The following is a 43,449-nucleotide window of genomic DNA, read 5'->3' on the forward strand; positions in this document are numbered from 1 at the left end:
GCGGCCGCCGGGGGGGCCGCGCCCCCGCCCCCCCGCGCCGGGCCCCACCGCCCCCGCCCCCCCCCGCGGCGCCCCGCCCCCCCCCCGCCCCGGCGCCCGACCAGTGCCCGCTCGCGGAGGTGTTCCGCGACGGTCAGGGCGGGATCGAGGTCCGTCACGCCGGGCATGTGGGCCACCCCGGACACCCGGCGGACCCGCGCCGTCCGCCGGGGCAGCTCCAGCCCGGCCACCCGGGCCGTTCCCTCGGCCGTGCGCATCCGCCCGGTGAGGGCCAGCAGCAGCGCCGTACGGCCCGACCCCGTGGGGCCGGTGACGGCCACCAGCGTGCCCGGCCCGGCCTCGAAGGTCACGCCCCTGAACGCCCATCCCCGGGGCCCCCTGACCCCGAGTCCCCGGGCGGCGACGCCCGTGCCGGGCGGCTGCCCGTCCCCCTGCCGGCTCACTCGCATGCACCTCGGCTTTTTTGCACTGACTGGTCAGTGCAAAAACTAACCCGAACCCGCCCGCTGGGCAAAACCGCAGGTCAAGGCGATTGTCAGTGGCAGACCCCAAGATGGGACCAGACAGGACAGATGCTGTCGTACGACGACAGGAGGTTCGCCATGACCCACCCGGTGGCCCGCCGGGCGTCCGCACCGCCCGCCGGCCTCGACCTGCTCGACCGCGCCCGCAGGGGCCTGGACGGCGCTCTGCTCCTGACCACGCCCAACGAGCGGTACGCCGCCGCCCACCTGGCCGCCCTGCGCGGGGCCGCCGCCGTGCTCGCGGTGCGCGTCACCCCGCTGCCCCAACCCCGGCGCGGCCGCCGCACACCGATACGCAGCGCCTGGGAGGTGCTGGCGGAGGCCGCGCCGGAGTTGGAGGAGTGGGCCTCTTTCTTCGCGGCGGGAGCCGAGCGCCGCGCCCGGGCGGAGGCCGACCTGCCGCACGCCGTCTCCGCCAGGGAGGCCGACGACCTGATACGCGACGTCGCCACGTTCCTGCGCCTGGTGGAGCGGGCGACAGGGCTGACCGGCCCGGACGCCCATTAGGGTGGGGGGCATTCGCCTGCCCCCCACGCTCCTGTGGGCGGGCGGCCACCGATCGCCCGCCGAGGAGTCAATCGCCGTGTCGGACCCGATGCGCCCCCGCGCTTCTCTCCGTACCGCCGTGGTCTGGGAGGTCCTGAGGGACGCCCTGGACCGCCGAGTCAAGTCCGGCGGCGACCCGTCGCTCGACGTCCTCGACACCGGCGGGGGCAGCGGCAACTTCGCCGTGCCCGTCGCCGCGCTCGGTCACCGGGTCACCGTCGTCGACCCCAGCCCCGACGCCCTGTTCGCCCTGGAGCGCCGTGCCGCCGAGGCGGGAGTGGCCGACCGGGTGAGAGGGGTTCAGGGGGACGTCCACGGCCTGTTCGACGTCACGGACCGTTCCTCCTACGACGCGGTGCTCTGCCACGGCGTGCTGGAGTACGTCGACGACCCCGCCGAGGGGCTGCGCAACGTGGCCGCGGCCCTGCGCCCCGGCGGGCTGCTGAGCCTGCTCGCGGCGGGCCTGGGCGGCGCGGTGCTCTCGCGCACCCTGGCCGGCCACTTCAACGAGGCCCGGCAGGCGCTGGAGGACCCGGACGGCCGCTGGGGCGAGCAGGACCCCGTCCCGCACCGCTTCACCGTCGACCGGCTGACCTCGCTGGTCGGGGCGAGCGGTCTGCGGGTGGGCGCGGTGCACGGCGTACGGGTGTTCTCCGACCTGGTCCCCGGCGTCCTGGTCGACACCGAGCCGGGCGCCCGGGAGGCCCTGCTGCGTCTGGAGGCCGCGGTGGCCTCGATGGAGGCCTTCCACTCGGTGGCCACCCAGCTCCACGTCCTGGCCGAGGCGTCCCCGGCGTCCTAGCCGTCGCCCGCGGCGTCGTGGCCGTCACAGGAGCGTGTGGCTGTCACTGCGGCGACGGCGCTCACCGCGGAGCCTCGCAAGGCACAGCGGCATCGTGGCCGTCCCGGCGGCGTACGGCGCTCACCACGGAGCCTCGCGGGCACATGGGCCGTCGTGGCCGACACCGCGGTTTCCCGGCTGTCCCCGCAGTGTCGCGGCCGTCCCCGCGGCGTCCCCGCAGCATCCTCGCCGTCCCCGCAGCGCCCTCGTCGGCACCGCGGCGCCCTCGCCGGCACCGCACGGGCCGTCGTCACCGTCGCCGTCTGGCCGGTTCGCACGGTCCGGCAGGGCTCTCCGCGGCCCGTACGGAGGCCCTCGCCGGCTCCGGCGGGACCGTCGTGGACCGCCGGGACCCGGTCCGGCGCCGGGTCCCGGCCACCCCGCGTCCGGTGTCCCGCACGGCTTCCCGGCCGGTGTCCCCGCCGTGATCAGCGGCGCGGCGCCGGACGGACTCCGCCGTGACCCCTGCCGACCGGCCGCGAGACCCGTATGATCGGGGGCAGACCGCCCGGCATGACTGGCGGGCCCGCGGGGAATGAAGGTTCCACGGGCCGGCCCCGCCATGACCGGAACCGGTTGCCAAATGGCGTAGAGGGGCGGGTTTCACGGGGGCGATTCCCTGCCTATCCTGGAGGGGACCCCCGGTCGCCCCGGCGACTGCACGATGAGGAGGACTCCCGTGCCGCTCTCGGAGCACGAGCAGCGCATGCTCGAGCAGATGGAGCGAGCGCTGTACGCCGAAGATCCCAAGTTCGCGACAGCGCTTGAGGGAAGCGGGCTGCGCACGTACACCCGGCGACGGGTCTACCAGGCGGTCGCGGGCTTCCTCGTAGGTATCGCGCTCCTCATGACCGGAATGGTCGCCCAGCAGATCTGGATCGGCGTGGTGGGCTTCCTCGTCATGCTGGGGTGCGCCGTTCTCGCCGTCACCGGCTGGCGCAAGGGCCCCAAGCCCGGCGAGCAGCCGGCCGACGCCCCGGGCACGCCCGGAGCCGCGGCGACGGCGCGTAAAAGGTCCGTGATGGATCGCATCGAGCAGCGCTGGCAGCGCCGCCGGGACGACCAGCAGGACCGTTGACCGACAGCTTCCAGGGGCGTCCGCCGAGGCGGGCGCCCCTTCGGCATGCCGGTACCCACCGAAACGCGCAGGTCCGGGCGGCCTAGACTCCCCGGCATGGGACGGGTAGCAGTGATCGGCGCCGGCATGGGCGCCATGGCGGCCGCCGCGCGTCTGGCCGTGGCCGGCCACCGTGTGACGGTGTACGAGCGGACGGACACCTACGGGGGCGCCCTGCGCCGCCGGGAGCGCGACGGTTTCGCCTTCGACACCGGTCCGGGCCTCCTCCCGCTGCCGGCCGTGTACCGCGACCTGTTCGTCAAGACCGGCAGGCAGCCGCTGGAGGACTGCGTCGAGTTGGTCCAGACGGACCCCTCGGCCCGCCACCTCTTCCCCGACGGCACCCGGGTGGACCTGCCCAACGCCTCCCGGGCCGGCGTGGTGGCCGCTCTGGAGCGGAGCGTCGGCCGGGGCGCCGGGGAGCGCTGGGGGGAGTTCCTGGTCCGCGGGCGGGAGGCCTGGGACCGCACCCGCCGCCCGCTCCTGGAGGAGCCGCTGTGGCCCAACTGGGACGTGCTGGCCGACCGTGAGCCCTACCCGTCGGTGCCGCGGCGGCGTCTGCTGCGGACCCGGCGGGCCGCCACCCTCGCCCAGGTGGGCGAGTGGGAGCTGGGTGATCCCCGGCTGGCGCGGCTGCTGGAGAGCCACGCCCTCGCCTACGGCCTGGACCCGCGGACCGCTCCGGCGAGCGCGGCGGTGCTGCCGTACATGGAGCACGCCTTCGGCGTCTGGTACGTCCGCGGGGGGCTGCGCGAGCTGGCCCGCGCCGTGTACGAGCGCTGCCTGGCCCGGCGGGTCGAGTTCCGCTTCGGCGCGGAGGCCGTCCGGGTGGCGGAGAAGGACGGCCGGGCGGCCGGCGTGGAGCTCGCCGACGGCACGCTCGAGGAGGCGGACCACGTGGTGGTGGGCGTGCGCCCGGACCTCGTGGCGGGACCCCACACGGCGGCGGCCGAGGGCGACGTCGCGCCGCGTCCGGCCGGTGGACCGGTACCGGGGCGGCTCACGGTGCTGCTGGCCCTGCGCGGCGCGCGCGAGGCGGACGCGGTGCACCGCACCGTGGTCCACTCCCCCGACCGGGACGCCGAGCTGGAGACCCTCACCGGCGCTCCCCCGGCCGGTGACCGGGCCTCCGTGGTCCCGACGGTCACCGTGCTGCGCCCCGACGACCCGGCGCTGCGGCCCGACGACGCCCACGAGTCCGTGGTGCTGACCGCGACGGTGCCGGCGGGCACGGACGCGCGGGAGGCGGAGCGGCGGGCGGAGCTGATGCTGACGGCCGCGGAGAGCGTCCTGCCGGGGCTGCGCGAGCGGCTGCTGTGGCACGAGGTCCGCACCCCGGCGGACGTCCGGCGGGAGACGGGAACGGAAGGCGTTCCCGCCCCCGCCCTGGCCGGCGGCGGGGCCGCGCTGCTGCGTCCCGGCAACGCCACCGGACTGCCGAATCTGTACCGGGCGGGCGGCTGGGCCCACCCCGGCGGCGGGCTGCCGCACGCCGGCATGTCCGGGGCGCTGGTCTCCGGCCTGGTCGTCGAGGGCCCCGCCTTCCGCGGCTCCGTCTGACCCGCGCACACCCACCGCGCCACCGAGCTCGCCCCCTCGGTGGGTGGTCGTCCCGCGGCCCGGCGCCACGACGCGACGCCCGTGCCCCACGACGACGGAGGGCCGGCCCCCACGGGGACCGGCCCTCCGTCGTGCGCGGCCTGCTCAGTACCGGTACTGCTCGTCGTACCCGTACGGGTACGGCTGCTGCTGCGACTGCTGCGACTGCTCGGTCCCGTACGGGTCCTCGGCGCCCCGCTGCTGCGGGACCCAGACTCCGCCGGGCGGCGTGGTGTCGGTGTAGCCGCTGTAAGACGCCGCGTCGTACCCGCCCTGCTGCTCGTAGCCCTGCTGCTGGCCGCCGTACGTGGTGTCGTATCCGTACTGGCCGCCCTGCGTGGCGTAGGGGTCCGCGTAGGCCTGGTACTGCTGCTGGTCGTATCCGGTACCGGCGTAGGTGTCGTAGGCGCCGTACCCCTGCCCGTCGGCTCCGGCGGACGCGGCGGCGGGGTACGCGCCGGTGTCGTAACCGGAGTTGTCGTAGACGCCGTAGGAGCCGGTGTCCTCCTGCGCCGTCTGCGACGGGTACGCGGTGGCGCCGGCGGCGGCCTGGTAGTCGTCCACGGAGGGCGCGGCCGGCTGCTCGTCGTCCTGACGGCCGCGGAGTCCGCCACGGTCACCGTGTGCGTCACGGTCACCGTGCTCGTCGCGGTCGTCGCCCTCGAACTCCTCCCACTCCTCGTCGTCCCGGCCGGCCCGACGGCGGGCGGCGGGCAGCGCCCAGCCCTGCGAGAAGCCGCTGCGGAACGACAGCGTGACGAAGGTCTGCCCCACCGCGAAGGCGAGCGCGCCCAGGCCGATCATCGTGACCGAAGCGGCCAGCACACCGATCACGACGCCGAGGAAGCCGGCGAACGCCAGCACGCGCCACCGCAGTTTGGCCTTGTACTGCAGCAACACCTCGCCCAGCAGCCACAGTGCGACGATGCCGAACGCGATGTAGAGGACCGTCCAGCCCATGTAACGCCCCTCTCCCTAGGAACGGGGCAGTCTGACGGACTCAGACGCTCCCGGTCCAGCCCCGCACCGGGTGGTGCAGGCCCAGGTTCTCGTAGATCTCCAGTGTGGCCGTGGAGTTGTTGAGCGTGATGAAGTGCAGTCCGGGCACACCCTCGGACAGCAGCCGCGCGCAGAACTCCGTGGCGAACTCGATTCCCAGGGAGCGTACAGCGGCCGGATCGTCTTTGGCTGTGAGGATCCGCTCTTTCAGCCGGGCGGGAATCACGGCGTTGCTCAGAGTCGGCAACCTCTCCAGCATACGGATACTGGTGACCGGAAGCACCTCGGGGATGATGGGCGTCTCGCAGCCGGCCGCGGCCGCCTTGTCGCGGAACCGCAGGTACGACTCGGGTTGGAAGAACATCTGGGTGATGGCGTAGTCCGCCCCCGCACGGCACTTGTCGGTGAAGTGCCGCACCTCCGCCTCCCAGTCCGGGGAGCGCGGATGCAGCTCGGGGAAGGCCGCGACACCTACACAGAAATCTCCCGACTCCTTGATGAGTTCGACGAGTTCGGCGGCGTAGTGCAGGCCCTTGGGGTGCGCGACCCACTCGCCCATCGGGTCGCCGGGCGGGTCGCCGCGCAGCGCCAGCATGTTGCGGATCCCCGCGTCGGCGAACTGGCCGATGATGTTGCGCAGTTCGGAGACCGAGTGGTCGACCGCGGTCAGGTGCGCGACCGGGGTGAGCGTGGTGTCGGAGACGATCTGCTCGGTCTCCTTGACCGTGCCCGCGCGGGTGGACCCGCCGGCGCCGTAGGTCACCGACACGAAGTCGGGCGCGACGGCCTCGACCCGGCGGAGCGCGCTCCACAGGTTCCGCTCGCCCTTCTCCGTCCGGGGCGCGGAGAACTCGAACGAGACGGTCTGCTGCCCGGAGGCGAGCATGTCACGCACGGTGCGCGCGCGGTCCGTCCGGGTTGACGCGGTTCCTAGGGCCATACTTCGCAGGTTAGCCAGGCCGCGGCCCCTGTCCCAAAGACTGTCCGCTCCCCGGACAGCCGTGCCGCCCCGGTGGCGCAGGTCAGCGGTCGCGCAGGCGGGCGGCGAGCTCCGCGGTGGCGGCGGCGGGGTCGGGCGCCGCGGTGATCGCCCGGACCACGACCGCGCGCCGGGCGCCGGCGTCCAGCACCTCGTCGAGGGTGGTGAGGTCGATGCCGCCGATCGCGAACCAGGGGCGCTCCACGCCCAGCGCGGCGACCTTGCGGACCGCGTCGAGCCCGGCGGCCGGGCGCCCCGGCTTGGTGGGGGTGGGCCAGCAGGGGCCGACGCAGAAGTAGTCGACGCCCTCCTGGGTGGCGGCTGCCTCCGCCTCGGCCACCGAGTGCGTGGAGCGGCCGATCAGGACGTCCGGGCCGAGGATCGCGCGGGCGGCCGGCACCGGGAGGTCGCCCTGGCCCAGGTGGAGCACGTCGGCCCCGGCGGCGTGGGCGACGTCGGCGCGGTCGTTGACGGCGAGCAGCTTGCCGTGACGGGCGCATGCCTCGGCCACGGTGCGCAGGTGCTCGAGCTCCTCGGCGGCCTCCAGGCCCTTGTCGCGCAGCTGGACGATGTCCACCCCCGCGGGCAGCACGGCGTCGAGGAACTCGGCGAGGTCGCCGCGGTCGCGGCGGGCGTCGGTGCACAGGTAGAGGCGGGCGGCGGCCAGCCGGGCCCGGGCGTCGGTGGCGGCGGCACTGGCGGTGGCGCGGTCCGCCGAGGTGGCGGTGGCGCGGTCCTCCGAGGCGGTGGCGCTGGGGTCGGTGGCGGTCTCGGGCACGGTGCTGTCCCCCCGGATCGTGGTGGTGGTGGCGCCCGGTTCCGTGGAGCGGCGGACGGGGCGCGGAGCGGCCGCCCCGGACGGGGGCGGCACTGGAACGGCCGCCCCCGGGTGGGGGCGGCCGTCGGTGGTGCGTAGGTGTCAGACGGCGAGCGCCTGGGCGCGGCGCTTCACCTCCGTGCCACGGTTCTCGCTGAGGGCCTGGGCGGGAGTGCCCGGCAGGGACTCGTCAGGGGTGAAGAGCCACTCCAGCATCTCCTCGTCGGTGAAGCCGTCGTCCCGCAGCAGCGTCAGCAGGCCGGTGAGGCCCTTGACCACCTTGTCCCCGTCGATGAAGGCGGCGGGGACGTACAGCGCGCGGTTCTCACCACGGCGTACGGCGATCAGCTGGCCTTCCTTCACCAGCTGCCGCACCCGCGTCACCTCGACGTCCAGCTTCTCGGCGATGTCGGGGAGGGTGAGCCACTCGGGAACGAGAGCTTCGATCTTCGCGTCAATCTCGGTCACAGGACCAAGCGTGCCATCCGGGACCGGGAGGGGGAAGTCGGGCCCCCTCCCGCGTGGTCCGTCCGGGGCACCCGCGCGTCCCCTCACCTGCGGGCGGCGGCCTTCAGCGGCCGGGCCGGGTCGCGGACCAGGTCCGGGTCGACCGTGGCGCCGGACTCGATCAGTTTGCGGCCCTGGGTGAGGTCACGGGGCCGGCCGACGGCCAGCAGCGCGACCAGCCGCCCCTCGCGCAGCCAGCACACGCTCCAGGCCGGGTCCTCGGGCGCGCCGCGCCACAGCGTCGTGTCCGCCGCCGCGTGATGACCGGCGTACTGCACGAACCGCCCGAACTGCTCGGACCAGAAGTACGGCACCGGGTCGTAGGGAGCGGCGGGCGTCTCGTCGAGGATGCCCTCGGCGACCGTGCGGGCGCCCTGCAGGGCGTTGTCCCAGTGGTGGATCAGCAGCCGCTCGCCGTAGCGGGCGGAGGGGAAGGAGGCGCAGTCGCCGACCGCGTAGACGTCCGGCGCGGAGGCCCGCAGCCGCGCGTCGGCGAGCACCTCGCCCTGCGGCCCCAGCTCCACCGCGCCCGAGAGCCAGGCGGTGGCGGGCCGTGCTCCGATGCCGACGACCACCGCGTCCGCCGCGAGACGCCGGCCGTCGGCGAGGAGCACCGCGCCGGGCTCCACCCGCTCGACCCGGGCGCCGGTGTGCAGGGTGGCGCCGCTCTCGGTGTACCACTCGCCCATCGGCCGGGCGACCTCCGCGGGCAGCGCGCCGGAGAGCGGGCGTCCGGTGGCCTCGACCACGGTCACCTCGCAGCCGGCCGCCCGGGCGGCGGTGGTGAACTCGGCGCCGATCCATCCGGCGCCGACCACGACCACGGAGTCGTGGCGGTCCAGCACCGGGCGCAGCCGCAGGGCGTCGTCGAGGTTGTGCAGGACGTGCACGCCCTCGGCGCCGGCGGTGCCGGGCAGCCGGACCGGGTGGGCGCCGGTGGCGGCGACCAGCACGTCGTAGCCCACGGGCCCCTGGTCGGTGTCGACCTCCTTGTCGGCGACGCGTACCCCGGTGACCTCGCAACCCAGCCGCAGGTCGATGTCGAGGCCGGCGAAGTCGACGTCGAAGGCGGCCGCGCCGTCGCCCTCGGCCCCGCCGAGCAGCACGCCCTTGGAGAGCGGGGGGCGGTCGTACGGCGGGTGCGGTTCCGCGCCGATCAGCGTCACGGGGCCGGTGAAGCCCTGTTCGCGCAGCGCCTCCGCCGTCCGGACCCCGGCCATTCCGGCGCCGGCGACGACCACCCGTCGTCCGGCCCGTTTCCGCCTCTGATCGTTCACGCCCTCGTTCACTCCCTCACCATAGACATCGGCCGCCCGGACTCCGGACGGATCTCCTCCACGACACTGGTGCCGCTGCCCGGCCGGGACTCCCACTGCCAGGTCTCCTCCAGCCGGACGCGCCCGTCGGGCAGCTCGACGATCCGCGAGAGGCAGTGCCCGGAAGCGGTGGCGCCGTCCACGGTCAGCTGGACGTACCGGAAGTCGACGCGGTCCTCCTCGCGGGTTCCGACCAGGTACCCGCGGGCGATGTCGCCACCCTGATAGGTGGCCCACACCTGGCCCTCGCTCTCGTGGTAGCGGAAACGGGTGGCGGAACCGACCTGGCCGGGGTCCTGGTCCTGCACGGGGGCCATCAGCAGGCCGTCGAGGGAGCGGGGCACGGGTGACTCTCTTTCAGCGTCTCGGGGGCAGGGGTTAGTGTGGCGACGGTAAGACACCCGCGGGAGCCCGGACGCACCGGGCTGAGAGGGAGGCTGGCGGCCTCCGACCGTACGAACCTGATCCGGGTCATTCCGGCGAAGGGAGGAGCTGGACGCCATGACGTCCGACGTACTGGTGGTGGGCGGCGGCATCATCGGCCTGGTGACCGCCTGGCGGGCCGCGGGCCGCGGCGGCGCCGTCGCGGTGGTGGATCCGGAGCCGGGCGGTGGGGCGGCCAGGGTGGCCGCCGGAATGCTGGCCGCGGTCACCGAACACCATCACGGCGAGCAGGAGTTGCTCGCCCTCAACCTCGAATCGGCCCGCCGCTGGCCCGCGTTCGCCGAGGAGCTCGCCGAGGCGTCCGGGACGGACGTGGGGTACCGGCCCTCGGGCACCCTGGCGGTCGCCCTGGACTCCGACGACCGGGCGGAGCTGCGGGAGCTGCACGACCTGCACCGGCTGCACGGGCTGTCCTCCGAGTGGCTGTCCGGGCGGGAGTGCCGCCGGCTGGAGCCGATGCTCGCGCCCGGTGTGCGGGGCGGGCTGCGGGTGGACGGCGACCACCAGGCCGACCCGCGGCTGCTGGCCTCCGCGCTGCGGGTGGCCTGCGAGCGGGCCGGGGTGGTCTTCCACCGGCAGCGGGCGGTCCGGCTGCGGGCCGCGGCCGGGCGGGCCGAGGGCGTGGTCCTTCAGGACGGCACCGCCCTGTCCGCGGGGCGCGTGGTGCTGGCCGCCGGGAGCCACAGCGGTGCGCTGGACGGGGTGCCCGAGGAGGTCCGGCCGCCGGTGCGGCCGGTGAAGGGGCAGGTGCTGCGGCTGGCGGTCCCGCCGGTGTACGCGCCGTTCCTGTCGCGGACGGTGCGGGCGGTGGTGCGCGGCAGCGCGGTGTACCTGGTGCCGCGGGAGAACGGCGAGCTGGTGGTGGGGGCGACCAGCGAGGAGCTGGGCTTCGACACGACGGTCACCGCGGGCGGCGTGTACACGCTGCTGCGCGACGCCCGTGAACTGCTGCCCGGCATCACCGAGTTGCCGATGACCGAGACCCTGGCGGGACTGCGGCCGGGCTCCCCCGACAACGCGCCGCTGCTGGGCCCCACCGCGCTGGAGGGCCTGCTGCTGGCCACCGGCCACTACCGCAACGGGGTGCTGCTCACCCCGGTCACCGGGGACCTCATGGCCGAGACGCTCGCCACCGGGGAGCTGCCGGAGCGGGGCCGCGCCTTCGCGGCGGATCGTTTCGCCGCCGCCGGGGGCCGACCGGGTGCCTGGCAGCCGGCCGTGGCCGACGACGGCCGGGAGGTCGCGGCATGAGCGCGCCGATCACCGTCCGGGTCAACGGCAGCCCCCGGCAGCTGGACGCCGGAACCGCGCTGGACGCCGTCGTCGCCCTGCTGACCCCCTCCAGGTCCGGTGTGGCCGCGGCCGTCAACGAGACGGTGGTGCCGCGCGACCGGTGGGCCGGCACCCCGCTCGCCGACGGCGACCGGGTCGAGGTCCTCACCGCCGTGCAGGGAGGCTGACGTGCACGCGCAGACAGAAGGTCAGGACGCCCCACTCGTCCTGGGCGATCTGAAGCTCACCTCCCGGCTGATCATGGGCACCGGCGGCGCGAGCGGTCTCGACGCGCTGGAGCGGGCCCTGGTGGCCTCCGGCACCGAGCTGACCACCGTGGCGATGCGCCGGGTGAACCCCGCGAGCCACGGCTCTGTGCTCTCCGTCCTCCAGCGCCTCGGCATCAGCGTGCTGCCCAACACGGCCGGCTGCTTCACCGCGGGCGAGGCGGTGCTGACCGCCCGGCTGGCCCGGGAGGCGCTGGGCACCTCGCTGGTGAAGCTGGAGGTGATCGCCGACGAGCGCACCCTGCTGCCGGACCCGGTCGAGCTGCTGGAGGCCGCCGAGACCCTGGTCGACGACGGCTTCACGGTGCTGCCCTACACCAGTGACGACCCGGTGCTGGCCCGGCGGCTCGAGGACGTCGGCTGCGCGGCGGTGATGCCGCTGGGCTCGCCGATCGGCTCCGGCCTCGGCATCCGCAACCCGCACAACTTCGAGCTGATGGTGGAGGCGGCCGGTGTCCCGGTGATCCTCGACGCCGGCGCGGGCACCGCCTCCGACGTGACCTTCGCCATGGAGCTGGGCTGCGCCGGTGTGATGCTCGCCTCGGCGGTGACCAGGGCGCGGGACCCGGAGCGGATGGCGCGGGCGATGCGGCTCGGGGTGGAGGCGGGGCGGCTGGCCCGCCTGGCCGGACGGATTCCGCAGCGACGTTTCGCCAGGGCCTCGTCCCCGGCGGAGGGCCTGGCCGAGCTCGATCCGGAGCGCCCGGCCTTCTGAGGGGGCGCGCGGCCGGGGTTCCGCTTCCACCGGACGGCTCCGGCCCCCTCGCGCCCCTCGTAGACTCCCTGCGTGGACACGACCCTTCAGGACCCGCTCCTCGGCCGCGTGCTCGACGGCCGCTACCGGGTCGACGCGCGGATCGCGGTCGGCGGCATGGCGACCGTCTACCGTGCGCTGGACACCCGCCTCGACCGCGTGCTCGCCCTCAAGGTGATGCACCCGGCGCTGGCGCACGACGCCGCTTTCGTCGACCGGTTCATCCGTGAGGCGAAGTCGGTGGCCCGTCTCGCGCACCCCAACGTGGTGCAGGTCTTCGACCAGGGGACCGACGGGGGTTACGTGTACCTGGCGATGGAGTACGTCGCCGGCTGCACCCTGCGCGACGTGCTGCGGGAGCGGGGCGCGCTGCAGCCGCGAGCCGCGCTGGACATCCTGGAGCCGGTGCTGGCCGCCCTCGGCGCCGCCCACCGGGCCGGCTTCGTCCACCGCGACATGAAGCCCGAGAACGTCCTCATAGGGGACGACGGCCGGGTGAAGGTCGCCGACTTCGGCCTGGTCAGGGCGGTGGACACGGTCACCGACACCACCGGTTCGGTGATGGGCACCGTCTCCTACCTGGCTCCCGAGCAGATCGAGCAGGGCACCGTGGACCCCCGGGTCGACGTCTACGCCTGCGGCATCGTGCTCCACGAGATGCTGACCGGGGCGAAGCCGCACCGCGGGGACTCCCCCGCGCAGGTGCTCTTCCGCCACCTCAACGAGGACGTGCCGCCGCCGTCGGCCCTCGTGCCGGGACTGGCCGGCCCGCTGGACGAGCTGGTCGTGACGGCCGCCGCGCGGGCCGCCGCGGACCGTCCGTCCACGGCGGCGGAGCTGCTGGCCCAGGTGCTGGCGGCCCGCGCGACGCTGTCCGCGGCGCAGCTGGACGCCGTGCCGCCGGCCGCCCGCGCCGAGGAGCACGACCGTTCCGCGGACCGCACCTCGGTGCTGTCCCGCCCGGTGATGCAGCGCCCGCTCCCGGTGAACGAGGACAACGAGGCCACCGCCGTCGTCGAGCGCACCACCCGGCTCGGCTCCGGGGGCCTGCCGCCCTCCGGCGCGCGCGGTCGCGGCCTGGGCCGCCGGGGCCCGCTGGCGCTGCTCCTCGGAGTGCTCCTGCTCATCGGCGTGGGCGGCGGTGTCTGGTACATCAACTCGGGTCAGTTCACCGAGGTCCCCCCGCTCCTCGCCAAGACCGAGGCGCAGGCCCGTGACCGGCTGTCCGAGTCCGGCCTCGAGGTCGGCGACGTCTCCCGCCGGTTCAGCGACACCGTCGAGCGCGGCACCGTGATCTCCACCGACCCCGGCGTCGGCGAGCGGGTCCGCGGCGGCGGCGCGGTGTCCCTCGTCGTCTCCTCAGGACCCGAGGTGGTGAAGGTCCCCTCCGTGGAGGGCCGCCCCCTGGACCAGGCCCGCGAGGCACTGAAGGACCAGGGCCTCAAGCCGGGCATGGTGACCCGCGCGTTCAGCGAGAGCATCCCGAAGGGCTCGGTCGTCTCCACCGAACCGGAGGCCGGCACGGAACGCCGCGCCGGCACGGCGGTGGCGCTGGTCGTCAGCAAGGGCGCCCCGGTGGACGTCCCCGACGTCACGGGGTCGGAGCTGGACGACGCCCGCACGGAACTGGAGGCGGCCGGGCTGAAGGTCCGGATCGACCCCGAGGAGATCCACTCCCCGCACGAGCGCGGCCAGGTCGCCCGCCAGTCCCCCGAGCCCGGCGGCCGCGCCGGCGAGGGCGACACGGTGACCCTCACTCTCTCCAAGGGCCCCGAGATGATCGAGGTCCCCGACGTCACCGGCCTGTCCGCCGACGAGGCCACGGCCGAGCTGGAGGAGGCGGGCTTCGAGGTCGACGAGGACCGCGGCCTGTTCGGCATCTTCGGCGACACGGTGAAGTCCCAGTCCCCCGAGGCCGGCGACAAGGCCCCCAAGGGCTCCACGGTCACCGTCAAGATCCGCTAGTGGGCGGCATGGCGACCGTCACGCCGCCGGAGGAGCCGACCGAGGCCGGTACCGGCGGCGCGAGCCGTGCCACGGAGCGACACCGGGGGCAGGACCGGCTCGGCGAGCTCGTTGACTGGCTGGAGACGGAGTACGGCCCCGTCACCGAACAGGAACTGGCAGCCGCCGAGACCGAGCGCCAGGAGATCGAACGCGCGCACGAGTCAAGGGAACGGCGCAACACGAAGGAGCCCTCGTGATCGCCGTCGCCGACACCTCCGGCCTGCTGACGCTCTTCAACCGCTCCGATCCGGCCCGCCTGGCGACCAGGAAGGCCGTCGACGAATGCGCTCTGCTCGTCGCCACGCCCTTGGCCCTCGCCGAGGTGCTCAGGTGGCCACCAGCCGTGCGGGCCGACGAGCGGCGGACGGCATTCTCCGCTCACTGATCGCCCGGACCCGTCGACTACGCCTCGTCCTCGTCCCGCCCACCGCCGACATGCTCGACGCCGCGCCGGCGGTCCGTGCCCGGTGCTCGGCACTGGACCTCGACCTCGTGGACGCCGTCGACGTCGCCCTGGCCGCCGGGTACGGCACGGATGCCGTCGTCACCCGCGACATCCGCGATTTCCGTACGGTCCGGCCGCTGGACGGCCGGTACACCCATTTCCGCGTCCTCCCCGACGACCTCTGAGGCGCTCCCGGCCCTGTGCCGGTCGACTGGGGGCGACGAAGACGCTTGCGCCCCGAGTCCGGCTTCATCCGCAGCGTCGACGAGGCCGTCGACGGCGAGCGCTGCCGCCGCGAGGGGGCACGTGGGCGCCCAAGGACGTGGCCCCGGAACGGCTCGGCCCCGACGCGAGGGCGCGAGGACGCGAGGCCCGCGTCATCCCTGGTCGTCGCTCCGATCAAGACCGAGGAAGGCAATGGCCATGGCCTCCATGCCGGAGTTCGGGAAGTCGTGCCGCCCGCCCTCGACGCTGATCACCTCGAGGGGCGGCTGCTCGCCGTCGTCGTCGTAACGGGTGCGGGTCCACCCCGGCTTCGGCTTGTCGGTGAGCACCGGCTCCTGGCTCACCCCCAGGACGTCGGTCCATTGTTTGATCTCTTCACCGAGGTTCTTGTGGTTCAGGATGTCGTCCTCGGTGCCGTGCCACAGCTGCACCCGCGGTCGGGCCCCCCTGTAGCCCGGGTACGCGTCGCGCACCAGATCACCCCACTTCCGCGGGGTCTCGGTGTGCCGACCGCTGGAGCACTCCTCCCAACCGTCCGACCCGTAGTCGTCGACGGGGAAGCAGCCGAACGGCACGCCCATGAAGACCGACCCGGCCTTGAAGAGATCGGGGTGGTCGGCCAGGAGCACGTTGGTCATGTTCGCCCCGGACGAGGCACCGGTGACGTACACCCGCCCGGCATCGGCCCCGTGGTGTTCCTCGGCGTATTCCACCATCGAGACGATGCTCGTCGGGTCGCTGTCGCCGTCGCGCTTGAGCGCCTGCGAAGAAGCCGAGTCGAAACACTGGCCCTCGGAGTTGGCGTCCGGGTAGACGACGATGAACCCGTACCGGTCGGCCAGCTGGGCGAACGCCGTGCCCGCGTGGAAGCCGGACGCCGAGCCCGTGCACTGGTGGATCGCCACCAGCACCGGCGGACGCGCCCCGGCGCTGTTCGGCACGTACTCGTACATGCGCAGACCGCCCGGGTTCTTCCCGAAGTCGGTCACCTCGGTGAGGGAGGCGGGCTTCTTGCCCGGTTCCGCCGACGCCTGACAGCCGGCAAGCAGTGCGACCACCCCGGCGACCGCCGCCAGCAGGACGGCGCCTCTCCGTGATCTTCGTCGGACCGTCACGTGGCCGCCTTCTCCTTGTCGGGGACGTCTGAATTGCGGCAACCAGCACGAGGGAGCCCCCGTGCCCTTCGGCTGCAGATGCTTCCGAGTCGACCACGAATGACATGCACCCGATAAGGGGCGTCACCCGGGTGGGAACTTAGTTGTCGCCTCCCCGCAGCGCCGCCAGCACGAGCCGCCCGTACCGCGTGGTGAGCGCCCCCGCCGTGGCCGCGACGGACGCGCCGAGCGCGATGAACAGGTGCGCCATCGACTTGTCGTCGAGCACCTGGAGGACGCCCAGGGCCGTGCCGAGCGGCAGGCCCAGGATGGTGAGGACGCCGAGGGCGCCGCTGATCTGCTGGCTCTCGCGGGTCTGGACGAGCCGGCTGTAGTCGGCGGCCTCGGCGAGGATCTCGGCGAACCGCTCCGGAAGCCGGTGCTGCCGCTGGAAGGCCAGCAGGAGGTCGTTCGCCGGGCCGTGTGCGGTGAGGTGCTGCCGCCAGTACGTGCTGCGGAACACGGCGATGTTCCGCTCCAGCGCCGCGACCCGGCCGGCGAGCCCGGTCGCGTCGAAGACCTCGGAGAGCTGGTCCGTCAGCACGTCGATGTGGTCCCGCTGCAGCATCCCCAGCAGCAGGGCGTCGAGGTAGACCGTACGGAAGTGCAGCGCCGCGAACCCGTAGAAGTCGCCCTCCCCCGTGTCGGCCCGGTGGCCCAGGAACGCGGCTCCCTGCCGCAGCACCAGCGCGCTCCAGTCGGCCGAGATCCGCACCACGTCCTTGAGCAGGTCGTCGGTGCACTCCGGCGGTACGGGGAAGTCCTCGGCCGTGGAACGGGACGCCAGCTGCCACAGCCACTGGTCCGCCGATGCGGGCACCCGGTCGTCGGGGCCGGCCCGCAGGGCAGAGCGGTGCGCCGCGGTCGGCGACATGAACGCGATCGGATACGGACGTGTGATCGCGAACGGGGATCTGTCTCCCGGGAGTTCGGCCACGCCCTCCAACAGCCTCGCCGGGTCGAAGCGCCCGCTCAACGGATCGGTGCGGTCCCCGGGCCTCCCTGACAACGCCCGCAGCACCGGCAGCAGCGGGTCCTCCACGGTGAAGTGCAGGATCGCCAGACCCTGTTCCGCCCCGACCGTCGTCGACGCGCACAGCAACTCGACGCCCAGTAGCCGCATCCCGTCCTGCTTGACGTCCAGCGGCTGATGCCAGCGCCGGGGCCGGCCGGGGACCCCGTACAGGGCCCGTGCCGAGGCGGGCGTGAAGTACGTCGACCTGGTGGCCGTGTCCGTCCGCCGGCTGCCCAGCTCGAACGGGAACGGTCCCTCCGCCCAGTCCGGCACACCCGGCAACCGCACCGGAAGGACCACGGCCAGCTCTTGGCGGGCACCGGGCGGCGCGTCGTGCAGCGGGAGCGGCGGCCCGTTCGGAGTGCTCATGCTCACCCGTAGTACTCGGCCGGGTCCGGCTGGTCCAGCCGGATGACGAATTCGGCCCGGTCGGGGCTTCGTCCGTCGACGTGGAAGCGCACCCGTTCGCCCGTGCGGATCGTCCGGAACCCCTCCGTCACGATCTGCCGGTAGTCGAAGCTGTAGTACCGCTCCTCCTCGTCGTCGAGGACGATGTACGCCCCCATCGATCCGGTCGGTCCTCCGCCACTGGGCCGCCGGTCGACGATGGTCCCGTACCGCGCCGGGCTGCCGCGGAGGTCGTCGACGTCACTCACTTCCGGATCGCCTCCGCCTCGTCGATGGCCAGGTCCTCCACGCACCGGAAGCCGACCGCGTTGCTCGCCCCGCGCTTGCGATAGATCCCCTTGCTGCTGGTCTGCACGGCACGCAGAGGATTGTCGTAGCTGCCGCCGCAGATGACCGCCTCTCCCGGGTCGGAAAGGCTGGTGGAGGTCCATTCCCAGCAGTTGCCCACCATGTCCGTCACCCCGAACGGCGACCGGTTCCCTGGCCGCTCGTCGACCGGTGTCACCGCGGCCCGGCGCACGGCGTCGTCCGCGAAGTCCCGGTACCAGGCCTGGTACGTCACCACCGGCTTGCCCACCCAGGTGTCGGCGCAGTTGATCCGAATGCCGTCGGCCTCGTCGCCCCATGGGAACAGCCGCCCGTCACCACCGCGGGCCGCAGCCTCCCACTCCAGTGAGCTCGGCAGCCGCTTCCCCTCGAACGCGGCGAAGGCGTACGCGCTCCACCAGCTGACGCAGGTGGCGGGGTAGTCGTCGAAGCGCGGGTTCTCGTAGTAGTCCGGGTGACGCATCCGCTCCGTCCACGGCCGGTGGGAGAAGCCGGCCGGCTGATCGGGATGGTCCCAGCGCGACGTACCGTCCTCCTCCAGGGCCTCCAGGAACCTGCGATACCGCGTCACCGTCACCGCGTACCGGTCGAACCTCACCGGACGCTCCACCCGCCGGATCATCAGCCGCTCGGCCGGACCGACCAGATACGCCCCGGCGGGCAGCACGCAATCGTCCGTATCCGTAGCCGCACCCGCGGAAACCTCCGCCAGGAATGCCCGTACCTGCTCCGTGAGGAAGACCCCGTCGGCGATGTCCGCTGCACCCTCCCGGTGAGCCGGATCGGCGAGATACCGCGCCGCCAGCAGTTCCTGGTACGCCGTGTGCGCGAACGCGACCCGCTCCGGCCCCGCAGGGCGCAGCAGAGGCGCGAGCACGCACGCCTCGAGGTCCAGCCGCCCGTCCCCGAACGCGCCGGGCCCCAGCCACCGATGCAGGTCGAGCAGGGAGAACACGGTCCGGTCCTCCAGGAACGCCCGCCCGAACGCCTCCGGCAGCCGGCCCTCCAGCTGCGACTGTCCCGCCTCCTCCAGGGTTCGCGTGAGGTGCGTCCCCAGCACGCCCGCCAGCGACGTACCCGGCTCCAGATCGAGAGCGGACGTCAGCCCCCGCTCCAGCGGCGTGGTGTCGGGTTCGGTGAGCCGCACGACATGGAAGTGCGGGACGCGCGCGGGGTCGACCCCGTTCGCGTACATCTGCTCGACCAGCTGCTCGGAACGGCCGGCGCCGCTGTCCAGGAGCTGCCGCACCTGCGGCGAGTCGGCGAGGAAGGCCACGCGCGAGCTCATCACCACGGCCGACTCGGCGGACAGCACGGCGGCGAGGTCGCTGAACAGCCGCAGGAACCCGGCGGGACTGGCCTCCTCAACCCCTTCGTCCACGGCGTCCAGCACGCACAACGCCATGCCGGACCGGATCAGGAAGAGGAAGAGGTCGTACGCGCGCGAACGCTCCGAGCCCATCGCGGGCGCCAGCAGTCTGGCCGCGTACTCGGAGAACGGCTCGTCCTTCGGCTTCAACCCGAGGTCGAAGTAGAACCGGAACCGGCGCAGGCCAGAATCCAGCACCAGCGAGCGCAGCAGCGTGCTCTTGCCGCTTCCCGGACGACCGGTGACCAGCACGTTGGCGCTGCCCTGGGCCAGCCGAACCAGCAGCTCCGCAGCGTCACCGGTCCGCTCCACGCCGGATTCCCCGGTGAGCGGGTGGGTCCGCAGCATCGCCGCGGAGACCCGACTTCGGGATTCCGCCGGGGCAAGGGTGGCGGCCAGCGGAGCCAGATGGGCGTCGATCTGCACGATCGTGTCGACGAAGCCCCCGTAAGGCACGATCCGCACGTCGGTGCCGAGCAACTGCTGCAACGCCCGCCCTCCCGGACCCCCGCTGACGCCACCGTCAGCGTCACCTCGATCGGGCTCATCCACGTCCAGCACCACGAACCGGGTGAGCTTCGGCAGCCGCGTCCGCAGCAGCTCCCCGTCCCCGGAGGAGAGGACGGCACGAAGGTCGTCCGCGTCCTGGGAGACCAGCAGTTCCACGTACTCCAGCCGCATTCCCGCCTCCCGGCAGAACAGCTGGTACACGGTGTCCGCGCTCAGCACGAACCTCTTGGCCTGCCGGTATCCGAGCGTCACGTACAGCCCGGCAAGGAACTCGCTCCGGCGCGCGACCTCCGGCGCCATCTGTGGCTCTCCGCCCAGGAGTGCCGCGCTTCCCGTGCTGGTGAACCACACCAGCACGTCCACCAGCCGGCGGACCGCAAGCAGGCCGTCCTCCTCGCTGATGTCATACCCGTCGTGCGTCGACCGGTTGCGCAGCCGGCGGATGTCGTCCAGGGCGTTGAGCACGTTGCCGCTACGAATGTGCGGACGGCAGCCCTTGACCAGGTCGTTGAGCGCCTTCGACGACGGATCGCCTGCGATGTCGTGGTGCCGCCACAACTCCTTGAGCAGCTTCTCGGTCAGCTTCCCGACCAGGGCGACCGCATTCTCCGGATACCCGTCGCGCAGCGACCGTAAGGGCCGCTCCAGGTCGAGCCCCAGCCGCTCGGCAATCCGGGAGTGGTCGTCCAGTTCGGCCCGGAGCCGCCGCAGCCGCTCGTCGACGACAGTACTCACGCCTCCTCCTCCCTCCGGTCGGCGTCACCTGCGGCCGTCTCCGCACCTGGCCGTCGCCCGACCACGAACGCGAACGTGTCCGGGAACGCCAGCACCGGCTCGGGATGGGCCGCCTTGATCTCCTCGACGCCCTTCTCGATCTCGGCGTCGCTGAAGGTGGAGAGGAGCGACATGTACCGGGCCCGCACCATGCCGAGATACCGCTCGCGGTCGATCCGCAGCTCGTGCTCGACGAAGCCGAGCTCTGCCTCGAGACCTGCCGCACGCAGGTGCTCCACGATGCCGAGCGGGTCCGGCTGCAGCTCCTCGAACCGGTCGAGGGCCGCCCGGAACAACGGGTACTTGATGGTCGCCGGCAGCATCACCACCAGCAGCCGTCCGCCCGGCGCCAGCCGCTCGGCCAGCCCTCGCAGTGTGCGGCCTGGATCGGCCAGGTGATGCACCGACTCCTTCAACCACACGGCGTCGAGTCGCTCGTACGGCACCTCGACCCGACCCTCGGCCACTTCCTCGGCAGACGCGGCGAGAGGGACCAGCTCGGGCGAGGGCGGCGTGCCCAGCCCACGCAGCATCGCCTCCGACGGATCGACGCAGAGCACAGGCTGCCGCGGCTCGACCTGCCGTGCGACCTCCTTGGCGAACAGACCGGTGCCGCAGCCGATGTCGGCGATCCGGTCCTCGGGCCCGAGCTCCAGGGCCTCCGCGATCCGCGCCGACATCCAGGGCACGTACTCAGGACCGTAGACCCAGTGCTCGTCGTACTCGGCAGCAAGCTCGTCGTAGTGCCCCCGCACGTCGCGCTGTTCCACGATCCCCCTCGTCCCACCCCAGGTGACGGCCCCTGCCGCCCGAATCACCAGGCAGGCTACCGCCTCGTCACAGGGGCGGACAGGGTGAAATCCGCCTGCCCCGAGCCCTGTTCACTGGTGCCGGCCGTGAGGGAGAAGAGAGCCAACTCGGCCCGGACCGTCTTGCGGGGCGAAGGCCCCTGGATCACACCCCAAGTTGGTGGGGCTGGCGCTGCGGTGGCTGGAGACGGGGCACAGCGTGGGCGATCTTCGGAGGCATCTGCTGCGGGGGATGCCGACGGACGGGTCCGCCGTGCGGCGGCCCGGGAGCTGGTGCGGTATCTGTCCGGGCCCGGGCCGGCCTGACAGGATGCCCTGCCCGGCCTCCGCACCGTTCTCGGTGCCGGCTGTGCCCCGTTTTCGGTGCTACAGGGCTCAAAAACGGACACGGCACCTCGTGGGGCGGCCGCGAGGGCAGGACGGCCGCCGTGGCACCCTGGACGGGTGAAGCACGCGTTCCGCAACCCCGTCGGCGGCCATGTCCCCGTCGCCGGCGGCCTCAGCACCGTCGGCCTGTCCTACGCCCGCGACCTCGGCGCGGAGACCGTGCAGGTCTTCGTGGCGAACCCGCGCGGCTGGGCCACCCCCACCGGCAACCCCGCGCAGGACGAGGCGTTCCGCGCCGCGTGCGCGCAGGAGTCGATACCGGCGTACGTCCACGCCCCGTACCTGATCAACTTCGGGTCGCACACCGAGGCGACGGTGGAGCGGTCGGTGGCGTCGCTGCGGCACTCGCTGCGGCGGGGGCGGGAGATCGGGGCGCTCGGGGTGGTCGTGCACACCGGGAGCGCCACCGGGGGGCGCGAGCGGGCCGTGGCCCTGAAGCAGGTGCGGGAGCAGATGCTGCCGCTGCTGGAGGAGCTGACGCACGACGACGACCCGTTCCTGCTGATCGAGTCGACGGCCGGGCAGGGGTCGTCCCTGTGTTCGAAGGCGGAGGACTTCGGGCCGTACTTCGAGGCCTTGGACTCCCACCCCAAGCTGGGGATCTGCCTGGACACCTGCCACATCTTCGCCGCCGGGCACGACCTGACCGGTGCGGACGGTATGCGCGAGACGCTGGACGAGCTGGTGGCGACGGTCGGCCCGGGCCGGCTGAAGCTGATCCACGCCAACGACTCCAAGGACGTCGTCGGCGCGCACAAGGACCGCCACGCGAACATCGGCGAGGGGCACATCGGCGAGGACCCGTTCCGGGAGCTGATGCGGCACCCGGCGACCGACGGCGTGCCGCTGGTGATCGAGACGCCCGGCGGCAAGGAGGGCCACGCGGCCGATGTGGAGCGGCTGAAGAAGCTGCGGGAGCAGCTCCAGGACTGAGGACCGCCTAGAGGTCCGGGCCCTCGCCGGGTTCCTCCTGGTAGGAGTACCGCTGTTCCTTCCAGGGGTCGCCGACGTTGTGGTAGCCCCGTTCCTCCCAGAACCCGCGCCGGTCGGCCGTCATGTATTCGACGGCGCGGACCCATTTGGGGCCCTTCCAGGCGTACAGGTGGGGCACGATCAGGCGGAGTGGGAAGCCGTGCTCGGCGGTGAGGAGCTCGCCGTCCTTGTGGGTGGCGAAGATGCTCCGCTCGTCGGCGAAGTCCGACAGCCGCATGTTGGAGCTGAAGCCGTACTCGGCCCACACCATCACATGGGTGACGTCGGGCGCGGGCGGCGCGGCCTCCAGGACGACCCGGGCGGGCACGCCGCTCCACTCGGCGCCGATCATGCTGAACTTGGTGACGCAGTGCAGGTCGGCCACCACGGTGCTGCGCGGGAGGGCGCCGAACTCGGTGTGGTTCCAGGAGTGCTTGGCCGCGTCCGCGGTGGCGCCGAAGACCTGGAACTCCCACCGCTCCGGGCGGAACCGGGGCACCGGGCCGTAGTGCGTCACCGGCCAGCCGCGCTGCAGTCGCTGCCCGGGGGGAAGTTCCGGCTGGGGAAGTCCCGGCTGTGCCGCTTCCCCGGACGCGTGTTCCTCCGGCTGACCCATGTCACCCATCCTGACAGACCCCTCACGGGCCGGAGGAACCGCCTCGGCCGACCGGGGGGCAAAAAGGAACAAAGACGGGTAAGTGTGCACTTACTGGACGTGGGGGCGGCGGGTTGCCATCATGCGGGCGCAGCAGTCTCGCAGCAGCAGCACGCGTCACGCAGCACCCGTCACATCGATCCGCGTCTGGAAGGACCCGCCGCATGCAGGGCGACCCCGAGGTCATCGAGTTCCTCAACGAGCAGCTGACCGCCGAGCTGACGGCGATCAACCAGTACTTCCTGCACTCCAAGCTCCAGGACCACAAGGGCTGGACGAAGCTGGCCCGGTACACCCGCGCGGAGTCCTTCGACGAGATGCGGCACGCGGAGCTGCTCACCGAGCGCATCCTGATGCTGGACGGGCTGCCCAACTACCAGCGGCTCTTCCACGTCCGCGTCGGCCAGACCCTCACCGAGATGTTCGAGGCGGACAAGCAGGTGGAGGTCGAGGCGATCGACCGGCTGCGGCGCGGCGTCGAGGTCATGCGGGCCAAGAACGACATCACCTCGGCCAACATCTTCGAGGCGATCCTCGCGGACGAGGAGCACCACATCGACTACCTGGACACCCAGCTGGAGCTGATCGAGAAGCTGGGCGAGCCGTTGTACATCGCGACGGTGATCGAGCAGGTCACGCCGGACTCCTCGGCGGGCTGAGCCCTCCGCGGACTCAGGCGGCCTCGGGGTAGGCGCGCGGGATGACGGGCACGACGACGGGACGGGGCAGCGGCTCGACGGGAGCGCCGGGGCCCTCGGCGGGGAGTTCACCGGGCGCGGCCAGCGCCTCGGAGGGGCGGCCCTGCTCGATGAGCTCGCGGCGGGGGCAGGCGCCCCGGCCGAGGATGGCCTGGATGCGCTTGACGCAGCCGCCGCAGTCGGTGCCGGCCTTGCAGGCGGAGGCGATCTGGCGGGGGGTGCACGCGCCGTTCTCCGCGTGGCGCTTGACCTGCTCCTCGGTCACGCCGAAGCAGCTGCACACGAACACGTCGCTCCACCTCCGTCCTGGGATCGTCTCGTCGAAGAGGCCTCGCGGAGCGGAATCCGGAATCCCAGGTTCCACTTGGTGAGGCAAACCTAACCTAACCCACCGCTTCGTACCCGGGAAGACCGATGGGGCGCGGATCCCTGTGATCCGCGCCCCATCGTCATGCTGTCGTCAGCCACTCACTGCGAGCGGTACATCTCCGCCACCAGGAACGCCAGGTCCAGCGACTGGCTGCGGTTGAGCCGCGGGTCGCAGGCCGTCTCGTAGCGCTGGTGCAGGTCGTCGACGAAGATCTCGTCGCCGCCGCCCACGCACTCGGTGACGTCGTCGCCGGTGAGCTCCACGTGGATGCCGCCGGGGTGGGTGCCGAGCTCCTTGTGGACCTCGAAGAAGCCCTTGACCTCGTCGAGCACGTCGTCGAAGCGGCGGGTCTTGTGGCCGGAGGCGGCCTCGAAGGTGTTGCCGTGCATCGGGTCCGTCACCCAGGCGACCGTCGCGCCGGAGGCGGTGACCTTCTCGACCAGCTCGGGGAGCTTGTCGCGGACCTTGTCCGCGCCCATGCGGACGATGAAGGTCAGCCGGCCCGGCTCACGCTCCGGGTCGAGACGCTCGATGTACTGGAGCGCGTCCTCGGCCGTGGTGGTGGGGCCGAGCTTGATGCCGATCGGGTTCTGGATCTTCGACGCGAACTCGATGTGCGCGTGGTCCATCTGCCGGGTCCGCTCGCCGATCCAGACCATGTGGCCGGAGACGTCGTAGAGCTTGCCGGTGCGCGAGTCCACCCGGGTCAGGGCGGTCTCGTAGTCCATCAGCAGCGCCTCGTGCGAGGCGTAGAACTCGACGGTCTTGAACTCCTCGGGGTCCGTCCCGCAGGCCCGCATGAAGTTCAGCGCGTTGTCGATCTCCCGGGCGAGCTGCTCGTAGCGCTGGCCGGAGGGGGACGACTTCACGAAGTCCTGGTTCCAGGCGTGCACCTGCCGCAGGTCGGCGTAGCCGCCGGTGGTGAAGGCGCGCACCAGGTTGAGCGTGGAGGCGGAGGCGTTGTACATCCGCTTGAGGCGCTCGGGGTCGGGGATCCGGGACTCCTCGGTGAAGTCGAAGCCGTTCACCGAGTCGCCGCGGTACACCGGCAGCGTCACGCCGTCGCGCGTCTCCATGGGCTTGGAGCGCGGCTTGGAGTACTGGCCGGCGATCCGGCCGACCTTCACCACCGGCACGGAGGCCGCGTAGGTGAGGACGGCGCCCATCTGGAGCAGCGTCTTGAGCTTGGCGCGGATCTGCTCGGCGCCGACGCCGTCGAAGGACTCCGCGCAGTCGCCGCCCTGGAGCAGGAACGCGTCCCCCTTGGCGACGGCCGCCAGCCGGGCCTTCAGCTGGTCGCACTCGCCGGCGAACACCAGCGGCGGGTAGCTCTCGAGCTCCGTGACGACCTTGCTCAGGGCCTTCTGGTCGGGATACTCCGGCTGCTGGGCAGCGGGCAGGTCTCGCCAGGTGGGCACGAAGGTAGCAGGGCTCTCAAGGTTCACGGTCACGTCAGCAAGGGTACGGGCTCGCCTGCGGCACGCCGACGGGAGCCCACACTGTGGGACGCTCCGTCCATTCCCGGCACATCCGCCGCCCCGCTCGGGTAGGGTTCCCGCCATGTCAGCACACGCGCAGCACCTGCAGCAGCACCTGAACTGGTGGTGGACCGCTCCTTCGGCGGCCCACTGACTGCGCGTATCCACACTTCGCGAAGGCCGCCCGAGGGGCGGCCTTCGGCGTTTTCGCGACCGGGCCGCTCCTCCCCCACCACTCCCACCACGGAGGAGCACCCGACATGGACCTCTCGCTGCTGCCCGGCGACGGCCGCCCGTTCGCCCTGCTGCGCCGCCGCACCCCCGGCCGTGATCACGATCTCGTCGAGCTGCTGGTCGGCCCGGTGGCCGCCCACGAGAGGCTGGCCGACCTGCCGGAGCGGGCGCTGGCCCTGGTGCCGTTCCGGCAGATCCGCGACCGCGGCTTCGACGTCCGCGACGACGGCACGCCGCTGCTGGCGCTGACCCCCGAGGAGTCGTACGAGATCCCGCTCGCCGAGGCCCTGGCGCAGCTGCCCGCGCACGAGGTGCGGGTGGAGGACGGCGGCTTCGACCAGGACGACGCCTCCTACGCGCGCACCGTGGAGCGCGTGCTGCGCGAGGAGATCGGACGCGGCGAGGGCGCCAACTTCGTGATCCGGCGCACCTACCGCGGCCGGATCGACGGCTTCGGGGCGGTGGACGCGCTGGCCCTGTTCCGGCGGCTGTTGGAGGGCGAGCGCGGCGCGTACTGGACGTTCGTGGTCCACACCGGGGACCGCACGCTGGTCGGGGCGAGCCCGGAGGTGCACGTGCGGATGTCCGGGCAGGCCGTGGTGATGAACCCCATCAGCGGCACCTACCGTTACCCGGCCGGCGGACCCACCCCCGAGGACCTGCTGGAGTTCCTGGGCAGCGCCAAGGAGACCGAGGAGCTGTCCATGGTGGTGGACGAGGAGCTCAAGATGATGTGCACGGTCGGTGACATGGGCGGGGTGGTGGTCGGGCCCCGGCTGAAGGAGATGGCGCACCTGGCGCACACCGAGTACGAGCTGCGCGGCCGCTCCACGCTGGACGTCCGCGAGGTGCTGCGGGAGACCATGTTCGCCGCCACGGTGACCGGCTCGCCGGTGCAGAACGCCTGCCGGGTCATCGAACGGCACGAGCCCGACGGCCGCGGCTACTACGCGGGCGCGCTCGCCCTGCTCGGCCGGGACGCGGGCGGCGCGCAGACGCTGGACTCCCCCATCCTGATCCGCACCGCGGACGTCGCCGCCGACGGCACGCTGCGGGTGGGCGTCGGGGCGACGCTGGTGCGCGGCTCGGACCCGGCCGGCGAGGTGGCCGAGACGCACGCGAAGGCGGCCGGGGTGCTGGCCGCCCTCGGCGTGCGCCCGGGACGGCCGCGGGAGGAGCGGACGGCTCCCCGGCTGGGCGAGGACCCGCGGGTGCGGGCCGCGCTGGACGCCCGGCGCACGGAGCTGGCGCCGTTCTGGCTGCGGATGCGCGAGCGGGCCGAGGACGGCGGCGCGACGCTCTCGGGCCACGCGCTGGTGGTCGACGCGGAGGACACGTTCACCGCGATGCTGGCCCACCTGCTGCGCTCGCTCGGCCTGACGGTGACCGTGCGCCGCTTCGACGAGCCGGGGCTGCGCGAGGCGGTGCTCGCCCATCCGGGTCCGGTGGTCCTGGGCCCCGGCCCGGGCGACCCGGGGGACGCCGCCGACCCGCGGATGCGGTTCCTGCGGGACCTGGCCGCCCGGGTGCTCCGGGAGCGTCCGCACGGGGTGCTGGGCGTGTGCCTGGGCCACGAGCTGATCGCTGCCGAGCTGGGGCTGGAGATCGTCCGCAAGCGGGTGCCGTACCAGGGGGCGCAGACCACGCTGGACCTGTTCGGGCGGCCGGAGACGGTCGGTTTCTACAACAGCTTCGTCGCCCGCTGCGACGACGCGGCCGCCGCCGGGCTCGCCGCGCACGGCGTGGAGGTGTCCCGGGACGCGGACGGCGAGGTGCACGCGCTGCGGGGGCCCGGGTTCGCCGGGGTGCAGTTCCACCCGGAGTCGGTGCTCACCGTGCGCGGCATCGACGTGGTGCGCGAGCTGCTGGCGGGGGTGATGCGCACGGCGGGCAACGCGATGGGGACCGGCGGCGCGGCGGCGGGCGGCGCCGTGGCTCAGGCGGACGGCCTGGGCGCGAGCACGTTCTCCGAGCGGCGGCCGGCCAGGTAGTCCACCACGTTCGACGCGGTGGTGTGCGCGATCTGCCCCACCGCGTCGGACGTGTAGTAGGCCTGGTGGCCGGTGACCAGGACGTTGGGGAAGGTGACCAGGCGGGCCAGGGTGTCGTCGTCGACGAAGTCCAGCGACTTGTCCTGGAAGAACAGGCCCTCCTCCGCCTCGTAGACGTCCAGGCCCACGCCGGTGAAACGACCGGCCCGCAGTTCGGCGACCAGCGCGGCGGTGTCCACCAGGCCACCGCGGCTGGTGTTCACCAGGATCGCGTCGTCCTTCATGATCCGCAGCGAGTCGGCGTCGATGAGGTGCTGGGTCTCGGGGAGGAGCGGCACGTGCAGGGTGATCAGGTCCGAGCGGGCCAGCAGGTCCGCGGTCGGCACGTAGCTCATGCCCAGGTCCAGGCACTCGGGGTTCTCCCGGACGTCCCAGCCCAGCAGCCGCATGCCGAAGCCGTGGGCGATCCGGGCGAAGGCCGCGCCGATCTTCCCGGTACCGATCACTCCGGCGGTGCGGCCGTGCAGGTCGCGGCCCATCAGGCCGTTGATGCGGAAGTCGAAGTCGCGGGTGCGGCGGGCGGCCCGCGCGATGTGCCGGTTGCAGGCGAGGGCCAGCGCCCAGGCGTGCTCGGCGACCGCGTGCGGCGAGTAGGCGGAGACCCGCGCGACGGTCATGCCCAGCTGCTCGGCGGCGGGCAGGTCGATGTTGTTGAAGCCGGTGGAGCGCTGGGCGATCAGCCGGGTGCCGCCGGCCGCGAGCACTCCCAGCACCTCGCGGTCCAGCTCCGCGTTGACCGGGCTGACCACCACCTCGTGGTCGAGGGCCAGGGCGGCGGTGTCCGCGTCGAGATTGACGTCCAGGCAGCGCAGCTCGTGCCCGAGCGGGCCCACCGCCTCGGCGAAGGCCGCCTCCAGGAGCGGCTTCTCGTCGTTTTGGACTCCGAACGCGAGGATCTCCATGCAGCCGACCCTACGAGCCCCCCGCAGCGCCCGCGAGCGGCCGGAGGGCCTTTTCGGCCAGGGCCGGTCGGCCCTGGGCGATGCCGGTGTCCGGGCCCCCGGGCAGGCTCCGATGCCGGGGCGGGTCAGTCCTCGTCCAGGCCCGTCTCGATGGCGTAGCGCACCAGCTCCACCCGGTTGTGCAGCTGGAGCTTGCCGAGGGTGTTCTGCACGTGGTTCTGGACGGTCCGGTGGGAGATCACCAGCCGCTCGGCGATCTGCTTGTACGACAGCCCCTTGGCGACCAGGCGCAGCACCTCGGTCTCGCGGTCGGTGAGCCGGGGAGCGGGCGTGGCGGGGGCCGGCTCGGCCGGTCCGGCGGCCAGTCGCCGGAACTCGCCGAGCACCAGTCCGGCCAGCCCGGGGGTGAAGACGGCCTCGCCGACGGCGGTGCGGCGGACCGCGTCGAGCAGTTCCTCGGTGGACGCGGACTTCACCAGGTAGCCGGTGGCGCCGGACTTCACCGCCTCCAGCACGTCGGCGTGCTCGCCGCTGGCCGACAGCACCAGCACCCGCAGCGAGGGGTCGGCGCCCACGAGTTCACGGCAGACCTCGACACCCGGCTTGAGCGGCAGGTTGAGGTCGAGCACCAGCACGTCGGGCCGCACGGCGCGGGCCCGCCGCACCGCCTGCTCGCCGTCACCGGCGGTGGCCACCACCTCGAGCCCGGCTCCCGCCAGGTCCCGGGCGACCGCGTCGCGCCACATCGGGTGGTCGTCGACCACCATCACCTTCAACGGGCTCTCCCCCATCGGTTCAGCTCTCCTCGCCTGTTCGCAGGCCCTCAGGCCTTCGGGACCCTCAACTCGACCTCGGCTCCCTGGCCGGGGACCGAGAACAGCTCCGCGGTGCCGCCCAGGTCGCGCAGCCGGCCGCGGATGGACTGGGCGACGCCCAGTCTCCCCTCCCGCTCGGCCGCGTCCAGCCGGCCGGCCGGGATGCCGGGGCCGTCGTCGCGGACGGTGACGACGACCTGGTCCGGTTCGTCCTCCAGCAGGATCCAGGCCCGCGCCTCCTCGCCGGCGTGCGCCCGGACGTTGTCCAGCGCGGCGCCGACCGCCGCGGCCAGTTCACGGGCCACGCCGGCCGGCAGCTCGACCGGGGTGCCGGGCTCGGCGAGGGCGATCCTGGAGCTGGTGGCGTGCCCGGCCAGCAGGGCGCGCACGTCGACGGGGGTGTCCGGGTCCTCCTCCTCCTCGCCGTGGTCCGCGTTCGCGTCCGCGGCACCGCGGGAGCCGGCCGGCAGGGCGCGCGCGGCGGCGTCGCGGGGGCCGGGCAGTCCGCGGGAGATCAGGGCGCGCAGCGCGGACTCCTGCTCCCCGGCCAGCCGCACCAGTTCCACGGTGTCCGCGCCTCCTCCGGTGACTCCGTCGGCCGCCCGCCTGCGGATCATGGCGAGCACCTGGAGCACGCCGTCGTGGATGTCGCGGGCCAGCCGCTCCCGTTCGCGGGTGGCGGCCTCGATCTCCAGGGCGCGGGCCAGGGTCCGCTCGGAGGCGCGGGCCACCTCGACGACGTAGCCGATGGCGATGGCGGCGACCCAGACCAGGACGACGTTGTGCAGGGTGTCGCGGGTGGGCGCGCCGCGTTCCACCAGGTTGGCGGCGGCCACCAGGGTGGAGGCGACGGCCGCCCACCGCCAGCCGCCCTTGACCGCGAAGGCGAGCACCGATCCGGCGGTCCATATCGACGGCAGGGTGGGCCCGCCGGCGTGGATGCGGGCGGCCGAGTCGGCGAGCGGGGTGAGCAGGATGCCGACGACGGCGATCGTCAGGTCGACACCCAGGAAGGCGCGGGTGCAGCTGCGGGCGTCGGCGACCTTGCGCACGGTGGCCAGGGTCCACACCGCCAGCACCACGTAGTAGCCGACGGCCAGGCCCGGCCGGACGAAATGCTGGTAGGCCGCGGCGAACAGGCCGACGGCGTACAGCATCGTCAGCACCCGGTAGGCGGTCAGCGCCTGCCAGAGCGGCTGCTCGACCGACATCCTGCCGCGGGGTTCCCCCGTCACGTCGTCTCCCCCTACGACCGGCCGTCTCCGGCCGGTCTCCCCCGTACGACCGGCACGCTCCCGTACCGGTCTCTTCCTACGACCGGCGCGTCTGCGACCGGCTCCCCCGACGACCGGCGCGCACCGGCCGGTCCGTTCCGCACGGCCGACGCGTCTCCGGTCGGTCCTCCCGTTCGACCCGCCCGTCCCCGGCCGGCTGCTCCCCCGTGCACCCGGCGCGTCCCGGCCCGGTCACTTCGCCACGACCCGCGCGTCCCCCGGCGTTGTCCTCGCCACGACCGTCGAGTCCCCGAAAGGTCGGCCGTGCGGCCGCGCGTCCCCCGTCGGTCTCCCCGGTGCCCCGGCGCGGGTCGCACGGGAGCGGGTCAGCCGGCGTCCGGCCCCTGGGCGGAACCGGCGGTCGCCTCCGCGCGCTCGGCCGCCTTCGCGGCCTTGGCGGCCTCCGCCAGCTGCCGCTTGGCGGCGGTGGCGTACATGTCGACGTACTCCTGGCCGGACAGCTTCATCAGCTCGTACATAACCTCGTCGGTCACCGCGCGCAGCACGAAGCGGTCGTTGTCCATGCCCTGGTAGCGGCTGAAGTCCAGCGGCTTGCCGATGCGGATGCCCGGGCGCATCAGTTTGGGCATCGCGCGGCCGGGCGGCTGGATCTTCTCGGTGTCGATCATCGCGACCGGGATGACGGGGGCGCCGGTGGCCAGCGCCACCCGGGCCAGGCCGCCGGGCTTGCCGCGGTAGAGCCGGCCGTCGGGCGAGCGGGTGCCCTCGGGGTAGATGCCGAAGAGGCCGCCGTTCTCGATCACCTTGATGCCGCTGCGGATCGCGGCCTCGCCGGCGCCGCGGCCGCCCTCGCGGTCCACCGGGAGCTGGCCGACGCCCTTCATGAAGGCGGCCGTGAGGCGGCCCTTGACGCCGGGGGTGGTGAAGTACTCCGCCTTGGCGATGAAGGTGACCTTCCGGTCGAGCATCACGGGCAGGAAGATGGAGTCCGAGAAGGACAGGTGGTTGCTCGCGAGGATCGCGGGCCCCTCGGCCGGGACGTTCTCCAGGCCCTCGACCCAAGGCCTGAACGCGACTTTCACCGGTGCCCCGATGATCGCCTTCATTATTTCGTAGATCACCCGACTGCCCTCCTGTGCATCGGGTCCGAACCTTATCCCGAGGCCGCGGCAAACGCTCGACGCCCCTGGCCGGTGCAGGCACGGTCGCGTACGGTGAAGTACCCACTTCATCCCTGTGCCGTGCGGGTACCCGCTACCCGGCGGCACGACTCAGTCACGAGGAGACCGAAGGTGCCGGTCCTTCCCGGAGCCGAGCCGTTCCGCCACGAGGGCGGGGAGATCGGCGTCCTGCTCTGTCACGGCTTCACCGGTTCGCCGCAGTCGATGCGCCCCTGGGCGGAGTACCTCGCCGGGCGTGGCCTGACGGTGTCCCTGCCGCTGCTGCCGGGACACGGCACGCGGTGGGAGGACATGCAGGTCACCGGCTGGCAGGACTGGTACGCGGAGGTCGACCGCGCGCTGCGGGAGCTGACCGCGCGGTGCGAGAAGGTCTTCGTCTTCGGCCTGTCGATGGGCGGCGCGCTCGCCCTGCGGCTGGCCGCGAAGCACGGCGACGCGATCAGCGGTCTGGTGCTGGTCAACCCGGTGAACAAGGTGCACGGGGCGGCCGCCCGGGTGCTGCCGGTGGTGCGGCACCTGGTGCCCGCCACCAAGGGGCTGACCAGTGACATCAAGAAGCAGGGTGTACAGGAGACGGGGTACGCCAAGGTGCCGCTGCACGCCGCGTACTCGCTGGCCGTGTTCCTGCGGATGCTGGACGGCGAGCTGCCGCAGGTGACGCAGCCGCTCCTGCTGCTGCACAGCACGGTCGACCACGTGGTCTCCCCCGCCGACTCGGCGCGCGTCCTCGCGCGGGTCTCCTCGGTGGACACCACGGAGATCGTGCTGGAGGACAGCTACCACGTGGCCACGCTGGACAACGACGCCGAGCGGATCTTCGAGGAGAGCGCGGCGTTCGTGGAGCGGCTGACTTCCGGGGCGCGGGGCGAGGGGCCCGGCGATCCGGGCGACCGGGAAGGGACGGCCCCCGTTGGCTGAGGACGGCACCGGGCGGGACCCGGACCAGGAGCAGGACCCCGACCTTCCCGCCTTCGACGAGAAGGCCGCGTGGGAGGCCATCGTCGCCTCCTACGGCGAGGAGCCGCCGGACCCGCCGGGGGTGAGACCGTACCGCCCCGTACAGGACCTGGCGCTGCCGGAGCCCGATGCCGACGGGACCGGAACCGGGGGTGACGCGGAGCTCGCCGTCGCACCCGCCGGCGCGGAGGGCGACACGGCCACCGAGCCGGAGCCGGACCCCGAGGCGCGGCCGCTGGGCGGGTCCGTGACGTTCGCGCCCGGTGTGGGCGCGGGGGCCACAGCCACGGCCCCGCCGGCCGGTCCGCGGGACTTCGAGCTCTCGGAGCCCGCGGACGAGGACCACTTCGTCCCGCCGGAGCCGCCGCCGCTGCCGGAGGCGGACGCGACGGCCAAGTTCGCCTGGCTCGGGGTGATCGGCGGGCCGGTGCTGCTGCTGCTCGCGGTGCTGCTGGGGTGGCACATGTCGTGGTGGCTCACGACGGTGTGCGTCGGCGGGTTCCTGGGCGGCGCGGCCGCCCTGGTCCTGCGCATGGACCCCGACGACGACGACCCCGGCCGCGGCGCCGTCGTCTGACCCACGGCGTCCACCCGGGACACCCCCGCGTCCCTGCGCCCCTGCTCTCGGCGGGAGGACGACGGGAAAGACGAACAAAGCGGGAAAGGGGCCCGGACCATGATGGTCCGGGCCCCTTTCGCGTAGGATCCTGCGCCCCCGCGCCCCTGCGGTCAGCGCTGGTAGAGGGCCTCGATCTCGTCGGCGAAGTCCTTCGCGACGACGTTCCGCTTCAGCTTGAGGGACGGCGTGAGGTGCCCCGACTCCTCGGAGAACTGCCCCGGGAGGACGCGGAACTTCCGCACCGACTCCGCCTTGGAGACCGCCGCGTTCCCGTCGTCGACCGCCGACTGGATCACCGCCAGCAGGTCCGCGTCGTCGCACAGCTCGGCCGGGGTGGTCCCCTCCGGCTTGCCGTGCTCCGCGCACCAGCGGCCGAGGAACTCCTCGTCCAGCGTGACCAGCGCGGCGACGAACGGCCGGCCGTCGCCGACGACCATGCACTCGGCGACCAGGGCGTTGGCCCGGATCCGGTCCTCGATCACCGCGGGGGCGACGTTCTTGCCGCCGGCCGTGACGATGATCTCCTTCTTGCGGCCGGTGATCCGCAGGTAGCCGTCCTCGTCGAGGGTGCCGAGGTCGCCGGTGTGGAACCAGCCGTCCTCCAGCGCCTCCGCGGTGGCGGCCTCGTTGTTCCAGTAGCCGGAGAAGATGTGCTCGCCGTGCAGCAGCACCTCGCCGTCGTCGGCGATGCGGACGACCGACCCCGGCAGCGGCTGGCCGACCGTGCCGATCTTCTGCTTGTCCCACGGGTTGAAGGCGGTGGCCGCGGCGGACTCGGTGAGGCCGTAGCCCTCGAGGATGGTGAAGCCGATGCCGCGGAAGAAGTGGCCGAGCCGCTCGCCCAGCGGCGCGCCGCCGGAGACCGCGTACTCGCCGCGGCCGCCGAGGACGGCGCGCAGCTTGGAGTAGACGAGCTTGTCGAAGACCTTGTACTTGACGCGCAGGCCGAAGGACGGGCCCGACGGGTCGTCCAGGGCGCGGCTGTAGGCGATGGCCGTGGCGGCGGCCTTGTCGAAGATCTTGCCCTTGCCGTCGGCCTGAGCCTTGGCGCGGGCCGAGTTGTAGACCTTCTCGAAGACCCGCGGGACGCCGAGTATCAGCGTCGGGCGGAACGAGGCCAGCTCGTCGGTGAGGTTCTTGATGTCCGGGACCAGGCCCAGACGGATCGGCGCCAGCATTGCCGCGATCTCGACCAGGCGGCCGAAGACGTGGGCGAGCGGGAGGAACAGCAGCACGGAGCAGCGGCCGGTGTCGAACAGCGGGCCGAGGCGCTCGACGGCGTTTCCGGCCTCCGCGAACCAGTTGCGGTGGGTGAGCACGCAGCCCTTGGGGCGGCCGGTGGTGCCGGAGGTGTAGACAATGGTGGCCGGGTCGTCGGCCTTGGCGAAGCGGCCGCGCTCCTCGAGGGTGTCCTCGGAGACGTCCTGGCCGAGCCGGCCGAGTTCCTCGACGGCGCCGTCGTCGAGCTGCCAGACGTGCTTGAGCTCCGGCAGGGCCGCGCGGACCTGCTCCACGGCGGCCGCGTGCAGCGGCGTCTCCACGACCACGGCGGTCGCGCCGGAGTCGCCGAGTATCCACTGGATCTGCTCGGGGGAGCTGGTCTCGTAGACCGGCACGGTGACGGCGCCCGCGCTCCAGATCGCGAAGTCCAGCAGCGTCCACTCGTAGCGGGTGCGGGAGATCAGCGCCACCCGGTCGCCGGGCTGCACGCCCGCGCCGATGAGGCCTTTGGCCGCGGTGTGCACCTCGTCGAGGAACCTCTTGGCCGTGACGTCCTGCCAGGCGCCGGCGTCGTCCTTGCGGGCGATCACCGCGGTGTCCGGGTGCTGCGCGGCGTTTCTGCGGACCAGATCGGTCAGGTTGCCGTCCGCGGGGACTTCGTAGAGAGCCGGAAGGCTGAACTCGCGCAAGACTGCTGCTCCTCATTGGCGCCGACGCCACGACGTTGTGTGAGTGCGACGGTGCGGTCCATGGCTGGGGCGCGTGCCGCCAGGGGTGGGGACATGGTCCGCCCCTGGACCTGGCACTACGGGACTGTCCGGACGTTACTCCTGGGTAGGTTCGCTCCGAAAGAGCGTCCGGCTCCGATGTTCGCCGCGTCACACGACTGGTGTTCCATTGCGCACAGTAGTCCACGCCATTCTTGAGGTGCCAGAGTAACCGCAGGTCCGACCGCCTCTGTTCACGGTTGCACCACACGCCTAGGCTTCGTCGGCATGGCAGCGACACCCCTCGGTGACCGGGTCAAGCGCCCCGGCACCCGCAGCACCCGCGTGCACGTGGTGAGCGACGTGCACGGCAACACCCGTGACCTGGCGAGGGCGAAGGACGGCGCGGACGCGCTGGTCTGCCTCGGCGACCTGATCCTCTTCCTGGACTACGCCGACCACTCCCGCGGCATCTTCGGCGACCTCTTCGGCCGCGAGAACGCCGATCGCATCGTCGCGCTGCGCACCGCCCGCCGCTTCGAGGAGGCGCGGGAGTTCCAGGCGGCGCTGTGGGCGGCGAAGGACGAGGACCGCTCGGTGCTGATCGAGCGGGCGGTCCGCCGGCAGTACGCGGAGATGTTCGCGGCCATGCCCTCTCCGACGTACGCCACCTACGGCAACGTCGACGTCCCCGGCCTGTGGCCGGAGTACGTCCAGGAGGGCACCACCGTCCTGGACGGGCAGCGGGTGGAGATAGGCGGCTGGACCTTCGGCTTCGTCGGCGGCGGCCTGCGCACCCCCATGAGGACCCCGTTCGAGATCGACGACGAGGAGTACGAGGCCAAGCTGGCCGCGCTCGGCGAGGTGGACGTGCTGTGCACGCACATCCCGCCGGAGGTCCCCGACCTGGTCTACGACACGGTGGCGCGCCGCTTCGAGCGCGGCAGCCGCGCCCTGCTGGACGTGATCCGCCGCACAAGGCCCCGCTACTCGCTCTTCGGCCACGTCCACCAGCCGCTGCGGCAGCGGATGCGCGTCGGGTCGACCGAGTGCGTGAACGTCGGCCACTTCGCGAGCACCGGCCGGCCGTGGGCCCTGGAGTTCTGAGCGCCCCGCCCCGACGCGGCTCCGGACCGTCTCCCCGCGCGCGGTAGCCTGCAACCGCAGACCTGCCCGGCCGGATCTGGAGGAGCTACGGCGATGGCGGAACACACCAGCTCGAACATCACCATCGGGGCCGCACCGGCCGCTGTGATGGAGGTGATCGCCGACTTCGCCCGCTACCCCGAGTGGACCGGTGAGGTGAAGGAGGCCGAGGTCGTCGCGACCGACGGCCAGGGCCGCGCGGAGCAGGTCAGGCTGGTGATGGACGCCGGCGCGATCAAGGACGACCAGACCCTCGCCTACACCTGGAAGGGCGCCGACGAGGTGTCCTGGACGCTGGTGAAGTCGCAGATGCTGCGCTCCCTCGACGGCACCTACGCCCTGCGCGACCTGGGCGACGGCTCCACCGAGGTCACCTACACCCTCACCGTGGACGTCAAGATCCCCATGCTGGGCATGATCAAACGCAAGGCCGAGAAGGTCATCATCGACCGGGCGCTGGCCGGCCTGAAGAAGCGCGTCGAGTCGAAGGCGGCCTAGGACCGGGCCTCCCCCCGCTCATGCGGACCCTGCTGATCACCGGGCCCGGCGGATCCGGCCGGACCACGGTGGCCGCCGCCACCGCCCTGCGCGCCGCCCGCGAGGGCGCCCGTACCCTCCTGCTGACCTGCGACGACGCCTTGCCCGGGGGCCTCGTCCCGGCCGACGTGCCCGGCCTCGCCGTGCGCCGGACCGACCCCGCCGAGGGGTTCCGCGACGTGCTCGCCGCCCTCCAGGGGCAGGCCGGAGCCGCCTTCGACCTGCTCGGCGCGCGCCCGCTGGAGCGCGACGAGATCACCCCGCTGCCCGGCGCCCGCGAGCTCGCCGTCCTGGCGGCCCTGCGCGAGGCGGCGCGCTCCGGCGCCCACGACCTGCTGGTCGCCGACCTCCCCGCCACCCCCGAGGCCTTGGCGCTGCTCGCGTTGCCCGGCGAGCTGCGCCGCTACCTGCGCCGGCTGCTCCCGCAGGAGCGGCAGGCGGCCCGCGCGCTGCGGCCGCTGCTGGGCCGGCTGGCCGGGGTGCCGATGCCCTCGGAGCGCCTGTACGAGTCCGCCGCCCGCTGGGAGGAGCGGCTCGCCGAGGTCGAGGACCTGCTGGGGCGGGCCGAGGTGCGGCTGACCGCCGAGCCCGGACCGTCCGCCTTGGAGGCGGTGCGCGCCGCGGTGCTCGGCCTCGCCCTGCACGGCCTGCGCCCCGGGGCGCTGCTGGCCACCCGGGTGGTGCCCGACGCGGGCACCGACACCTGGCTCACCACGCTCGCCGCCCAGCAGCGCAAGGCCCTCGACGAGTGGGCCGCGGCGGGCCTGCCCGTCCGTCCCGTCCCGCACCTGGGCCGTGAGCCGCGCGGCGCAGACGACCTGACCGCCCTCGGCGTGCCGGGCGCCGACGCCACCGCGACGTCCCCCGGGGCCGGGTGGGCCGGGCCCTGGGCCGTCGAGCGGCCGGTGGAGGACCGGACCGCCGAGGACGGCTCCCTGGTCTGGCGGATCCCGCTGCCCGGCGCGGTCCGCGAGGAGCTGGAGCTGGTCCGCCGGGGCGACGAGCTGCTGCTCGCCGCGGGCCGCTTCCGCCGGGCCCTCGCCCTGCCCCCGGCGCTGCGCCGCTGCGCGGTGACCGGGGCGGCGCTGCGCGAGGGCGTGCTCGCCGTGCGGTTCGTCCCCGACCCCGCGGTGTGGCCCCGCCCTTCCGCCGAGCGCTGAACGGCGTGGCGGTGTTGGCGGTACCGTCGAAGGTGTCCGAGCCCCGTCGAGCGGGGCACGACGAGGAACGGGAGAAGGGTCCGGGATGAGCGAGAAGCCAGAGGGACGCACCGGCGACTCCGACGCCTGGGCCGACGCCTGCGCCGAGGACCTGCGGGCCGAGCAGGAACGCCACCGCGAGCGCCGGGGCGCCGGCGAGGCGACGGGGTCGGCCGCCGAGGAGCTGCGCAAGCTGGCCTCCGCGGTCGCCGACCGGCTGGCCTCCTTCCAGGGGCAGGCGCAGCTGCTGGGCGCCGCCGAGCAGGTGGTGCGGCAGGCCAGGGCGGCGGTGGAGCCGGTGGTCGAGCGCAACCCTGACGTCTTCCGTCATCTGTCGGCGGCCGGCTCCGAGCTGCTGGCGGCCTACCGCAGTGCCGTGCAGTCCCAGGAACGCCGCTGGACCGCAGGTGAGGAGCCTCCCGCCGGCCGTCCCGGCGGCTCCTCCCGGGCCCCGGCCGCCGACCGTCCCGAGGACGACGGCGAGGACGGCGGGCCCGCCGGAGGACAGCGGATCGACGTGGACTGATCGCCCTCCGGTACGGTAAGCCCCAGCGGGCACGACCATTTACCGAGGGACACATGGGACTCACCATCGGCGTCGACATCGGCGGCACCAAGATCGCGGCGGGAGTCGTCGACGAGGATGGCAACATCCTCTCGACCTTCAAGGTGCCGACCCCCGACACGGCCGAGGCCATCGTCGACGCCATCGCGTCCGCGGTGGACGGCGCCCGGGCCGGCCACCAGATCGTCGGCGTGGGCATCGGCGCCGCCGGCTACGTCGACCGGCAGCGGGCCACGGTCTACTTCGCGCCCAACATCGACTGGCGTCAGGAGCCGCTCAAGGCGAAGGTGGAGGCCCGCGTGGACCTCCCCGTCGTCGTCGAGAACGACGCGAACGCGGCGGCCTGGGGCGAGTACCGGTTCGGTGCCGGCCGGGACAACCACAACGTCATCTGCATCACCCTGGGCACCGGCCTGGGCGGCGGCATCATCATCGGCGACAAGCTGCGCCGCGGTCACTTCGGCGTGGCCGCCGAGTTCGGCCACATGCGGATGGTGCCGGACGGCCTGCAGTGCGGCTGCGGCAAGCAGGGCTGCTGGGAGCAGTACGCCTCCGGGCGCGCCCTGGTCCGTTACGCGAAGCAGCGCGCCTTGGCCACGCCGGGCAACGCCGAACTGCTGCTCTCCCTGGGCGACGGCACGCCCGAGGGCATCGAGGGCAAGCACATCTCCACCGCCGCCCGTGAGGGCGACCGGGTCTCGGTGGACTCCTACCGTGAGCTGGCCCGCTGGGTCGGCGCGGGCCTGGCCGACCTGGCCTCGCTCTTCGACCCGGAGGCCTTCATCATCGGCGGCGGCCTCTCCGACGAGGGCGAGCTGCTCATGGAGCCGGTCCGCAAGTCCTACCGGCGCTGGCTGGTCGGCGGCACCTGGCGTCCGGTCGCCGAGGTGAACGCGGCGACGCTGGGCGGCAAGGCGGGCCTGGTGGGCGCGGCCGACCTGGCCCGGCAGCCCGCGGCCCCGATGTAGGTCCGCGCACGGTGACGGCCGACGCGCCTGTTCCGCTTCCGGCGCCTGGGACCGAGGCCGACGGGTCGGCCGTGGTCCGGGCGCTGTCCTACAACGTGCGGTCGATGCGCGACGACACGGCGGCGCTGGCCCGGGTGATCCGGGCCTGCGCTCCGGACCTCGTGCTGGTGCAGGAGGCTCCTCGGTTCACGGGCTGGCGCGGGCGGCTGGCCCGGCTGGCCCGCGAGTCGGGCCTGGTGGTCCTCTCCGGCGGCGCCCCCGCCGCGGGGCCGGCCCTGCTGTGCTCCCTGCGGACGGCGGTCGAGCGCACCGAGGACGTGCTGCTGCCGGTGACGCCCGGCCTGCACCGGCGGGGGTTCGCGACGGCGGTGGTGCGGTTCGGGCCCGCCACCCGGCTCGGCGTCCTCAGCTGTCACCTCTCCCTGCGGTCCGCCGAGCGGTACGAGCAGGGGGGCATGCTGCTGGAGCGGGTCCGCTCGCTGGGGGTCCCGCACGTCCTGGCGGGCGGCGACCTCAACGAGCGGCCCGGCGGCCGTACCTTCCGCCGGGTCGCGGCCGAGCTGCGGGACTGCCGTCCGGCGGCCCCGTGGGGCGGCGAGTTCACCTCGCCCGCACACGACCCGGTCCAGCGCATCGACGCCCTCTTCACCACCCCGGGCATCGAGGTCCTCGGCTGCGGCGTCCCCACGGACCTGCCCGGCCTCGCCCCGTCCGACCTCCGCGCCGCCACCGACCACCTCCCGGTCCTGGCCGCGCTGCGGGTGCCCGCGTCCTGACGGGCGGGCTCAGCCGGTCCGCACGGACTCCCGCGGAGGCTCCGCCTCGCCGGCCGGCCCCTCGGCGTCCCGCTCGGGGGCGTCCGCGCCGCCCACGGTGACCTCCCACAGGCGGTCGGCGGCCATCAGGGTCGCGGCGACCAGCAGCCCGTTGCGCAGGAACAGCAGCCCGAGCCCGAGCGGCGTGCTGCCGACGACGTCGCCGAAGTAGAGCGGGAACTCCACCAGCGTCACCCCGCTCGCGGCGACCAGCACCCAGGCGGCCGGCCCCACCCCGCTGCCGCGGAAGGTCACGCACACCGCGGCGACGCCCACCAGCCACACCAGGTACTGGGGGCTGATCACCCGGCTGGTGACGGTGAACATCAGGACCGCCACCAGCCCGGCCAGCGCCGGGACCGCCGGTCCCCACACGATCCGTTCCGCGGACGCCTTCAGCGCCCCGGGCCGGCCCCGCCAGCGCCAGAACAGCAGCCAGCCGAAGACGGCCACGGTGAGCAGCATGGCCCCGCGGCTCACCGTCTCCACGTGCGGGCCGATGAACTCCATGGAGCCGTAGTTGAGCAGGACCTGGCCCTGCCACCCGTACTGCCGGGCGACGTGCAGGACCAGCGCGCCCAGCGACTCCACCTCGGTGCCGCGGTCGCGCTGGAAGGTGAGGAAGGCGAAGGCCCCGGGCATCGCCAGCGCGAACCCGGCCGCCACCACGGCCGCGGTGACCACCGTCCACACCCAGGTGGTCCTGCGGACCACACCGGCCAGCAGCAGCGCGGGCCACACCTTGAGCATCGCGCCGAACCCGATCAGTGCCCCCGCCAGCCGGGGCCGGCGTGCCAGGGCGAGCAGGCCGCCGACGGCGACGACGGTGACCATCACGTCGTAGCGGGCGTACACCGTGGGGCCGAGCAGCGGCACGCCGGCCGTCCACACCCAGGCGCCGTGCCGGGAGCGTCCGCTCCCCCGCCCGGCCCGCAGCAGCAGCGCGAAGCCGACCGCGTCGGCCAGGAAGGCGAGGACGAAGAACGCCTGCGCGTACTCCAGCCAGGGCAGCACGGCCGGGGAGAGGATCGCCAGCGCGGCGGCCGGCGGGTACTGCCAGGTGATGTCCGTCTGGGGGAACGTTCCCTCACCCAGCACCCGGTACCAGTTCTGGTACGTCACGTGGACGTCGGAGGTGACGTCCGGACCGGGCATCACCCACACCTTGAAGACCAGCAGGAGCAGCACCGCCCGCGAGGCGAGCCACAGGGCCCACAGGGCGGCCGCCGGGCGGGGCGCCGGGCCGGCGGCGGGGGCGGGGGCGGACGGGGGGTGCGTGGGGCCCTTGGTCTGCATGCGGCCATGATTCCCCATGCGCCCGTTGGATAGGGTCGTCCGCGATGCACAAGACGCTGATCGTGACCAATGACTTCCCGCCGCGCCCCGGCGGCATCCAGGCGTTCCTGCACAACATCGCGCTGCGCCTCGATCCGGAGCGCTTCGTGGTGTACGCCTCGACCTGGAAGCGCGGCCGGGAAGGGGTCGAGGCCACCGCGGCCTTCGACGCGGAGCAGCCGTTCCGGGTGGTGCGGGACCGCACCACGATGCTGCTGCCCACGCCCGGCGCCACCCGCAGGGCCGTCGGCCTGCTGCGCGAACACGGCTGCACCTCGGTGTGGTTCGGCGCCGCCGCCCCGCTGGGCCTGATGGCCCCGGCCCTGCGCAAGGCGGGCGCCACCCGGCTGGTCGCCACCACCCACGGGCACGAGGCGGGCTGGGCGCAGCTGCCCGCGGCCCGGCAGCTGCTGCGGCGGATCGGCGAGTCCACCGACGTCATCACCTACCTGGGCGAGTACACGCGCTCGCGGATCGCCGACGCGCTCACGCCGGAGGCCGCCGCGCGGATGGTCCAGCTGCCGCCGGGCGTCGACGAGAAGACCTTCCACCCGGGCTCCGGCGGCGACAAGGTGCGCGCCCGGCTGGGGCTCACCGACCGGCCGGTGGTGGTCTGCGTGTCGCGGCTGGTGCCGCGCAAGGGGCAGGACACGCTGATCCGGGCGATGCCGTTGATCCTGGCCGCCGAGCCGGACGCGGTGCTGCTGGTGGTCGGCGGCGGCCCGTACGAGAAGGACCTGCGCAAGCTCGCCCGGGAGACCGGGGTGGAGCGCTCGGTGGTCTTCACCGGCTCCGTGCCGTGGTCGGAGCTGCCGGCCCACTACGGGGCGGGCGACGTGTTCGCCATGCCGTGCCGGACCCGGCGGGGCGGCCTCGACGTCGAGGGCCTGGGCATCGTCTACCTGGAGGCGTCCGCGACGGGCCTGCCGGTGGTGGCCGGCGACTCCGGCGGCGCGCCGGACGCGGTCCTCGACGGGGAGACCGGCTGGGTGGTCCCCGGCGGCTCGCCCGGGGACGCCGCGGAACGCATCGTCACGCTGCTCGGCGACGCGGAGCTGCGCCGCCGGATGGGCGAGCGGGGCCGCGCCTGGGTCGAGGAGCGGTGGCGCTGGGACCTCCTCGCCGACCGCCTCCGCGACCTGCTCTGACCGCGGAGCGGCCGGGACGGGGCGCGGTGCGGCCGGGACGGGGCCGCGCGCCTGGCTGCCGCCGAGGCGGCGGAGCGCCGGCCGCAGCCCCGCGACCCGCGCTCGGCCGCCGTCCCGGGCCCGGGTGCGCCCGGCCGTTGCCAGGGCCTCTGTCGCCCACCGTCCAGGCTTGGTGCGCTCAGCCACCGTCCGATCCGGGGTGCGCCCAA

The 43,449-nt window shown here is 73.6% G+C and carries 41 protein-coding genes, 2 pseudogenes and 1 riboswitch; of the genes and pseudogenes, 22 read left to right on the forward strand and 21 right to left on the reverse strand.

Going from position 1 to position 43,449, the window contains the following annotated elements:
* Positions 1 to 449 (reverse strand): ATP-binding cassette domain-containing protein (locus tag ACFRAV_RS19835; RefSeq protein WP_382557429.1); only part of this gene is annotated, 449 nt, incomplete at its 3' end.
* Between the two features lie 159 nt (positions 450 to 608).
* Here ACFRAV_RS19835 and ACFRAV_RS19840 point away from each other — a divergent pair.
* The 4 genes and pseudogenes from ACFRAV_RS19840 to ACFRAV_RS19855 form a co-directional block, all read left to right on the forward strand.
* A pseudogene (locus ACFRAV_RS19840) lies at positions 609 to 1,031 on the forward strand (SAV_6107 family HEPN domain-containing protein); the annotation flags it as partial.
* Positions 1,032 to 1,107: 76 nt separating this feature from the next.
* Positions 1,108 to 1,872: a class I SAM-dependent methyltransferase gene (locus tag ACFRAV_RS19845; protein WP_382557355.1), complete on the forward strand. Its 765-nt coding sequence runs from the start codon at positions 1,108 to 1,110 to the stop codon at positions 1,870 to 1,872.
* 718 nt (positions 1,873 to 2,590) lie between these two features.
* Positions 2,591 to 2,989 carry a DUF3040 domain-containing protein gene (locus ACFRAV_RS19850; protein WP_351114366.1) on the forward strand — a complete coding sequence of 133 codons (399 nt, stop codon included), beginning with the start codon at positions 2,591 to 2,593 and terminating at the stop codon, positions 2,987 to 2,989.
* Between the two features lie 96 nt (positions 2,990 to 3,085).
* Positions 3,086 to 4,588 carry a phytoene desaturase family protein gene (locus ACFRAV_RS19855; protein ID WP_382557357.1) on the forward strand — a complete coding sequence of 501 codons (1,503 nt, stop codon included), beginning with the start codon at positions 3,086 to 3,088 and terminating at the stop codon, positions 4,586 to 4,588.
* A gap of 144 nt (positions 4,589 to 4,732) precedes the next feature.
* On the opposite strand, the gene ACFRAV_RS19860 is transcribed toward ACFRAV_RS19855, so the two are convergent.
* From ACFRAV_RS19860 to ACFRAV_RS19885, 6 genes are all read right to left on the reverse strand, one after another.
* On the reverse strand, positions 4,733 to 5,587 hold the full coding sequence (locus tag ACFRAV_RS19860) for a hypothetical protein (RefSeq protein ID WP_382557360.1): 855 nt from the start codon (positions 5,585 to 5,587) through the stop codon (positions 4,733 to 4,735).
* A 40-nt stretch (positions 5,588 to 5,627) separates the two neighbouring features.
* Positions 5,628 to 6,566 (reverse strand): methylenetetrahydrofolate reductase [NAD(P)H], encoded by a 939-nt coding sequence (gene metF / locus ACFRAV_RS19865; protein WP_382557363.1) that lies wholly within the window; start codon positions 6,564 to 6,566, stop codon positions 5,628 to 5,630.
* An 82-nt stretch (positions 6,567 to 6,648) separates the two neighbouring features.
* Positions 6,649 to 7,272 carry a thiamine phosphate synthase gene (gene thiE / locus ACFRAV_RS19870; RefSeq protein ID WP_382557431.1) on the reverse strand — a complete coding sequence of 208 codons (624 nt, stop codon included), beginning with the start codon at positions 7,270 to 7,272 and terminating at the stop codon, positions 6,649 to 6,651.
* 252 nt (positions 7,273 to 7,524) lie between these two features.
* Positions 7,525 to 7,890, reverse strand: coding sequence for an Rv2175c family DNA-binding protein (locus tag ACFRAV_RS19875; RefSeq protein ID WP_351114371.1), 366 nt, complete (start codon positions 7,888 to 7,890; stop codon positions 7,525 to 7,527).
* Positions 7,891 to 7,973: 83 nt separating this feature from the next.
* Positions 7,974 to 9,206, reverse strand: a complete 1,233-nt coding sequence (locus ACFRAV_RS19880) for an NAD(P)/FAD-dependent oxidoreductase (protein ID WP_382557367.1) — start codon at positions 9,204 to 9,206, stop codon at positions 7,974 to 7,976.
* An 8-nt stretch (positions 9,207 to 9,214) separates the two neighbouring features.
* Positions 9,215 to 9,589 (reverse strand): hypothetical protein, encoded by a 375-nt coding sequence (locus tag ACFRAV_RS19885; RefSeq protein ID WP_382557370.1) that lies wholly within the window; start codon positions 9,587 to 9,589, stop codon positions 9,215 to 9,217.
* A gap of 49 nt (positions 9,590 to 9,638) precedes the next feature.
* Positions 9,639 to 9,750, forward strand: a riboswitch (TPP riboswitch).
* Here ACFRAV_RS19885 and thiO point away from each other — a divergent pair.
* From thiO to ACFRAV_RS19915, 6 genes and pseudogenes are all read left to right on the forward strand, one after another.
* Positions 9,747 to 10,940 (forward strand): glycine oxidase ThiO, encoded by a 1,194-nt coding sequence (gene thiO / locus ACFRAV_RS19890; protein WP_382557373.1) that lies wholly within the window; start codon positions 9,747 to 9,749, stop codon positions 10,938 to 10,940. It overlaps the preceding riboswitch by 4 nt.
* Positions 10,937 to 11,149: a sulfur carrier protein ThiS gene (gene thiS / locus ACFRAV_RS19895; protein WP_351114375.1), complete on the forward strand. Its 213-nt coding sequence runs from the start codon at positions 10,937 to 10,939 to the stop codon at positions 11,147 to 11,149. The genes thiO and thiS overlap by 4 nt, the downstream gene beginning before the upstream one ends.
* A gap of 1 nt (position 11,150) precedes the next feature.
* The gene (locus ACFRAV_RS19900) at positions 11,151 to 11,963 is read left to right on the forward strand and encodes a thiazole synthase (RefSeq protein WP_382557375.1); all 813 of its coding nucleotides are present in this window, start codon (positions 11,151 to 11,153) and stop codon (positions 11,961 to 11,963) included.
* Between the two features lie 72 nt (positions 11,964 to 12,035).
* Entirely contained in the window at positions 12,036 to 13,967 is a 1,932-nt protein-coding gene (pknB, locus tag ACFRAV_RS19905) for a Stk1 family PASTA domain-containing Ser/Thr kinase (protein ID WP_382557378.1), read from the forward strand.
* 8 nt (positions 13,968 to 13,975) lie between these two features.
* Complete coding sequence (locus ACFRAV_RS19910; RefSeq protein ID WP_382557380.1) at positions 13,976 to 14,206, forward strand: hypothetical protein; 231 nt, start codon at positions 13,976 to 13,978, stop codon at positions 14,204 to 14,206.
* Positions 14,203 to 14,639: pseudogene (locus tag ACFRAV_RS19915) on the forward strand (PIN domain-containing protein). The gene ACFRAV_RS19910 and the pseudogene ACFRAV_RS19915 overlap by 4 nt, the downstream one beginning before the upstream one ends.
* Positions 14,640 to 14,831: 192 nt before the next feature.
* Here ACFRAV_RS19915 and ACFRAV_RS19920 read toward each other — a convergent pair.
* The 5 genes from ACFRAV_RS19920 to ACFRAV_RS19940 form a co-directional block, all read right to left on the reverse strand.
* Positions 14,832 to 15,794 (reverse strand): alpha/beta hydrolase family esterase, encoded by a 963-nt coding sequence (locus ACFRAV_RS19920; RefSeq protein ID WP_382557383.1) that lies wholly within the window; start codon positions 15,792 to 15,794, stop codon positions 14,832 to 14,834.
* 139 nt (positions 15,795 to 15,933) lie between these two features.
* Complete coding sequence (locus ACFRAV_RS19925) at positions 15,934 to 17,217, reverse strand: hypothetical protein (protein WP_382557385.1); 1,284 nt, start codon at positions 17,215 to 17,217, stop codon at positions 15,934 to 15,936.
* Between the two features lie 2 nt (positions 17,218 to 17,219).
* Complete coding sequence (locus ACFRAV_RS19930; protein WP_351114385.1) at positions 17,220 to 17,504, reverse strand: hypothetical protein; 285 nt, start codon at positions 17,502 to 17,504, stop codon at positions 17,220 to 17,222.
* Entirely contained in the window at positions 17,501 to 20,197 is a 2,697-nt protein-coding gene (locus tag ACFRAV_RS19935) for an SUMF1/EgtB/PvdO family nonheme iron enzyme (protein WP_382557388.1), read from the reverse strand. The genes ACFRAV_RS19930 and ACFRAV_RS19935 overlap by 4 nt, the downstream gene beginning before the upstream one ends.
* Positions 20,194 to 21,006 (reverse strand): class I SAM-dependent methyltransferase, encoded by an 813-nt coding sequence (locus ACFRAV_RS19940; protein WP_382557391.1) that lies wholly within the window; start codon positions 21,004 to 21,006, stop codon positions 20,194 to 20,196. Before ACFRAV_RS19940 ends, ACFRAV_RS19935 begins: the two co-directional genes overlap by 4 nt.
* Before the next feature lie 483 nt (positions 21,007 to 21,489).
* On the opposite strand from ACFRAV_RS19940, the gene ACFRAV_RS19945 reads away from it, so the two are divergent.
* Entirely contained in the window at positions 21,490 to 22,365 is an 876-nt protein-coding gene (locus ACFRAV_RS19945) for a deoxyribonuclease IV (protein ID WP_382557393.1), read from the forward strand.
* 7 nt (positions 22,366 to 22,372) lie between these two features.
* Here ACFRAV_RS19945 and ACFRAV_RS19950 read toward each other — a convergent pair whose 3' ends face one another.
* The gene (locus ACFRAV_RS19950; protein ID WP_382557395.1) at positions 22,373 to 23,020 is read right to left on the reverse strand and encodes a sulfite oxidase-like oxidoreductase; all 648 of its coding nucleotides are present in this window, start codon (positions 23,018 to 23,020) and stop codon (positions 22,373 to 22,375) included.
* Between the two features lie 203 nt (positions 23,021 to 23,223).
* Here ACFRAV_RS19950 and bfr point away from each other — a divergent pair, with 203 nt between their 5' ends.
* On the forward strand, positions 23,224 to 23,718 hold the full coding sequence (gene bfr, locus ACFRAV_RS19955; RefSeq protein WP_351114391.1) for a bacterioferritin: 495 nt from the start codon (positions 23,224 to 23,226) through the stop codon (positions 23,716 to 23,718).
* 13 nt (positions 23,719 to 23,731) lie between these two features.
* On the opposite strand, the gene ACFRAV_RS19960 is transcribed toward bfr, so the two are convergent.
* Both ACFRAV_RS19960 and ACFRAV_RS19965 read right to left on the reverse strand, forming a co-directional pair.
* Positions 23,732 to 24,046 carry a bacterioferritin-associated ferredoxin gene (locus ACFRAV_RS19960; protein ID WP_382557398.1) on the reverse strand — a complete coding sequence of 105 codons (315 nt, stop codon included), beginning with the start codon at positions 24,044 to 24,046 and terminating at the stop codon, positions 23,732 to 23,734.
* Between the two features lie 179 nt (positions 24,047 to 24,225).
* Complete coding sequence (locus ACFRAV_RS19965; RefSeq protein WP_382557401.1) at positions 24,226 to 25,578, reverse strand: class II 3-deoxy-7-phosphoheptulonate synthase; 1,353 nt, start codon at positions 25,576 to 25,578, stop codon at positions 24,226 to 24,228.
* Positions 25,579 to 25,865: 287 nt separating this feature from the next.
* Here ACFRAV_RS19965 and ACFRAV_RS19970 point away from each other — a divergent pair, with 287 nt between their 5' ends.
* Positions 25,866 to 27,830: an anthranilate synthase family protein gene (locus ACFRAV_RS19970; RefSeq protein ID WP_382557404.1), complete on the forward strand. Its 1,965-nt coding sequence runs from the start codon at positions 25,866 to 25,868 to the stop codon at positions 27,828 to 27,830.
* Here ACFRAV_RS19970 and ACFRAV_RS19975 read toward each other — a convergent pair.
* The 4 genes from ACFRAV_RS19975 to ACFRAV_RS19990 form a co-directional block, all read right to left on the reverse strand.
* Positions 27,776 to 28,792, reverse strand: coding sequence for a 2-hydroxyacid dehydrogenase (locus ACFRAV_RS19975; protein ID WP_382557407.1), 1,017 nt, complete (start codon positions 28,790 to 28,792; stop codon positions 27,776 to 27,778). The two genes, ACFRAV_RS19970 and ACFRAV_RS19975, sit on opposite strands and share 55 nt — an antisense overlap.
* Positions 28,793 to 28,917: 125 nt before the next feature.
* Entirely contained in the window at positions 28,918 to 29,583 is a 666-nt protein-coding gene (locus ACFRAV_RS19980) for a response regulator transcription factor (RefSeq protein WP_351114397.1), read from the reverse strand.
* A gap of 32 nt (positions 29,584 to 29,615) precedes the next feature.
* The gene (macS, locus tag ACFRAV_RS19985) at positions 29,616 to 30,818 is read right to left on the reverse strand and encodes a MacS family sensor histidine kinase (protein ID WP_382557433.1); all 1,203 of its coding nucleotides are present in this window, start codon (positions 30,816 to 30,818) and stop codon (positions 29,616 to 29,618) included.
* A 389-nt stretch (positions 30,819 to 31,207) separates the two neighbouring features.
* Positions 31,208 to 31,960 carry a lysophospholipid acyltransferase family protein gene (locus ACFRAV_RS19990; protein ID WP_382557435.1) on the reverse strand — a complete coding sequence of 251 codons (753 nt, stop codon included), beginning with the start codon at positions 31,958 to 31,960 and terminating at the stop codon, positions 31,208 to 31,210.
* A 174-nt stretch (positions 31,961 to 32,134) separates the two neighbouring features.
* Here ACFRAV_RS19990 and ACFRAV_RS19995 point away from each other — a divergent pair, with 174 nt between their 5' ends.
* Together ACFRAV_RS19995 and ACFRAV_RS20000 are read left to right on the forward strand one after the other, a co-directional pair.
* A complete protein-coding gene (locus ACFRAV_RS19995; protein WP_382557408.1) occupies positions 32,135 to 32,941 on the forward strand; it encodes an alpha/beta hydrolase in 807 nt (268 codons plus the stop codon).
* Positions 32,934 to 33,557: a hypothetical protein gene (locus ACFRAV_RS20000; protein ID WP_382557409.1), complete on the forward strand. Its 624-nt coding sequence runs from the start codon at positions 32,934 to 32,936 to the stop codon at positions 33,555 to 33,557. Before ACFRAV_RS19995 ends, ACFRAV_RS20000 begins: the two co-directional genes overlap by 8 nt.
* 152 nt (positions 33,558 to 33,709) lie before the next feature.
* On the opposite strand, the gene ACFRAV_RS20005 is transcribed toward ACFRAV_RS20000, so the two are convergent.
* The gene (locus ACFRAV_RS20005) at positions 33,710 to 35,509 is read right to left on the reverse strand and encodes an AMP-dependent synthetase/ligase (protein ID WP_382557412.1); all 1,800 of its coding nucleotides are present in this window, start codon (positions 35,507 to 35,509) and stop codon (positions 33,710 to 33,712) included.
* Positions 35,510 to 35,815: 306 nt separating this feature from the next.
* Between ACFRAV_RS20005 and ACFRAV_RS20010 the strand changes: the two genes are divergently transcribed.
* The 6 genes from ACFRAV_RS20010 (at position 35,816) to ACFRAV_RS20035 (ending at position 40,718) form a co-directional block, all read left to right on the forward strand.
* A complete protein-coding gene (locus tag ACFRAV_RS20010; RefSeq protein WP_382557413.1) occupies positions 35,816 to 36,634 on the forward strand; it encodes a metallophosphoesterase in 819 nt (272 codons plus the stop codon).
* A 93-nt stretch (positions 36,635 to 36,727) separates the two neighbouring features.
* Positions 36,728 to 37,171 carry an SRPBCC family protein gene (locus tag ACFRAV_RS20015; RefSeq protein WP_351114403.1) on the forward strand — a complete coding sequence of 148 codons (444 nt, stop codon included), beginning with the start codon at positions 36,728 to 36,730 and terminating at the stop codon, positions 37,169 to 37,171.
* A 20-nt stretch (positions 37,172 to 37,191) separates the two neighbouring features.
* Positions 37,192 to 38,370: an ArsA family ATPase gene (locus tag ACFRAV_RS20020; RefSeq protein ID WP_382557416.1), complete on the forward strand. Its 1,179-nt coding sequence runs from the start codon at positions 37,192 to 37,194 to the stop codon at positions 38,368 to 38,370.
* Positions 38,371 to 38,455: 85 nt separating this feature from the next.
* Positions 38,456 to 38,935, forward strand: a complete 480-nt coding sequence (locus tag ACFRAV_RS20025; RefSeq protein ID WP_382557418.1) for a DUF5304 family protein — start codon at positions 38,456 to 38,458, stop codon at positions 38,933 to 38,935.
* Positions 38,936 to 38,988: 53 nt separating this feature from the next.
* A complete protein-coding gene (locus ACFRAV_RS20030; protein ID WP_382557419.1) occupies positions 38,989 to 39,942 on the forward strand; it encodes an ROK family glucokinase in 954 nt (317 codons plus the stop codon).
* Between the two features lie 11 nt (positions 39,943 to 39,953).
* The gene (locus tag ACFRAV_RS20035) at positions 39,954 to 40,718 is read left to right on the forward strand and encodes an endonuclease/exonuclease/phosphatase family protein (protein ID WP_382557422.1); all 765 of its coding nucleotides are present in this window, start codon (positions 39,954 to 39,956) and stop codon (positions 40,716 to 40,718) included.
* A 9-nt stretch (positions 40,719 to 40,727) separates the two neighbouring features.
* Here ACFRAV_RS20035 and ACFRAV_RS20040 read toward each other — a convergent pair whose 3' ends face one another.
* Positions 40,728 to 42,053, reverse strand: coding sequence for a glycosyltransferase 87 family protein (locus ACFRAV_RS20040; RefSeq protein ID WP_382557424.1), 1,326 nt, complete (start codon positions 42,051 to 42,053; stop codon positions 40,728 to 40,730).
* A gap of 44 nt (positions 42,054 to 42,097) precedes the next feature.
* On the opposite strand from ACFRAV_RS20040, the gene ACFRAV_RS20045 reads away from it, so the two are divergent.
* Positions 42,098 to 43,240: a glycosyltransferase family 4 protein gene (locus tag ACFRAV_RS20045; RefSeq protein ID WP_382557427.1), complete on the forward strand. Its 1,143-nt coding sequence runs from the start codon at positions 42,098 to 42,100 to the stop codon at positions 43,238 to 43,240.
* Positions 43,241 to 43,449: the final 209 nt, after the last annotated feature.

This window comes from Streptomyces sp. NPDC056600 (assembly GCF_042792855.1).
Classification (GTDB): domain Bacteria; phylum Actinomycetota; class Actinomycetes; order Streptomycetales; family Streptomycetaceae; genus Streptomyces.

What these genes read in the sequence shown, in the direction of transcription:
- ACFRAV_RS20045 (WP_382557427.1), top strand. Translation starts at nt 42,098, where the DNA reads ATGCACAAGACGCTGATCGTGACCAATGACTTCCCGCCGCGCCCCGGC.
- metF (WP_382557363.1), bottom strand. Translation starts at nt 6,566, where the DNA reads ATGGCCCTAGGAACCGCGTCAACCCGGACGGACCGCGCGCGCACCGTG.
- macS (WP_382557433.1), bottom strand. Translation starts at nt 30,818, where the DNA reads ATGTCGGTCGAGCAGCCGCTCTGGCAGGCGCTGACCGCCTACCGGGTG.
- ACFRAV_RS19910 (WP_382557380.1), top strand. Translation starts at nt 13,976, where the DNA reads ATGGCGACCGTCACGCCGCCGGAGGAGCCGACCGAGGCCGGTACCGGC.
- ACFRAV_RS19860 (WP_382557360.1), bottom strand. Translation starts at nt 5,587, where the DNA reads ATGGGCTGGACGGTCCTCTACATCGCGTTCGGCATCGTCGCACTGTGG.
- ACFRAV_RS19970 (WP_382557404.1), top strand. Translation starts at nt 25,866, where the DNA reads ATGGACCTCTCGCTGCTGCCCGGCGACGGCCGCCCGTTCGCCCTGCTG.
- ACFRAV_RS20025 (WP_382557418.1), top strand. Translation starts at nt 38,456, where the DNA reads ATGAGCGAGAAGCCAGAGGGACGCACCGGCGACTCCGACGCCTGGGCC.
- ACFRAV_RS19975 (WP_382557407.1), bottom strand. Translation starts at nt 28,792, where the DNA reads ATGGAGATCCTCGCGTTCGGAGTCCAAAACGACGAGAAGCCGCTCCTG.
- ACFRAV_RS20030 (WP_382557419.1), top strand. Translation starts at nt 38,989, where the DNA reads ATGGGACTCACCATCGGCGTCGACATCGGCGGCACCAAGATCGCGGCG.
- bfr (WP_351114391.1), top strand. Translation starts at nt 23,224, where the DNA reads ATGCAGGGCGACCCCGAGGTCATCGAGTTCCTCAACGAGCAGCTGACC.
- thiS (WP_351114375.1), top strand. Translation starts at nt 10,937, where the DNA reads ATGAGCGCGCCGATCACCGTCCGGGTCAACGGCAGCCCCCGGCAGCTG.
- ACFRAV_RS19855 (WP_382557357.1), top strand. Translation starts at nt 3,086, where the DNA reads ATGGGACGGGTAGCAGTGATCGGCGCCGGCATGGGCGCCATGGCGGCC.
- ACFRAV_RS20020 (WP_382557416.1), top strand. Translation starts at nt 37,192, where the DNA reads ATGCGGACCCTGCTGATCACCGGGCCCGGCGGATCCGGCCGGACCACG.
- ACFRAV_RS20010 (WP_382557413.1), top strand. Translation starts at nt 35,816, where the DNA reads ATGGCAGCGACACCCCTCGGTGACCGGGTCAAGCGCCCCGGCACCCGC.
- ACFRAV_RS19925 (WP_382557385.1), bottom strand. Translation starts at nt 17,217, where the DNA reads ATGAGCACTCCGAACGGGCCGCCGCTCCCGCTGCACGACGCGCCGCCC.
- ACFRAV_RS19980 (WP_351114397.1), bottom strand. Translation starts at nt 29,583, where the DNA reads ATGGGGGAGAGCCCGTTGAAGGTGATGGTGGTCGACGACCACCCGATG.
- ACFRAV_RS20015 (WP_351114403.1), top strand. Translation starts at nt 36,728, where the DNA reads ATGGCGGAACACACCAGCTCGAACATCACCATCGGGGCCGCACCGGCC.
- thiO (WP_382557373.1), top strand. Translation starts at nt 9,747, where the DNA reads ATGACGTCCGACGTACTGGTGGTGGGCGGCGGCATCATCGGCCTGGTG.
- ACFRAV_RS20040 (WP_382557424.1), bottom strand. Translation starts at nt 42,053, where the DNA reads ATGCAGACCAAGGGCCCCACGCACCCCCCGTCCGCCCCCGCCCCCGCC.
- ACFRAV_RS19950 (WP_382557395.1), bottom strand. Translation starts at nt 23,020, where the DNA reads ATGGGTCAGCCGGAGGAACACGCGTCCGGGGAAGCGGCACAGCCGGGA.